The organism is Gemmatimonas sp., from assembly GCF_027531815.1.
GTDB lineage: Bacteria > Gemmatimonadota > Gemmatimonadetes > Gemmatimonadales > Gemmatimonadaceae > Gemmatimonas.
The window spans coordinates 1-56,798 of record NZ_JAPZSK010000011.1; the positions used below are offsets into that span (position 1 = coordinate 1).

Here is a 56,798-nt window from a genome sequence, read left to right on the forward strand (position 1 = left end):
CCTCCGACCCCACCTCCGACCCCACCTCCGACCCCACCCGTTCCCTCCGACCCCAGCCGTTTCCAGCCGTTTTCGCCGCGCCTCCCCTCCTCCGCGCCTCCGCGCCTCCGGAGTTCTGCGGATTGCCCCCCTCCGTTCCCCGCGGTAGGGTTCGCGCCATGTCCAGCACACTCCCTTTCCGTCGCACGGCCGCACTTACGGCAGTGCTCGCCGCAGCCGTGGCCTCCGCCTGCAGCAGCTCCCAGTCCGGTGTCGCCACGTCGGCGCAGGCGCCGCTGCGTCGCGCCATTCCCGCCGACAGTGGCGAGCGGCATCTCACCGGCCTCACGCAGCTCACCGACGGCGGGGAGAACGCCGAGGCGTATTTCAGCGCCGACGGGCAGTACATCACCTTCCAGAGCACGCGCGACGGGCGGACGTGCGATCAGCAGTACGTGATGCGCGCCGACGGCACAGGGCTCACCAAGGTCTCGCGCGGTGGCAAGACCACCTGCGGCTGGTTCCTGCCGGGGAGCAAGCAGCTGTTCTTCGGCGCCACCCACCACGCCGACAGCGCCTGCCCGCCCAAGCCCGACCCCAGCGCGGGGTACGTGTGGGGGATCGATCCGTACGACATCTACGTCACGGACATCGACGGCAAGAACATGAAGCGACTCACGAACTACGGCGTGTACACGGCCGAAGGGGTGCTGAGCCCCGACGGCAAGCGCATCGTGTTCACGAGCCTCAAGGACGGCGATCTCGACATCTACACGATGAACGTGGATGGGAGCGACGTGAAGCGGCTCACGACCACGCCCGGCTACGATGGCGGCCCGTGGTGGAGTCCCGACGGCACGAAGATCGTGTACCGTGCGTGGCACTACGACAACGAGAAGGATCTGCAGGCGTACAAGGATCTGCTGGCCAAGCGCATGATTCGCCCCAACCGCATGGAGCTGTACGTGATGAACGCCGACGGCAGCGACCAGCGGCGCATCACCAACCTGGGCGGCGCCAACTTCGGCCCCTCGTGGACCCCCGACGGGCAGCGCATCATCTTCTCGAGCAACCACAAGAACCCGCGCAGCCGCAACTTCGACCTGTTCACCGTGAAGCTCGACGGCACGGGGCTGGAGCAGATCACCTTCAACCCCGAGTTCGACGGCTTCCCCATGTTTTCGCCCAACGGCACGCAGCTGATCTTCGCGAGCAATCGCGGGGCGACGAAGGCGGGGGAGACGAACCTGTTCGTGGCTGACTGGAAGGATTGAGGGCGCGCGGAGCGCGCGTTGGTTGAAAAGGGAGGGGGCAGGGGGCAGGAGGAAGAAGGAAGAAGGCAAGAAGGGAAATGGAAACGGGGCCGACATCGTCGGCCCCGTACTTTGTTTTTCCTGCCCCCTGCCCCCTGCCCCCTGCCCCCTCCCTTCCCAACAAAAGCGGGGGCGTCGCCCCCGCCCACCTTCACGCAGGCTGCGCCTGGATATCGATCGAGAGCTTCACGTCTTCCGAGACCAGCACGCCGCCCGCCTCGAGCGCGACGTTCCACACCAATCCCCACTCCTTGCGCGGGATCTTGGTCTCGAGCGTGGCCGACACCTTCTGGTTGCCCCACGGATCCTTGGCCGGGCCGCCGATGTCGCCGGTGAGAGTGACGGGCTTCGTGATACCGCGGATGGTGAGCTCCCCGGTGGCCGTGACTGCGTCGCCGGCGCGCTCGAACGTCGTGAGCGAGAAGGTGGCCTTGGGATAGTTCTCGATGTCGAAGAAGTCAGGGCTGCGCAGGTGGCCGTCGCGCTGCTCGTTGCCGGTATCCAGCGAGGCGAGGTCGATGTCGACGGTGACCGACGAGGCCTGCCCGTTCTCTTCGGTGATGGTGCCGCTGAACTGATCGAAGGTGCCGCGCACGGTCGAAATGCCCAGGTGCTTCACGGAGAACTGGATCTGGCTATGTGCAGGATCGATGACCCACTGCATGGAATTGCCTCGGCGGTGATTGAATTGGATGCGGTTATCTCACTTATGAGAAATAAACAGAAAAGAAAGCCCCCGTCAAGGGGGCGCCCGGACCGCGACCGCGATCGGTCAGTCGTCGTATGGCACCGGCAGCATGGCCGCGTGCCGCCCCATGTCGCGCAACAGGTCGGCCACCTGCTGCTGCTCCTCGATGCTGATCCCCTCCATGGCGCGCGCCAACACGGCGGCGTGCGCCGGGAAGATTTCCGCCACCAGCGCCACCCCCTTGGGGGTGAGCGCCGCATAGCGCGCCCGGCGATCGGACTCGCAGCTGCGCCGCTCCACGAGGTCCTTGGCTACCAGCCGGTCCACCAGGAAGGTGATGCCGCCGCTCGACACGAGAATGCGCTTCTGGACCTCGCCCAGCAGCATCGGCCCGCGGTGATAGAGCGCCTCGAGAATGCCGAACTCCGCCAGCGTCAGCCCCTGTCGCGACACGTCAGCGGCAGCATGGGCCGCCACCGCGGTATGGGCGCGGGCCATGATCACCCACAACCGCAGCGCGGCGGCGGTGCGCTCATCGAGCGCCGGCTCGTGCGCTTCCGGGTGCTGGCTGAGCGAGCGCGAGCCGCGGGCGGGACGGGCGGTGGTGGCCATGCGGAAGCCTCAACGAACACGATGCAATGCGCAAGGGCGGGTGCCACGAGGGCGGCCAACAGCCGGTTGGGAACAAAATCCGGATAAGCGGTCACCTCGCCAGCATTGGGCGGTGCAAGTCTCACAGTCCGAGTAAATAGTGGACCGAACGTTCCTAGGGAAAAACCGCCATTATCCGCACACACTGGTTAGTTGTTACCGCAAAAGTACCTAGAGTAGTGTTGCGAAAAAATAGGGGGATATACCTTATCGATCGCGGGCCAGCACTCCCCTATTTGGCCGCGCACTTTCCGTTTGGAGGCGTGATGCGCAAGCCCCGTCCGAACACGTACAACCCGGCCCAGGCGCTGCATCTCATTGCAGCGGATCGTACCGGACTGCCCCTGAGCTGCCCGAGTTGTGAGGGGCAGATTTCCCGCGATCCGGCCCAGGCCCCGCCGCAGCCGCATTCGCACGTGACGCTCAAATGCACCAGCTGCGGGCGGTTGGCCCGCTACATCGCTGGCGTGAACTGAGCGATTCGCAGCTTCAGGGCGCCGCTCCCCCGGCGCTTGCTCAACCCGACGCATCGCGACGAGTCCACCACCCGCGAACGAAAACGCCCCCGCCGAGCAACTCCGGCGGGGGCGTTTCGCGTTCGGCACCCCGTTCTCCGCGCGCCCACCGTCGGTGAGGCGAAGGAACGGATACCGGGAGAACGGGGGAGGGACGAACTCAATAGGTGATCGTGCCCTGCTTGCTCGTATCCACGTCGTCGCTCTGGCCGGCCTTGAACAGGAAGGCATCCATGTTGCGGGTGAGAAACGTGCGCGCCTGCGGGTCCATGACGTTGAGCCCGTAGTGGTTGATGAGCATGGTCTGCTGCTTGAGCCATTGCCCCCAGCACTCCTTGCAGATCTCCCCCACAACGCGCGCGCCGATGGCGCCGGGGAACGGCGGACGTTCGAAGCCTTCGCGGGTGGTCCCGCACCGGGTACAGGTCACATCGGCCATGATTACTCCGCCACGCGGACATGCGCGCCGACGCGCGCGTATTTCACTTCGGCGAGCCCGAAGAGCGACAGCAGCTTGATGTACATCCACCCGATATCGAACTCGAACCAGCGATGCGCGAACTTCGCGCTGTGCGGATCGGCGTGGTGATTGTTGTGCAGCTCTTCGCCGGCAATGATGATGGCGATCGGCGAGATGTTGCGGCTGTCGTCCTTCACGTCATGGTTGCGGTAGCCCAGTGCGTGGCCCACCCCATTGACGATCCCCGCCGCCCAGAAGGGAATCCAGATCATCTGGATCCCCCACACCACCGGGCCAATGAACCAGCCGAAGAGCCAGATATTGATGGCGAGCATGAGGAAGATGCCCAGATTCGAGCGCTTGTCGAGCAGGTGCCGCTCCAGCCAGTCGTTGGGCGTCCCCTTGCCGTACTTCTCCAGCATCCCCGGCTGCCGCACCGCGTTGCGGTAGTAGAAGGCCCCCTTGAGCAGGATGTTGCGGAGCCCCTCCACCACCGGGCTGTGCGGATCCCCCTCACGATCGGCGTACGCATGATGCTTGCGGTGGCACGCCACCCACTCCTTGGTCTTGGTGGCGGTGGTGAGCCACAGCCACACGCGCATGGGCATCTCGACGAGCGAATGGAACGTCACGCTGCGATGCGTCTGCGAGCGATGCAGGAACAGCGTCACGCAGATGTTGGTGAGGTGGCCTGCCACCAGAACGAAGACGACCGGCTTCCACCAGTCGCTCGCCCAGCTTCCGAACTCGGGCATGTACTGCTCCAGAACTATTGAACACACGACGCCGCCGCGTGGCGGCAACGGGGGAACTTAATGACGCGTGGCGTTCGCCGCTGCGGGGCTTCGTCACCACCCCTTCGGCTGTCTTCGCGCTGGCCGCCACCGCATCACGGCCGAAGACACCGAAGAGTACGTTGCCGAACGAGCGGTTCATCGCCGTCGACATCACGATGGACCACATGAACCCGCTGGCGCCGACGGCCGATCCCTGCACGGCCACGATCACGCCGCACCGGCCAGTCGGAATGCAACGGAACCCCGGCCGCCGCTTGTCAGCGCAGGGGCCGGGGCGTTGGCCGTTGCGCAACCACAATCCCGATACGGTCGTTCCCTATCTCACCTCACGTGGCCGGTCCGGACCTGTGGCGCGCAAACCACTCCTGAACACGATCCGCCACCTCGTCGCGGTCGTAGTCGGCGGAGATGATGTGCCCCGAGTTGGAGAGCCAATGCTGCGACTTCTCACGCGCGCCAATTGCCGCAAAGTGGCGCTGTGCTGCGTCTTCAGTGATCCGATTATCGTGCACTGACTGGATATAAAGCGTGGGGAGCGTGAGCGCCTCCAGGGCGCGTTCGGCGGCCAGCGCCACCGTACGCAGCGCCAGCAGCGCGCCAGCCGTGACAATGCCCGGACCGAGCGCCGCACGACGCGCCTCGGGGTCATGGATGGACCGTTCGGCGCCGGGTGAGCGGTGGTACTTGGCCGGACTGAGGCGGGCGAGGCGAAACTTCCACCCGAGCTGTGGCTCGAGCCCAATGAAGGGCGCCAGCAGCACGAGCGCCCGCACATCGGGCTGGCTGGTGGCCAGCGACACGGCCAGCGCACCGCCCATGCTCTGGCCGCACACGAACAGAGCGTCGTGCCCCTCGCGCAGCACCGCATACTCGGCCGCCACCGCCCGCTGCCAGGCGCCGGCCCGTGCATCGCGGGCCAGCTCCGGCAACGCACAGCCGTGGCCGGGAAGTCGCGGCACCTGTACGGTGTAGCCGGCGGCGTGCAGGCGCGCCGCCAGGTAGCGCATCGACTGCGGGGTGTCGTTGAAGCCGTGCAGCAGCAGCACCGCCGCCCCGTTCGTTCCGGCGAGTGCGAACGCCTCGCCACCAATCACCACTCCCTGCGCACTGCGCGGACGACGGGCGGCATCGGCAGCCTCGAAGCGCTGCGCAACCTGTCGCCGCCAGAGCGCCACGCCGAGCGCCGCCGACAGCACTACCGATGCGGCGGCCAGCATGAGGCAGGCGCCCCGTCAGTAGCGCGGAAGCGACGGATCCACATCGAGGCTCCACGCATCGATGCCACCGTCGATGTTGATGAGCGACGAGAAGCCGTGCTGGGCCAGCCAGTTGGCGGCCATTTCGCTGCGCATGCCATGGTGACAGAGCAGCGCGTACGTGCGCGACGTGTCGAGCGTGTGCACCTGCGCCGGCAGCGTGGAAAGCGGAATGCGCGTGCTGCCTGCGATGTGGGCGATGTCCCACTCCCACTGCTCACGCACGTCGATGATGTGTGGCGGGTTGTCGCCCTTCAGCAGCCCAGCGATGTCCTGAACGGATTTGTGTTCGACCACGATCGACCCTTGTGAGTGAGTGTTGTTGAACTGCTCGCCGTTTACCGCTTCGCGGTCAGGGCCGCGCGCGCGGTATCGAGCGCCTTCGCCGCCGCCTCGAAGCGCGCGACGAGGTCAGCAACCTCGGCCTGCGTCTCCGCCTCGGTGCCGTAGCGAATGGCCTCGTTCACGCCGGGGAAGACCATGCTCGAATACCCGTTGTCCACATCCGACGCGTAAATGAGCGTGCGATACCACGGCCGGCTCTTGAGGCCACCGTCGCGGGCGAAGCTGCGCTCGACCGTGAGCAGTGCGGCGTTGGCCGCGGTGCGCTGCGCCTTGCTGACCGTGCCCGCCAGCGCCGTGTCCCGGGCCGCGGCAAAGGCCACGGCGGCGCGTTCGAGGGTGGTGATGGCCGACGCGAGCGAACCCACCGGCGCGCTGCTCCACCCCTTTTGCGCGAGGCCGCGCTCGACCGGCGTCAGATAGCGGCGCATCGTGCGCGCAAACTCCGCGTAATCGTACGGCAGCACCTCGGCGTTGGCGAGGCGCAGCGCGAACGCCGCGCCGATGCGCCCCGAGGCGGCATGATAGAGGAACTCCGGATCGCCGAAGCGCTCCATCCACGCGAAGGTGTCGTACGCCGAATGATAGGTGCCGGCGGGACCGCCGAAGCCCCAGTCGGCGGTGGGGATGCCGAAATGATTGTAGAAGCCGGCGAAGTCGCTGCCGCCCCCCGGGTCTCCCATGTTGGGTTCGAGCGAATCCGCGCGCGTGCCGCTGGTCTGGCGCCACGCCTGATACACGGAGCCGCGCCCCTTGGGGTCGGGCACGCTCTTCACCACATCACGCAGGATGGCGCGCATGCTGGGGCTGCCGCCACCGCCGAACTGCGACCCCTGCGCCGACACATCCTGATTGAGATACGCCACCGCGCCGCGCTTGAGTCGCAGCGAGTCGTCTTCCACGTACTCGGTGCTCCCCATGAGTCCCCACTCCTCCGCGTCCCACGTGGCGAAGACGATGGTGCGCTTGGGGCGCTGCCCTTTCCTGGCGAGGTCGGTGAGCGCGTGCGCCGCCTCGAGCACACTCACCGTACCGCTGACATTGTCGGCGGCCCCCGGCCCCCACGAGTCGCGATGCGCGCCAATGTACACGTACTGATCGGGAAACTCGGAGCCGCGCAGATAGCCGAGGGTGTTGTGGATCTGCTTGGTACCGTTGGTGGCGGCATCGGTGGTGACCGACACGCGCAGCCGTACCGGCCCGGGCCCCACGTGGTAGCGCAGCGCCATGCCGCCCTGCCAGCTGCGCGGAATGTCGGTGCCGCGCACGGCGGCGAGAATCGTTTGCGCGTTGGCGGCGCTGATGGGCACGACGGGAATGCGCGGCAGCGTCGTCTGCTCGGGGGTGAGGCGCGGCGCCCCCGGCGTGCTGGCATAGCCCGGCGTAAGCGGATCGCCGGTGCCGTTGAACACACTCCCCCGCTGCACGCCGCGCAGCGGCCGCATGGGTCCCTCGGGATACACATCGCCGGTCACGAAGCCGTCGTCGAGCGGGTCCGTGTAGATGAGCAGCGCCACGGCGCCGCGCTTCTGCGCCTCACGCGCCTTGATGCCGCGGAAGCTGCGGCCGTAGCGCGCGAGCACCACCTTGCCCTGTACGCTCACGCCCAGTGAATCGAGTGTGGCGTAGTCCTCGATGAGCCCGAAGTTCACGAACACCACCTCCCCTTCACCCACCCCGGCACCGCTCGAGCCGTTCACGGTGAGGTACTGCGGCAGCTGCGTCGCGGCATCGCCCGCCACCGGTGGCTCGGTGAGATCGAGCGTGACCGGATCACTGCCGAGGATGGTGACCGACACGGCCGTGGCGTGCGGCAGCCACACGGCGTAGCTGCGCAGCTCCGTGTCGAGCCCCATCGCCTTCATCTGCGCCATGACGTAGTCGGCGGTGCGCTGCTGCGCCGGCGTGCCCGCCACGTGCGGTTCCTTCGACAGCGCCGCCGAGTGGGCGCGCGCCCGCGAGGCCACCGGGCCGGCAATGGCGGCCTGCTCGAGCTGTCGCTGCGCCGCCGCCGTTGCCGGTGCATAGCCGGGCATGGGTGGCAGCGGCTGTGCCTCGAGTCGGGCGAGTGCCGGCATGGCCAGCACCAGACCGGTCGTGATGAGGCGGGAACTCCTGGTGGCACGCGTCATGGTGGGCCGGAAAGGATGAAGGGGCGGGTGCATATCCCGTATCCTACGGCCTTCAGCGACATCTCGCTGTCCCGCGTCCTCAGCCCGCCTCGTACTCCTCGGCTGCACGCAGCAGCGCCTGCTGCAGCAGCGCCTCGCGATCGGCCCCCTCCGGCAGCGCCGCAGTGAGCGCGGCGAACTGGCGCAGCATTTCGTCTTCCAGCTGCGCGCGCGTGGGGGAGTTTACCCCCAGCACGGCCAACGACAGCACGGCCACGTCACGCAGCTGCCGCACCGTCTCATCGTCGAGCCCGTGGAGACTGGAGGGACGCGGCGGTGGTGCCGGCTTCTCGCGGCGGCGCTTGGGCGTCTCGAAGAGTGCCGTAACCGGCGCAAACGTGACGACGAAAGACCCCGGCGTGTGCTCGGCGTAGCCCGCAATCACGTTGCGTCGGCGCAGGGAGGGGAGCAGCCGCACGATCGCTTCGCGTACCGGCGAGTACCCATCCACACTGTTGTTGCCGCGCCCCGTGATCACGAGCGCTTCGTCGGCGCCGAGCACCTGCTGCTCGCGCAACCACTGTTCCGCGAGAGCGGTGGCCTGCAGCGCCGTCGGCTGCAGCGCCCGCAGGTTGAGGGTGCGCTGCCCGCCGAAACGCAGTTCGTCGAAGGCGCGGTCGAGGCTCGTCATGCGAGGTGAACGCCGTGTGGACGCCGTTGGTGCGCAGGATGTGCGCGACGCGTGGGCAGCGGGGTGGTCAGCGTCGCGCCCTGGGGGTGCCGGGGCGCGTGGTGAGCACCGGGGTCAGCACCACGCCGTCGATGCGCTCGATGGGCACCACCTGCGCCAGTTCGGCCAACGTGGGCGCCACGTCCACCGAACGGATGGGCATGGCGTAGCGCCCCGGCTTCACCCCCGGTCCCAGGAACAGCACGGGAATCTTGGCGTCGAGATCGTAGGGCATGCCGTGCGTGGCGTAGCGCGTGGTGAACACGTAGTAGCCAGGCTTGAAGGTGACGGTGAGGGCCACCTGCATGTCGGTGGGCAACGAGTTGCGCCAGCGGCGCGCGACCTTGTCACCCCGCGCCGCGGCGGGGGCGAGTTCCGCCACCCGATACACGCTGGCCATCCCCGGCAGCGTGAGCAGCCCGCTGCGCACCACGGTAATCACCGAGTCGGCGTTGATCCCCTTGGCAGCAAATCGGCGGCGGTCCACCATGACCATCTTGTCCTGATAGACGAGCGCATCGGTTTCGAGTCCGCGGGCCACCAGCGCGCTGCGCACCGCATCGATGACCGGGCGCACATCCACCCGGCCGCGGTTGGGGTCGGTGCCCGCGAACGACGCTTCGGGGTACGGCGTCACACCGTGATCGGCGCCCAGCGCAAAGACGATGCGCGTGGAGTCGCGCATGGCGTAGAGCGAATCGATGAAGCGACCAAGCAGCCGATCGACGCGCAGCACCTGATCGTGCAGCTCCTTGGAGTCCGGACCCCAGGCGTGGCCGATGGCGTCGGTGGTGGAGAGCGACACCGCCAGCACGTCGGTGGTGGGGCCCTTGCCGAGGTCCATGGCCACCACGCCCGCCAGCGCCATGTCCACCGTGTAGTCGTCCATCCAGGGGAAGGAGCTCAGCGAATCGAGGCCGCGCCGCCGGTCGGTGCCCAGGGTATGCGGGAAGGCGATGTCCTTGCCTTCATGCTCGTAGGCCACGCTGTCGCGCTCCGGGTACGCCGAGGCGGGGAGGAGCGGGTTCCACGTCTGGCCGAGGTACTTGGCGGCACCGTCGCGCGCATTGAACTGCTGCACCCACGTGGGGAGTGTATCGGCGTAGTAGCGGCTCGTGGTGAAGCGCCCGTCGAGTCCGTACCAGTAGACCTGCTGCTTGGCCTTGCCGAGGGGCAGGATGGCGCCGCGATCCTTGCGTGAGACGGAGAGCGCCCGCGAGAACTGGTCGCGCGCCCGAATCCAGTCGAAGAGTGCGCTGCCCCGGAAGCGCCACGGGGATGCGCCGCCGCCGCGCCCGAGCAGCAGCGGCGTTTGCGCGTCGGCCACCCCGAGGTCGTTGATGACGATGCCGGTGTTGGCGGGGACGCGCCCCGACCAGAGCGTTGCGTGCCCTGGCGCGGTTTCGGTGGTGGCGTGATCGTGGAACGCCTGCGTGAAGAACGCGCCCTGCGTGAGGAACCGCTTGAAGCCGCCGGTGAACTGCGGCGCCCACCGCTCGAGGTAGTCGGGGCGCAGCTGGTCGATCGTGATCTGCACGATCAGCGTGGGCTTGGCGGGGCGCGGCGTCGGCTGCGCGGCGACGACCGTGGGCAGCGCGAGCGCGAGGGCGGCGGCGAGGGAGCGAGAGGACATGCGCGAAATCTAGCGCGGGGGCGCCGCTGCCCTGAAGCCGGTACACAACTGGCACATCACCGGTGTCCCGTCCGGCCTCGTGCGCGTCGCCGGATCGGCGCGCCAGGACAGGGACTCCACCACCGATGAATCAGCCACGCAGGCTGGTGCACTTCGCGGTTGCATCACGCGAGTGCACCGCGTGGACGCCGCACCGATCACGGAGGCACGTGATGGCGCCGTGAATATTGTGCGGAAACGCAAAATGCAACAGAGGGTCGGCAAAGATTGCGACATCGTGGATATCGCACACGTCGGTGCGTGCCGGCACGTTCCGGCGCGCCGTTCAGCGCGCGGGCTTCCGTCGCGCCACTTCCGCCGCCGTCGCGCGCGCCGCATGGGTCGCGAGCTCGGACAGTCCGTGCACCACGCCAGCGATGTCGGCATCCGACCGGTTCTGACTCAGCTTGTACTTCCCCTCGAGCGCGTCGATGCGAACCGTGACGCCCACGATCCCGCGCATCTGTGCCTCGAGGTACTCGCGCGGGGCGTCGTGCATGGCCCAGGGATGCGCCTGCGCCGCCTCATGCACATCGGTGAGTTGCGCCAGGTGCGTCTCCAGCCACGCGACATCCTCGTGCAGGGTGACAGTGCCTTGCACGTGCACCGCGATGTAGTTCCAGGTGGGCACGACCCGACCCGTCTCCTGCTTGCTCGCATACCAGGATGGTGTGACGTAGTGGTCCACGCCCGAGAACACCACGAGACCGGGCATGGTGGTGCCCGGTGCCGGCAGCAGCCGCACATGCGGATTGGCCCGCGCCAGATGCCCACGCAACAGCCCCGCCTCACGGTCGAGGTGCAGCGGCACGTGCGTGGCGTACGGGGCATCGGCAGCCTCGACTGCCGTGACCAGCACCGCCAGCGGATGCGCCGCCATGAAGTCGTACAGCGTGGCGCGGTCGGACTCGCGGAAGGGGGCGGGGATGTACATGGGTGATGGACGAGTGGGGGGACTTCAGAAAGGCGGCAGGTGGCAGGTGGCAGGGGGCAGGAGGCGCTGTTCCACGACGCCAGCCAACCACACCACCGCCAGACGCCACATCGGTCACCCGGTGATCGACGCTTCCAGTATCTCCAGTCCCGCCGCCAGCTCCGCCTGCGTGATCACCAGCGGCGGCAGGAAGCGCAACGTGTGCTCGCCGGCGCTCACCAGCAGCAGCCCGCGGTCGAAGGCCCGCGCAATGATGGCCGCGGCCGGCTCATGCACATCCATGCCCCACATGAGCCCCTTGCCGCGAATGGCGCGCACGGCGCCGGTGCGGTCGGCGATGCCCTGCAGCTGCTCCCCGAACCACGCCCCGGTTTCGCGGACATGCTGCAGCAGCGCCGGGTCGGAAAGCCGCTGCACCACGTGGTGCGCCACGTTCGCCAGCAGCGGGCCACCGCCGAAGGTGGTCCCGTGGTCCCCCGGCTGCATCACGCGCGCCACCTTGTCGTTGACGAGAATCGCCCCAATGGGCAAGCCGTTCGCCAACGGCTTCGCGATGGTGAGCATGTCGGGCTCGATACCCAGCTGCTCGTACGCGAAGAACGACCCGGTGCGGCCCAGTCCGCACTGAATCTCATCGAGGATGAGCAGCACGTTGCGCTCACGCGTGAGCTCGCGCAGCCCGCGCAGGAACGCCGGCTCCACCACCCGCACCCCGCCCTCGCCCTGAATGGGCTCCACGATCACCGCCGCCGCCGTCTCGGGGTCGAGCACGGCGCGCAACTCGTCCAGATCGCGCTCGACGATGCTCACGCCCCCCATGAGCGGGCGGAACGGCAAGCGGTACGCCGGCCGGTCGGTGGCCGCGAGCGTGCCCGGCATGCGGCCATGAAAGGAGCCGCGCACCGCGATGATTTCGTGCTTCGACGGATGCTCGGTGCTGCGCGCCCAGCGCCGCGCGAACTTGAACGCCCCTTCGTTGGCCTCGGCCCCGGAGTTGGCGAAGAAGATGCTGCTCGCGAACGAGTGGTCCACGAACCACTGCGCGAGCGCCTCGCCCGGCGCCGTGCGGTAGAGATTGGAGGTATGGATGAGCCCCGCCGCGAGCGCCTCCTGCACGGCCGCGTTCACCCCCGGGTCGTTGTGCCCCAGTGAAGTGACGGCGATGCCGGCCACGAAATCGAGATAGCGCTTCCCGGTCTCGTCGATCATGTAGACGCCCTCGCCTCGCACGAAGAGCGGCGCCTGTCGCTTGTACGTGCCCAGAATGGCGGGCAGCGGAGCGGGGGCGGTCGGCGTGGAGGCCGAAGCCACGGGCGGGAGCATCGTCGAAGTCATGGCAGCTACCTGGAAGTATCCGTGGCGTCCACGCGCGCCACGATCGCGGTCCCCGCTGCGGGAACGGAGAGTGCGGCGAGATCCCCAATCCGCACCCGGGTCACACCACCCGCCAGCGCCATCGCGCAGGCGTCGAGCTTGGCGGCCATGCCGCCACCAGCCACGCCGCTGGTCACCAGCGCACGGGCATCGTCGAGCGTGAGCGTGGCGATGCGCTGCTTGTCGCCATCGAGCACCCCCGGCACATCGGCCATCAGGAAGAGTTCGGTGGCACCCAGGGCCGCCGCGATGGCGGCCGCTGCATCGTCACCGTTCACGTTGTACGCACCAGCCTCGCCGGCGTGCGCACGCGCGGCCACCGGCGAGATGACCGGCAGGTACCCGGCGTGCAGCAGCGCGTGCACCACACCTGGGGTCACGAGCGCCGGCGTGCCGCTGTGGCCGAACTGCGCCGTGTCGATGGGGGTGGCGCGCAGCAGCGCCGCGTCTTCGCCACTGATCCCCACCGCCGGTGCTCCCGCCGCCACGAGCGCGCTCACCATCTGCTTGTTGGCAAGACCGCTCAGCACCATGCGCACCAGCTCCAGCGCGGTGTCGGTGGTGACGCGGCGCCCGCCAATGAACACCGGCTCCTCCCCGCGCAGCCGCTGCAGCGCGCTGATCTGATCGCCACCACCATGCACGACCACCACCTTGCCGCCGGTTGCGCGCCAGAGCGCGACAATCGCCTGCGGGAGGAGCGGGTCGTTCTGGGTGCGGCCGCCGAGCTTGATGCAGATCATGGACGAGTACGGGTGTGGAGGCTGAGTGTGGTGTGTGCGACTTCAAGCAGACGGCAGACGGCAGGAACTACAGTGAGCAGAACGGGAGGAATGCGGAGGACCTTGGCGAAGCCGGCGCTGCGCGCGGCTTCGATTGCAGCACACGGCGGGTTGGGGTGACCGGTCAGGGCCGAGACCACAACCACGACCCCGACAGGCTATCGGGTGCGCCGCGAAGCGGCCGCGCCCGAATATGCTACCGATTTCCTGCCGTTCTGCGTGCTGTCGTTCCTGCCGTCTGCCGTCTGCAGTTTGTCGCTCACCCCTACATCTGAAGCCCAGAGGCCTCGTCCAGCCCCAGCATGAGGTTCGCGTTCTGCACCGCCTGCCCCGCCGCGCCCTTCACCAGATTGTCGATGGCGCTGAACACCAGCAACGTGGGCTGTCGCATGCCGGTGGGCAGCACCGCCCCAATGCGCACCACGTTGCGATGCTGCACGTCGGCGAGGCTCGGCAAGGCGCTGGTGAGCTCCACGAACGGCTCGTTGGCGTAGGCGCGGCGATACGGCTCCAGCGCGTCGGCCAGCGGCCGCGACAGCGGCACGGTGATGGTGCTGAGGATGCCGCGATCCACCGGCAGCAGGTGCGGCGTGAACAGCAGGTCGCAGTCGGCGCCCAGGCGCTGCATGGTGGCGCGCATCTCGAAGAGGTGCCGATGCGCGTTCCCCACGCCGTAGGCACGGAAGTCTTCGGTCACCTCGGCGAAGAGCAGCTCCAGCTTGGGGCTGGCGCCGGCACCGCTCACGCCGCTCGCGGCGGCAATGCTCACCGTGCCGCCGGGGGCGATGAGCCCGGCCTTGGCCAGCGGCGCGAGCGCCACGAGGATGCTCGTGGCGTAGCAGCCGGGGTTTGCCACCACGCGCGCGCCCTCTACATCGGCCCGGAACAGCTCCGGCATGCCATACGGGGCATCGTGCGGCACCCCCGCGGGCAGATCGTGACCGACGCCGCCGTGCCCCGGGCGCAGATCGCTCGACAGGTCCACCACCTTGGTGCCCGCCGCAATCACCCGGGCAATCCACTCCGCACTCGCACCATGCGGCAGCGCCGCGAAGACGAGGTCCACACCCGCCAGATCGGCGGCCTCCGGGGCCACCAGCGGCACCTCGTGCACGCGGCCGTTGGCGCGCACGCGCAGCGTGGTACCGCGCTGGCTGTTGGCCGTGGCGAAGGCCAGTGCCAGCTGCGGATGCCCCAGCACAAGCGCGCACAGCTCACGCCCGGAGTAGCCGGACGCGCCCAGCACACCCACGCGATAGGTCGGAAGAGCAGAAGACTCGGGCACGAAAGCAGGAACGGAAGACGGTTGATTCGATGCGACGATTTATGCAGAGTTAATGCATAATTTCTCACACCGGCACTGTCAATCGGCCGCCGGTGTCTCCGGTTACCGCTGGAGCAGCCCGGAGGCAGCCCCCGCGCCTCCCCTGCTCCGCGCCTCCCGAACGAGCATTTCGAGTGAGCGACAAACACGACCGCCACGCCGTCATCCGCGACATCGTCACCGCCCGGACCGTGGCCAGCCAGGAGGAATTGCGCCGCCAGCTCGCCACGCGCGGGTGGGATGTGACGCAGTCCACCCTGTCGCGCGACCTGCGCGAGCTGCGCCTCGCCCGCATCCCCGACAGTCAGGGGCGTGCGCGTTACGCCTTCCCCGAGAGCGGCAACAGTAGTGGCGCCAAGGCCGAAGCACTCGCCCGGCTCGAACGCATGCTCCCCGAACTGCTCACCGGCGTGGAAGGGGTGCAGGTGCTGGTGGTGGCACGCACCATGAAAAGCGGCGCGCAGCCGGTGGCCGAAGTGCTCGACCAGCTCGAGTGGCCCGACGTGGCCGGCACCATTGCCGGCGACGACACGGTGCTGATCATCTGCCGCAGTGAGGAGGGGCGGGAGCGAGTGCTGCGCAAGCTCGGGGCGTACATCCGGGGCTGACGTCGCGGGTGGGCGAGAGGGCTGGCTTCGCGTGGGGGCAGGAAGTTTGTAGTTCGCAGTTGTAGTGGTCAGTGCTCAGTGTGCCCACGCGTTGGCACTGACGACTGAAGCCTATCACTACGAACTGGGAACTCTCCGCCGTGCGCGAGAGGCCAGCCGTCCTGCCGCCCACGCGATCTCCCCTCCCCCGAACCTCCCTTGAACCCGCTCCCCAAAACTGCTCAGTTGTTCTGATCTCTCATCATCTCAATTCTGATGTCCAACGACTCCGGTACGCATAAGCTCTGGGGCGGTCGCTTCGCCGGCGGCCCGTCGCCTCTGCTCGACGCCATCAATCGCTCCATCGGCACCGACTTCCGCCTCTGGCCGCACGATATCCGTCTCTCCAAGGCGTGGGCGTTGGCCCTGAGCCAAGCGGGCGTCTTCACGGCCCAGGAAGCCGAGCAGCTCCGGGCCGGTCTCGATCGTGTGGCCATGCGCATTGCCGACGGCGCGCCGCCCATCGCGACCGATGAGGACATCCACACCATGATCGACCGCCTGCTGCATGACGAGGCGGGTTCCGTGGCTTCCAAGCTGCACACCGGGCGCTCCCGCAATGACCAGGTGGCCACGGCATCGCGCCTCTGGACCATGGACGCCTGCCGCAAGCTCGACGCGGCGATTCGCGAGCTGCAGCAGGCGTTGCTCTCGCAGGCCGAGTCCATCGCCGACGCCATCCTGCCGGCGTATACCCACCTGCAGCGCGCCCAGCCGGTGAGTGGCGCGCACTGGCTGCTGTCGCACTTCTGGCCTCTCGAGCGCGACCGCGTGCGTCTGGCCAACGCGCTGCGCAACGCCGCGGTGCTACCGCTCGGCTCCGGCGCCATTGCCGGCTCGGCCTTCCCGGTGCCGCGAAACGTGCTGCGCGACGAACTCGAGTTCGCGAGCATCTCCCCCAACAGTATCGATGCCACCGGGGACCGCGACTTCGTGGCGGAGACGCTCTTCGTGTGCACCCTCACGGCCGTGCACTGCTCGCGTATTGCCGAAGATCTCATCGTGTACGGGTCGAGCGAGTTCGGCTTCGTGAAGTTCGGCGATGGCTTCAGCACCGGCAGCAGCATGATGCCGCAGAAGCGCAATCCGGACGTCTTCGAGCTGGCGCGTGGCAGTGGCGCCCGCGTGCTGGGCGACCTTGTGTCGCTGCTGGGCACGATCAAGGGGCTGCCCAGCGGCTACAGCAAGGACCTCCAGGACGACAAGCGCGCACTGTTCAACGCCGTGGACCTGCTGCACCTGGTGCTGCCGGCCATGGCCGGGGCCATCAGCGAGCTGCGCTTCGATCGCGGCCGCATGCGCGCCGCCGTGAGCAGCGCCATGATGGCCACCGACCTGGCCGACTATCTGGTCAAGAAGGGGGCGACCTTCCGTGAAGCGCACGGCGCGGTGGGGTCGCTCGTGCGCCAGGCGGAAGAAGCGGGCATCGAGATGACCGAACTGCCGGTCGACGCGTTCAGCAAGGCCCACGCGCTCTTCGGTGATGATGCACGCGATGCCCTCGGCGCCGAAGCGTCGCTGGCCGCGCGCAACATCGCCGGCGGCACCGGGCCCGAGGCCGTGCGGGCGCAAATCGCCCAGGCGCACGCGGCGCTCGCGGCCCCGGCTTTGTGACGGGCGCCGGCGGCACCGCCCTGCGCTTTCGCGGACACCACTACGACGGCATCATCTTCGACTGCGATGGCGTGCTCGTGGACAGCGAGCGCATTACCAGCCGCGTGTGGGCCGGGCTACTCACGGGTATCGGCCTCCCCACCACCACCGAGCAGTCGCTCGCCACCTACCTGGGCAACAGCATGGGCCGCTGCCTGGAGATCGTGACCGAGCAGCTGGGGCACCGCCCGCCCGACACGTTGCTCGCGCGCTTCTACGACGAGGTGAAGGTGGCCCTGGCCCGCGAGGTCACCCCGGTCGAGGGCATCGTGGCGCTGCTCGATGCGCTCGATGCCGCGGGCATTGGGTACGGCGTGGCCAGCAATGGCGAACACGAGAAGATGCGCACCACGCTGGGCGCCACGGGGCTGCTGGCGCGCTTCGACGGCCGTCGCTTCAGCGCCGTGGATGTGGCACGTCCCAAGCCGGCGCCCGATCTCTTCCTGCACGCGGCCGAGGCGCTGGGATTCGAGCCGGTGCGGACGATCGTGGTGGAAGACAGCCCGCTGGGTGTGCAGGGCGCACACGCCGCCGGCATGACCGTCATTGGCTACGCCGAGTTGGTGGCCCCTGATCGCCTTCTCGCCGCGGGGGCAGTACATACGGTAGACCAGCTGCGCGAGCTGTTGCCGCTGATCGCGTCGTAATGCCCCTGCAGCGGCGCGTGTTCCACGTCACCGCCCGCCAGCCGTCAGCGAAAGGCGTAGCCGATCGTCAGACGCAGTGTGGGCATGTAGTCGTTGAACTGGTCGAAGCCGGTCGGCGAGTCCTCGAGCAGGAAGTAGCGCCGCGCGCCGCCGCCCACAGTCACCGCCGTGTTGCGCTGCTTGCCGAGCAGCCACTGGTACTGCATCTCCACCGAGAAGGTGGGTGAGGTGGCGCTGCGGCGCCGATAGGTGCACGGACTGAAGCCAACGCAGTCCACGAAGTTCACCGTGGATTGACGCCCCACGCCCACGCCGGCGGCAATGCCGAGCCCCTGCAGGGCCCGCTCCGACGGATAGAGGCGCAGCTTCACGTCGGCGTTGGCGAATCGATCATCGTCATTGTCGCCCGGCGCGAGATACGACGCCGCCACGGCCACGGACAGGTTCTCGCGCAGTCGCGATTCGAACTCGCCCTGGAAGGACCCGGCGAGCGGCAGGAACGGGTTGACCGAGATGATGCGCGTGGGCCCCTGCGCCGGCAGCACATCGGCACGGAGCAGCAGCGCCGCCACGGCGCAGGTCACGGCTCGCGTGGCGGCCCGCCTCACCGGAACGCCCAGCCAATGGTGAGCCGCCCCGTGGGAAGCACGCGGCTGATGTCGCGTTCCCGCACGTCGGCCTCACTGAAGAAGTAGCGCTTGACGCCACCTCCCACCGTGACCGCCGTGGCGCGGGTGCGGCCAAGCAGCCACTGGTACTGTGCCTCCACGGAGAACGTGGGGGCGGTGACCTGCGCGCCGGCGAAGACTGGTGGCACGCAGTTGATCGGCGCACAGGCGCCAAAGGAGTCGGCCTGCTGGGTGCGCCCCAGCCCCACGCCGGCGGCGAGCCCCAACCCCTCGAGCGCGCGATCCTGCGGATAGAGCCGCAGCTTGATGTCGGCGTTCAGCACATTGCGGTTCCATGGCACATACGACGCGCCGATGGCCACGCTCGTGTTATCGCGCAGCTTGCGCTCGTACTCACCCTGGAAGAACCCGGCGAGCGGCATGAACGGGTTGATGGCGATGATCTGGCGCGGCGCACCACCGGGGAGATTGGCGGACTGCTCGCGCAGCGTGCCCTGCGCGACGAGAGAGGCCGGGGCGAGCAGCAAAGGCACCAGCAGGGCGGACAGGGTGCCCACCGTGGCGCGCACCGGGCGGAAGGCAGAACGCATGATTGATGAGGACTGGAGAATCACGTGGCGTGCAGGATGGCCTTGGCGGCCATCTCGCCGCCCCGTGCGGCGCCTTCGAGTGAGCTGGAGTGCAGGGTTTCGCTGGCGCGCCAGAGCCCCTGGATACCACACGCAATGCGGGGGCGTTGTTCCCGCCACCCGGGGGACTGCTCGTACTGCGCGTAGGGCACGCGCCACAGTGCCACCCGATCGAGCGCCAGGGCGTCGGGGGAGACGCCCCCCATGCGCGCCAGTTCGCGGCGCGCTGCCGCGTCGAGTGTCGCGTCGTCGAGATCGGCGGCCGCCCCTACCGCGGTAGCGGCGATGAGCGTGCGCCCCTGCGAGGCGTACTCGGGCGCGACGTCGGTGAGCGTCACCGCGTGCGAGAGCACGGCCTGCGGGTTGGCGTTGAGCCACAGCGCCTTGCCGGGAATGGGCGAAGTGCGGGCCGTGAAGTACAGCGTGGTGCAGCCGCGGGCGCCCGTAGGCTCGGGGAGCGACAGCCCCACCGTCTGCGCCAGCGTGGCGGCGGCCGGGGCGTCGGTGGCGAGCACCACCTGCGCGGCTTCGATCGTGGTGGCATCCTCCAGCTGGACGCCGCTCACTCGTCCGGCCGTTACCGTCAGCGCGCGCACCGCCGTGCGGGTACGCACGCTGCCGGGCGTGAGCCGCGCTGCCATCTGCTGCGTAAGCGCCCCGATGCCACCAGCCGGAATCACCGTGTCGCCGTCGGCCAGCATCTTGAAGGTGAAGAGCAGGATGCTGGCGCTGGTGGCGAGCGTGCGATCGAGCAGGATGCCACCGTAGAACGGCGCAAAGAAACCGTCGATCACCGGCGTCCCGAACCCGCGCGCCGCGAGGAAATCACGTGTGCTGATGCCGGCGAAGCGCGGGCCGAAGCAGTCGTCGATGCTGAGCTGCTGGGCGAAGCGGCGCAGCGCGAGCAGGCGCAGCTTGTCCCCCACGCCAATGGCGCGCGCGAAGATGGTGTCGAGCAGCAGCCCCGGGTCGGCCAGCGCATCACCAATGAGCGAGACGTGCCCGGCGCGCGCAATACGCGCCGCCGGGAGGAACTTCCGCAGCGCCAGCCGTTCGAAGTCCAGATACCGGCGCAGCGTGGGGTACGCCGTGAACAGCACCTGAAACCCGTGATCGATAATGAGCCCGTCGTGCCGGCTCGTGCGCACGCGTCCGCCCACCTCGGGGGCGGCATCGAGGACGAGCACCGCGCGCCCGGCGGCCTGCAGGTCGATGGCCGCGACCAGTCCGGCCACGCCGGCGCCGACGATGACGATGGGATTCCCGTTGGGAGCACGCATGCCTGCAAAGTGCACGACTGACTTCGCCGGACGCCACGGTCTCGTGGCGCCCGACAGGCGTTGGGCCAGCCGAACCGCCGACACAGCCCATCCACTACGGCGTCCGACGCGTTCCGGAACGGCCTTCCCTACATCAGAACCGCACCCCGAACGTGATCGGCACGTACCGCGAACTGCCCCCGTCGCCAAACACGTTCACGAAGCGCGCTTCGGCAAAGGTGGAGAAGTCCGACAGCTGGAAGGTAAGGCCGCCACCCACCTGGAGACCAAGATTGCTGTCGACGGGGCCAACGGCCCCGCCGGAGCGCGTTATCGACGTCCTGACTCTGAAGAGACCCAGGCCGCCCAGCACATAGGGCCGGAGCATCGACGAGGACGCCTTGGGGAAGTCGTATACCACGTTCCCCACGAAGCCGAGGGTCTGCTCAGCACCCGCGGAGCGCACGATATTCCGATAGTCCCACCGGTCGTAGCTCACATCGGCCCGGAGGCGCACCGACGGCAGCGCCGCCGGCTTGAAGAACAGGTGCCCGGTGAGGTTGTACCCGGAGTTCGCGACGTCGCCCAGATCCCCCATGGGCAGCGACAGGCCGCCACTCACGCCAACGCTCACCGAGCGCTCGGTCGATTGGGCAGGCAGGGTTGCCGGGCCCATGACGGCCGCGATCAATGCACAGGTCCGCAGTGCATGCTTCATGAAGATTCTCCAGTTCAGGTGGGGCGCACGTCGTGTCCCGCCAACGATGCGAATGCCGTACCACCGTGAACGGAGCGCGGCGCTATTCGGGCGACGGCTCCACGGCGGTGACGAAATACTCCGTTTCGCCAAAGCACGAGGTGGGTACCCCGACATGCTGCTGGTAGGTCACCGTGACACGCTTACCGCTGAGCGCCGTGATGGCCGCAGCCACGGAATCGCTGCGCACGGTGAAGGAGAAGCTGTCCGACCGGAAACCCTTGGCGATGTCCGTGTAGAGGGTCCCCTCCCAGGTTTTGCACAGCCACCCCTTCCTGGAAATCTTCTGCACGTAGCCCGCACGCGACCCTTCGGAGTAGCTCCACGAGAGTGCTGCCGCCGTCCAGATGCCGAGCCCCAGCGCCGGGAGCCCCAGCAGCACCAGTACCGTGACCGCCAGCCAGTGGCGGCGCACGAACGACGTGCGGGGTGCGGGCGGGGTGGCCTTGCCGCCCTGGGCATCCGGGGCGGCGGCCGCCGCCCCGGCACTCCCGGCGGGCGAGTCGTGTTCCTCTTGGGTTGGATCAACCATGGCCGGAACTTGGGCGACCCTACCGGCACGCGCTAGCTTTCGCCGTCGTCCATCCCGTCACTTTCACTTGCAGGGTGCGTATCGTGTCGTCCTCCGCCGCAGGGTTCGGTAGCCGTCGTCCCACCGTCACGGTCACGGTGCGCGGCGTGCCCGTGGGGTCTTCTGCCCCCGTGGTGGTGCAGTCGATGACCAACACCGATACGGCTGACGCCGCCGGTACGGCCGACCAGGTGGCCGCGCTGTTCGAGGCCGGCTCGCAGAAGGTGCGCATTACCGTCAACAACGACGAGGCGGCGCAGGCGGTCCCGGAGATTCGCCAGCGGCTGGACGACCGGGGACTCGACGTGCCGCTCATCGGCGACTTCCACTACAACGGGCACCTACTGCTCACCAAGTACCCGAAGGCCGCCGCCGCCCTCGACAAGTACCGCATCAACCCCGGCAATGTCGGCACGAAGCACCGCGATACGAACTTCACCACCATCGTGCAGGCGGCCATCGATCACGACAAGCCGGTGCGCATTGGCGTGAACTGGGGTTCGCTCGACCAGAACCTGCTCACCGACATGATGGACGCCAACGCCGCGTTGGCCGCGCCGCGCGATGCGAAGGACGTGTACATGGACGCGATGCTCGAAAGCGCGCTCCGCTCGGCGGCCCTCGCCGAAGAAGTGGGGCTCGCCCACGACAAGATCATCGTGAGCGCCAAGATCTCGGTGGTCCCCGATCTCGTGGAGTGCTACCGCCGGCTGGCCAAGCGGTGCGACTACCCGCTGCACCTCGGGCTCACCGAAGCGGGGATGGGCAACAAGGGGGTCATCGCGTCGGCAGCGGCGCTCTCGATCCTGCTCAGCGAAGGGATCGGCGACACGATTCGCGTGTCGCTCACCCCCAAGCCCGGTGGCGACCGCCGTGAAGAAGTGTTCGTGGCGCAGCAGATCCTGCAGTCGCTGGGGCTGCGTTCGTTCGCACCGCAGGTGACGGCGTGCCCGGGGTGTGGCCGCACCACCAGCACTTTCTTCCAGCGCATGGCGGAAGACATTCAGGGCTATCTGCGCGAGCAGATGCCGGTGTGGCGCGAGTCGAAGCCCGGCGTGGTGGAGATGAAGGTGGCCGTGATGGGGTGCGTGGTGAACGGCCCGGGTGAGAGCAAGCACGCCAACATCGGCATTTCCCTCCCGGGGACGTTCGAGGAGCCCAAGGCGCCCGTGTACGTGGACGGCAGGCTGTTCACGACGCTGAAGGGGGATATGATCGTGCCGGAGTTCCTCGGCATCCTCAACGACTACGTGGCGCGCACGTATTGAGGCGCGACGTCCCCCCCGCCTGCACGACGGGCGCCCGGCTCATGGAGCCGGACGCCCGGGCGCTCAGCGGGACGACGCTCAGCGGGACGACGCTCAGCGCGCGACCGGCCCACTCGCGCAGGTGACCGTGGGATGGATCGGGGTGAAGATGTTGTAGGTGAGGTTGCCGACCAGCCCGTTGAGGAAGCTGTGCTTCGTCTCGAACTTGGCAATGCCCTGTGGGCAGGTCTGCTGGGACTTGATGGTGTCGGGGGGCACGAGCCCCAGCACCCACGACTTCTGCCACGGCAGGTCGATCTTCTGCGCCGCTTCCGGCGCCCCCGAAACGACAGTGTAGTGGTAGCAGCCCGCCAGCAGGCTGACGGCGGCCACCGTGGCGAGGGTGCAAACGGAACGAGACATCCGGCTCATCATGGCAAGGTCTCCCGCGATCAGCGCGAAGGGGCCGTTTCCGGCGCGAAGGTGACGACGATCGGGCGGCCGGACGCGGCCGACTCCCGGGCGATTTGCGACAGCGCCGTGTTGAACGCCTCCGTGTCGAGCGTTGCGGCCAATACGCGCGTGGCGGCGCCGGCGTCGGCGCGTCCACCGTTGGCGCAGGTGATCGACACTTCATGGGGCGTGAAGAGCCCCAGGGTGAGCATGCCGACCACCCCGTTGGCAAACGTCTGTCGGGTGCTGGCGACGGCGATGCCGCTTGGGCACTGCTGACGCACGTCGATTGGGGAGCCCGCGACCAAGCCGAAGAGGTAGGATGGGTGGAACGACTTGGTCACGGTCGTCGTCGAGCGCGGGAGCCCGGTATCGACGACCTGATGGAAACACCCGGTGAGGAGTGTTACTGCGCCGGCGGCGGCGGCAACGCGGAGGATTCGCATGCGGGGGCATTCCGTGGCAAGGGTGGTGAGCGAGTCATCCCGACTGAAACGGCGGTGCCCGGTACGCGTATCCGGCCACCGCCTCCAACCTTGCGCGGAATCCACCGATGTAGCAACCCCTGCCCGACGCCCCTCCGTCAGCGAAGCGGCAGGATATCGATCCCCCCCGCCTGCTGCCCCACCTCCACCCGTGCCACCGTCTTGAGCGCCACGAGGTCGATGATCTCCACCGTCCCCGGCTCCGACCCCACCCCTTCTACCGTGACGAAGGCGTAGCGGTCGTCGGGGGTGATCACCACGCCGTGCACCACGCGCCGCTGCGTGGGCAGCGTGGCGAGCGTGGCGCCGGTCTTCGTGTCGATGATGCCCACGCTCTGCCCGCGCTTGTTGGTGGCCACGAGCTTCGTGCCGTCGCGGGTGGCGGCGAGATTGTACACGCCGTTCCCCGCAGGAATGCGGCGGCGCATCGTCCACGACGCCACGTCGATCTCCACGAGATCGCTCGTACCGTTGCACGCCACCCACACGGTGCGATCGTCGGCACTGGGCTGGGCCCAGGTCGGGGAGCAGGTGGTGCTCCCCGCCGCCGGCTGCGCGAGCCCGTGGCCGCTCATGTCGTGACCGGCGTGTGCCGCGTCGGCCGCCCCACGTACCGGCGGCGCGCCGTCCATGCCGCGCTCCATCCCCTTGGTGAGCAGGAAGTGCCGCGACACCTGCAGTCCGTCGAGATCGATCTCCACGAGCTGCTCGTCCATCATGCACACACTGTAGTGCCGCGTACCACGGCTGTTCACGCGCGAGCCATGCGGCATGGCGCAGGTGGTGATGCGGGCAATCTCCTGCAGGCTGTCCGTGCGCACCACGCTCACGTCGCTCGCCACCATGTCGCCGTGCAGGTTGAAGTTCACCACCACGACCCGGCGGCCGTCGGGGGTCACCTGCGCCGTGGCGGGGAAGTTGCCCAGCATGACCTGGCCGGCGTACGCGTTGGTGCGCGCGTCGAACTTCCAGAGCACGCCATACGGCGTGCCGTGCGCCGTGCTCACGTAGTAGTGCGCCCCGTCAGGGGCCACGGCCAGTCCGTGCGGGCCGTCGGGATCGGCGAGCATCACCCCCACGTCATGCTGCCGTACGACCTTCGCCCCCTGCGGGCCGAATTCGATGACGGCCACGCGGTCCACGCTCTCGCTCGCCACCAGCGCCGTGTACGTGCGCGACGGTGCGGGTGGGGCGAGCGGCGCCGCACCCTGCGCGGCGGCGCCGGACGCCGCCGTCAGGGAGGCGAGAAACGCGGCAACGAGGTGAGCGACGCGCGGCTTCATGGCACGATGACGGTCTTCTTGGGTTCAGGCTTGGGGTCCATGCGCACGATCCAGAGTCCGTTGTACATGTCATTCACGTACGCGAGACCGTTGCGCACCACCACGCCCCAGGTCATGGCGGCGTTCTTCACGTAGCCATCCATGTCGGCGGTGTGCACGTGCACCATTTCGCGCTGCTGCGCGCGCAGGTCGCCGCGCAATTCACCGCTGATGTCGAAGGTGCGGAAGCCCGCGTTGTACGCGCCCATGTACAGCGTATCACCGGCCACCCACACGTTGTGCACGCCACCGAACTCGGGCTCGTAGAAGGCCACGCTCTTCGGCTTGGCGATGTTGCTCACGTCGATCACCTGCAGGCGGCCATACGCGCGTCCGGCGCTCGCATCCTTGGCACCCTTCACCGGCGCGGCGGGGAACACTTCGTCGGCAATGAACACGTAGTTCTTGTGACGCCAGGCGGTGTGCGTGCCGCGAATGAAGCCCGGGCCACCCGACGCCTCCACCTGCCGGTACATGTCGTTGAGATCGTACTTGTACTGGCTCACCAGCTGCGGGTTACTGGGGCTGCCCCCCTTGATGCCGTTGCCGATGTCGAGGATGACGAGCCCGTCGTTCCAATAGCTCAGGTACGCCAGGCCATCCTGCACGTCGATGTCATGCAGCGAGCGGCCGGCGTCGGGACGCGGCGTCTTCCACACGGCGGCCGTCTTCGGCTGGCACGGGTCGTTCCAGTCGATGATGTGAATGGCCCCGGTGCCGTCGTTGGTGAGATAGATGTGCGTGCCGTACTTCTCCTGCCGGTACACGAAGGTGCTGTGCACGCCACCGGTGAGCCCCTCGGTGTAGTCGGCGCACTTCTTCGGATGCAGCGGATCGTCGAGCGCGGCAATGACGATCCCGTTCTTGCGGTCACTCGCGCCCTCGCGGGTGAACACGAGATGCGTGCCGGCCGGGTTCGTCATGATGTCGTTGACGCGCCGCGTGTTCTCCACGATGGAGTCGGTCACCACCGGCTTGCTCTTGTCGGTGATGTCGATGGTGAACATGCGGTCGCCCCCCGAGCCGGTGCCGAGGTACGCGATTTCGCGCGTGGGGTGCAGCCACACCTCTTCCGTGGTGAACCCGGTGCGCGGCAACCTCCCCACCACCGTGGCCGGTCGGCGCACGTCGCGCGGCGTGAGCCGTACCACCGCCTGGGCACTCTGCGTGCCGAGCGTGGCTGTCACGACGTACGTGCCCCCTTCATAGCCGGTGAACGCTCCGTCGGCGTCAATCACCCCCTGCCCGGGTTTGAAGCTCCAGCTGGGGGTCAGTCCGGCCAGTGAACGGCCGGCGGCATCGCGCGCGGTCACCGCAAAGCGGATCACGTCGCCGGTGCGCGCCTCCTTCGCACTGGGGGTGATGGCGAGTGAGCCGATGCGCCCCGCCACCACCTGCACCGCGTGCGTGGCCGTGGCACGATCGACGCGCGCCGTGAGCACGGCGCGTCCCACGCCCTTCGCCTCCACGAGGCCGTCGGCGTTGACGGCGACCACCGCGGGGTTGCTGCTGCTCCACTGCACCCGGTCGTCGCGCCGGTCGCCAGCGGCGCTGCGCACCGTGGGCACCAGCACGAGACGCTGTCCACCCACCAGACGCGTCGGGGCGTCGTCGAGCGTGATCGTGGCGGCCGGTCCGGGCACCATGCGCACTTCGATGCGCTGCGTGATGGTGGGCTGCCCCACGATCTGCGCCACGACGGTCACCGGCATGGTACCGGTGGAGCCGGAACGCACCAACCCGTCGGCATCGATCGCGCCTTCGAAGCGGCCGCCCGCTGCAATGAAGCGAATCGTGGACCCCGGCACGGGCTGGCCATTGGCATCCAGCACCCGGGCGCGCAAGCGCAGCGTGTCCTCGGCAATGACCACTGGGTTGGCCGGGGTGATTTCAAGCTTGGCCGCCGACGGCGGCTGCACGGCGGCGATCGAGGCGGAGACGAGGGCGATCAGCATGGACGACAGGGCCGGAGTTGGTGATGGGGAAAAGGCGACAGCCGAGGCAGCTATACCTGCTCGAGCGCCGACGCCGCGGCTTCGAGTTCATCGACGATCGGCGCGTTGAACCCGACCTCGCGCAGCCGGTTGGCCACGCGGCGGTACCATCGCACCGTGCCTTCGCGACCCACGGAGAAGCGTCCCCAGACCGTTTCGGGGAAGGCGGTGCGCCGCAGATCGGAGAGAATACTGTTGGCGTTGTGTACCTTGTCGGCCGCGCACACCCACAGGGCGTCCTCGTTCGCCAGTGACAGGCGGGCGAGGTAATCCTCCTTCTTGTCTTCCGACGACAGCTCGATGCCGTCGTCGTCCACCTTGCGGTGGGTCACCATGAGCACGGTGGCGAGGACACTGTGGCCGAACTTGTGGCCGATGCGCTCCTCGAGCATCTCGCGCGTCATGCTGTCGCGCACGCAGTCCTCCACCACGTCGTGCAGGATCCCCGCCACCACCGTGTCCTCGCTGCAGCCGTACCGGGTGAGAATCACCGCCACATTGGCCGGGTGCGTGAGGTAGGGCAGGCGAGTGCCCTTGCGCACCTGCTGGTCATGATGCTTCGCCGCGAAGGCGAAAGCATGGTTGATCCGATCGGAGTATCCAGTCATACCAGGCATGAACGGCGGGGCGACGGGCGATGGCCGATCTGACGGGGAGCGTCAGGCAGGGACGGGAACATACGTCGTACGGGTGAACCAAGCCACCAACCGTTCGAGGCCGGCCACGTCGTCATCGCCGAAGGCGTCGAGAACCGGCGAGTCGATGTCGAGCACGGCCAGGAGGGCACCCGTGGCGTCGTACACCGGCACCACGATTTCGCTCTGCGAGCGGGCGTCGCAGGCAATGTGCCCCGGAAACGCATGCACATCAGGCACCACCACGGTGCGCCGTTCCGCCGCCGCCGTGCCGCAGACGCCGCGACCGAACGCGATGTCCTGACAGCCGAGGGATCCCTGATACGGCCCTACCCGCAGCAACCGGTCCCGCTCCACGACCCGGTAGAACCCGGTCCACAGATGGCCGAAGGCGTGGTGCAGCATGGCGCTCAGTGTCGCCATGCCGGCAATGGCATCGGTGCTGTCGTGCAGGAGCAGCTCCTGCATCTCCAGCAGGCGGGCGTACGCGTCGGCGCGAGGAGTGGCGCGCAGGTCGGGGATGACAGGTTCCATGGGGACGTGGAAAACGAGACGAGACGTCGGTGACGGGAACAGCGGCAACAGGCCGCACCAGCGCCGGCGTCAGCGCCGGCGTCAGCGCAATGGGCCAATGAGCACGATGAGGCGGTAGTCGAGCACGGCGAGCGCGAGTCCCTGCAGCACCACGCCGATGCCGGCCCCCACGGCGCCGAGCCGTCGCTCCCACCGCCAGCCGACGATGACCAGCGTGAGCCCCACAGCGGCGTAGCCGATATCGAGGCCGGTGTTGAGCCACAGGATGTTGAGCAGCTTCTGCGTGCCGGCGAAGTCGCGCATGGCCAGACCACGCCACGCCCAGAGGGCAATGAGGGCGTTGACAGCCCCCCAGGCCAGCGTCTGAATGGCGAAGTGCCGGACCAGCGGTGCCGTCATGCGTCGCACGGCCAGCAGCGCCAGCAGTGCGGTGCCACCGAGCATGCTGAGCGCGGCCCACACGCCCAGGCGGAGGAGATGTCCCTGCTCGAGCGTCAACAGCGTATCTGCCCACATGCAGCGGAGACTAGCCGGAGGCGCGCGAACCGGCCAGCGGGACATCGGTTGCCCAGAGCACGACGGCGCGAATACGGCACCCCTGCTCCTCGGCCGCCCTGACGGTGCGGGCCACCCAGGCCAGCGGCGTTTCCCCGAGCCGCGCGCACAGCACCAGGTCGCAGGGAGTGGGGACAGCCGGCGCACGGGACAGGTCGCTCACGTACACCGTGAAGTCGAAGTGGCGGAGCAGCGGGTCGAGCAGCGAGGGGGGGTCGGCAGTGTCGGGGCGCCCGCGTCCCCCTGCGCGCACACTGGCGCTGGCGTCGTAGCGCGCCCGACGCGGCAGCACCAGCGTCACGCTCGCGTCACGCCCCAGCGGCAGGGCCCGCGACGCGTCCCAGGCTGTTTCCCAGGTCGGGTCCGCACCGGACGCCCCTGCGGGACCGCCGCCATGGGTCGACCGCTCGCCCTCGCTGCGCACCAGGGCGCTGGTGGGGAGCAGCGGCACCAGCGCGCCGGCGCGTTGCGCGGCGTCCACCAGCACCGTGGCACGCGACTCACGCGCCGCCACCGACGCCAGGTTGAGCCCGACGGCCCCTGCCACCACCGGACGGTCGGCAAGCACCTGCACCTCGCGCGCCATATCGCCCAGGTTCGAGAGGATGAGATGGAGCAGCGGCCACGTCTCAGCGGCCGGCGTGAGCACCGGCACGTGCGATTCCGGCGGCCGCGTGCGGCGCGCGAAGCGAGGGAGCAATCGAGCGCCCATGCGCCACGCGCTCCCCAACTCCCCGGGTACGGCATCGTCGCCCAGGTGCACGATCACCCGCGAGCGGGTGAGCAACTCCAACTCCTGCGCGTCCCCCACGGTGGGGTGTCGCATCTCTCGCCACACGGCCACGGCAAAGCCCACACTGATTCCCAACACCAGCGAGGCGAGCAGCATCGCGACCGGCGGCACCGCCAGCTGCATACGCGCCCGCAGCGCCGCCTTCTGCGCATCGAGGGCGGTATTGAATCGCTGCGCCGCCGCCAGCAGCGAGTCGAGCGCCGTCACGGAGTCCGTGGCGGTGTGCACGGTCACGTCGAGCAGCGAATCGGGGCGCCCCGTGTCCAGGGCGGCGGTAGAGGCCTGCTCGGGCAGCTGGGCGTACGCGCGCAGCGAGCGGTCGGCGAGTGCCACCAGCTGGTCACCCACCTCGGTGAGCCGCATGGTGAGCGCGGCGTACCGGGCGTCGGGGCCGCGCAACGCGGCCGAGGCTTCGCGCTCACGGTACAGCATCTCGAGCGAATCGCGCAGCCGGCCGGCAGCGGCGCGGCGCACGGAATCGCGCTGCATGACGGGGGATGCGCTGAGGGCCCGGTAGCTCTCCATGAGCGGCGCCTGCCGTGCGCGCGCCAGTTGCGCCGCGAAGGCGCGCAGCGCCGTGTCGCGCACGAGGGCGGGCAGCATGGCTGCGCTGATAAGCGAGTCGGCGGTGCCGGGGCTCCCGGGCAACGAGTCGGCCACGGCACGGCGGGCGGCGGTGCGCTGCGCCTCGGCCCGGGCCCGCGCGGCGTCGAGACGCATCCGCTGCGCGCGCAGCCGCACCGTGTCACGCGCCGGCGGCAGCGCGGCCATGGCGGTGGACAGCGCGCGGTCGGCCTGGCGTGGCAGCAGCACGAAGGTCAGCAGCGCCGCGATCATCACGAGAGCGCCGGTGCCGGCAATGACGAGGCCATGGCGCGCCGCGTTCCGTGTGCGTGCGGCAAGCCAACGGGCGCGGGAGGAAGTCATGGTTCGGTAAACGAACACGGGGGCCGGCGCATCGCGCCAGCCCCCGTGGTCCCGCCCATCACATCGAGTGAGCCGAAGCTTACTTGATGGTGATCTTGCCCTTCATGTTCATCGCGAGGTGCGGCGTGCAGTGGTAGTCGTACGTACCAGCCGGAACGCCGGCGAACGAGACCGTGTACTCTTCGTTCGCGTTCAGGAGCATCTTGCCCGAGAGCTCACCAGCCTGCTCCGGCATGTTCGCCGTGAGGGCCGTCTTCGCTTCCGGCGACAGCGTGGCGGGATCGAACGCCACGTTGTGCGGGCCGCCCGAGACCATGACGAACTTGATGCCGTCGCCCGCGGCGATCGTGATTTCGGCCGGCTCGAAGCGGTAGCCCTGACCGTCACCCACCATGTTCACCGTGTGCGTCGTGCCCGTGATCGGGGCCATCGCGCCAGCCGCCGGAGCCGCCGGAGCCGCTGCCGCCGCCGTGTCGGCCGCCGGAGCCGCCGCCGAATCCGTCGCCGCCTTGTCACCACCGCCGCACGCGCCGAGCAGGATCGCCGCGCCCGTCACCACCGCAAAGCCGAGAAACCGCATGTGTGTAGGCCTCCAGAGCCTATAATTCGGAAATTTCCTTTTTTCAGGCCGCCAGACGGCCTGCGCCTGCAGGGCCCTGCAGACCTTGTGAACTTATTCACAAAGGCGACCAGCGCCAAGGGGCAGGTCAGTGGCAACCAGACTTGACGCCATCCCCCAAGACCGCTACCGTGCCGAGTCTATGCAATCGCTCCGTACCACCCACCATCATGCGCACCACAGCCACGGCCCGACGGGTCGGGGCGCTTCGTGCGTAATGGGGTAAGCACTCCGCTCCCCAGCGTACAGCGACCTGCGGCCCGTCCCCTCCGGACGGGCCTTTTTTGTTGCCCACCGGGACATCCCGTTCCGTTTTCCCATCAATAGAAGGCCCGATGCTACGTATCGCCCTCCCCAACAAGGGGCGCCTCTCCGAAGACACCCGCGAGCTCTTCAATGACGCCGGACTCGAAGTCCGCTCGTCCGGCGAACGCGCCCTCACCGCCTCCCTCGGCGGGGAGTTCGAAGCCATCTTCGTGCGCGCCCAGGACATTCCGGAGTTCGTGGCCGACGGCGCGGCCGATGTGGGCGTGACCGGCTGGGACCTCGTGAACGAATCGGGACGCCCGCTCACCTCCCACCTCGACCTCGGCTTCGGCCGGTGCCGCCTCGTCGTGGCCGCGCGGGAGGACTCGGGCATTCGCTCGGTGGCCGACATCGGCAAGGATGGGGAGCGCATGCGTGTGGCGACCGTCTTTCCCAACATCACCCGCCGCTTCTTTGCACAGGCCGGCCGACCGGTGGATGTGGTCCCGGTGTCGGGAGCCGCCGAGATCGCGCCGCACCTGGGCATCGCCGATGTGGTCGTGGATCTCACCTCCACCGGCAGTACCCTGCGCGTGAATGGCCTGCGCGAGATCGAAACCGTCCTGCGCTCGAGCGCGCACCTCATCACCGCCGAAGGCGGGCCGCGCAACGGTGACCCCGATCGCCGGCAGGAGCTCGATGATCTGGTCGTGGCCCTTGCCAGCGTGATTCGCGCGCGCAGCCAGCGCTACCTCATGGCGAACGTCCCACGCAAGGCACTCGCCCAGGTGCGCGACGTGCTGCCGGGGCTCAACGGCCCCACGGTCATCGAAATTGCCGAGTCGAGTCAGTACGTGGCGGTGCACGCCGTCGTGAGCGCCGCGACCATCTATCGCACCATTTCGCAGCTGCGTGCGCTCGGTGGCGAGGGCATTCTCGTCACCCGCATCGAGAGGCTCGTGCCGTGACCGCGTCGGTGGAAGCCTCCGTGCAGTTACGGGCGTTCGGGGCGCTGGCGTCACTCGATGCACCCACGCGTCGTGCCATCGTGGACCGCTCGTCCACGACCGACGGCAGCGTGCGCGAACGCACCGCCGCCCTCATCGCCCAGGTACGCGAGCGTGGTGACGACGCGCTGTTCCAGTTCGCCCGCGACTTCGACCGCGTGACGCTCACCTCCCTCGAGGTACCGCGCCGCGCGTGGGACGCCGCGCTCGAATCACTCGACCCCGCGTTGCGTGTGTCCCTCGAGCGTGCCGCACGGAACATCGCCGCCGTGCACGCGGCGTTTCGCCCCGTGGAGACCGTCTGCTCCCCCGAACCCGGCATCACGGTGGGGCGCCGGCCGGACCCGCTGCAGCGCGTGGGGATCTACGCGCCCGGCGGACGCGCCGCCTACCCCAGTTCGCTGCTCATGGGCGCCGTTCCCGCGCGCGTGGCCGGCGTACAAGAGGTGATCGTCTGCTCGCCGCCGGGCCCCGATGGCATGCCATCACCGGTCGTACTCGCCGCGGCCGCGCTGGCCAATGTGGACCGGGTGTTCGCGCTCGGCGGCGCCGGCGCCGTCGCCGCCATGGCGCTCGGCACCACGAGCGTGCCGCGCGTGGATCGCATCATGGGTCCGGGCAACGCGTACGTGGCCGAGGCCAAGCTGCAACTCGTGAACAGCGTGGCCATCGACTCGCCAGCCGGGCCGAGTGAGCTGCTCGTGCTGGCCGATGCGTCGGCCAACGCCGAGGCCATGGCGCGCGAGATGCTGGCGCAGGCGGAACACGATCCCGACGCGGCCGTGATTGCGGTGCTGGCGGGCGATGACGTGGACAACCTGGCGTCGCGCGTGCGCGACGCGCTGGCAGCGCAGATCGCGGTGGCGCCCCGCGCCGAGGTGGTGATGCAGTCGCTACGTGAGCGGGGCGCAATCGTCACGGTGTCATCGCTCGACGAGGCCATCGTGTTCACCAACGAATGGGCCGCGGAGCACCTGCTGCTGGTGGTGCGCGACGCGGTGCGCGACCGCACGCTCGCGGCGCTGCGCAGCGCCGGCACCATCTTTGTGGGCGCGTCGAGCAGCGTGGCCTACGGCGACTACATGACAGGGGCCAACCACGTACTGCCCACCGCCGGTGCGGGGCGCAGCTACTCGGGGCTCAGCACCCTCGACTTCGTGCGCTGGACCACGTGGCAGCAGGTCACGCCGGCCGCCGCGGCATCACTGAGCGAAGACGTGGGGCGCTTTGCCGACGCCGAGGGACTGCCGGCACACGCCGCCGCCGCCCGCGCCTGGGCCCCCCCAACCTTCCCGGCCTTCCCGGGGTCAGAGCTGGGGTCAGAGTTGGGGTCAGAGCTGGGGTCAGAGCTGGGGTCAGAGCTGGGGTCAGAGCTGGGGTCAGAGCTGGGGTCAGAGCTGGGGTCAGAGCTGGGGTCAGAGCCATGACCGACCGCCTCGCCTTCGCCCGCGCGTTGTACGACGCCGTGCCGCTCTACGACCCCAAGCGCACGCCGGTGGATCTCGATCTCACCGACAATACGAACCTGTGGGGGCTTCCGCCCACGGCCGAGCGTACGCTGCGCGAGCTCGCGGTATCGCGGGTAACGCGCTATCCGTCGCTCTACGCGGCGGAGCTCAAGGAGGAACTCGCGAGGTTCGTGGGGGCCACACCGGAATGCATCGTGACCGGCTGCGGCTCCGACGACATTCTCGACAGCGCCATGCGGGCCTTCGGCGAACCCGGGAGCGTGGTGGCCAGCAGCGAGCCGAGCTTCGCCATGATTCCCATCTTCGCGCAGATGAACGGGCTGCAGTATGTGGGCGTGACGGAACGCGCCGATCATCAGCCCGACCTCGACGCCTTGCTCGCGGCCAAGCCGCGCATTCTGTATCTGTGCTCGCCCAACAACCCCACTGGCGCGCTGCTGCAGCGCGAGACCCTCGAGCGTGCCGTGCGGGAGGCGCCGGGCGTGGTGTTCGTCGATGAGGCGTACGCGGAGTTCAGTGGCGTGTCGGCAGTCGAGCTGGCCAGGCGCGTGGACAACCTGCTGGTGATTCGGACCATGTCGAAGGCGTTCGGCCTGGCCGGCCTGCGGCTGGGATACGGCATCGGCGCCGCGCCGCTGGTGCGTGATGTGGAGAAGAGCCGCGGCCCCTACAAGCTCAACAGCGTGGCGGAGCAGATGGCGCTGGCCGCCCTGCGCCACGATATGCACTGGGTGCAGGAACACGTCGCGTTGGCGGTGCAGAATCGCGAACGTCTCGCCACGGCGCTGCGCGATCGCGGGTATGCGCCACTCGAATCTCACGCGAATTACGTCTGCGTACCGGTGGCGCGCGCAGTGGACGTGGGCCAGGCCCTGCGGGCGCGTGGGGTGGCGGCCCGTCCGTTCCCGGCGCTGCCGCATGTAGGCGATACGCTGCGCGTCAGTGTGGGACCGTGGGATCTGGTACAACGTTTTCTGGAGGCGTTCGATGACGCCACCGCCGACATCTACGGGCATGCATCATGACTGATGTACTGCGCGTCACCGTCTTCGATTACGGAGCCGGCAACCTGCACTCACTGATCAAGGCCATCGAAGCCGGTGGTGCAACCGTGCGTGTCGAGACCGACCCGGCAGCGGCCGTGCGCGATACCGATGCGTTGGTGCTGCCCGGTGTGGGGGCGTTCGCGCCGGCGGCCGAGCGCCTGGCACCAGGCCGCGCGGCCATGCGTGAGGCATTGCTCGGCGGATTGCCGGCACTTGGCATCTGTCTCGGCATGCAGCTGCTGTTCGACGCCAGCGACGAGGGCCCGGGCGAGGGATTGTGCCTCGTTCCCGGTCGCGTGGCAAAACTCACCGCCGAACGGGTGCCGCAGATCGGCTGGAATCGGCTCCACGAGGTCCGCGATCCGTTGCTGCAGGCGTCCGGGCTCGACGTAGCCTACTATGCCAATTCCTATGTTGGTCGCCCCACGGCCGAGGGCGAGGCGTTCGTGACGGCGTGGAGCGAGCATGAAGGGGATCGGTTTCCCGCAGCGGTGCGCCGCGCCAACGTGATCGGCACGCAGTTCCATCCCGAGAAGTCGAGTGCACGGGGCGTGGCCTTCGTGCGCGCGTTCCTCGACTTCGCGTCTTCCGTGAGGACTCCCGTATGATCGCTGTACCCGCCGTGGACCTGCGAGGCGGCAAGTGCGTGCAACTCGTGGGTGGCGACTACGACGCGGAGAAGGTGCGACTCGACGATCCCGTGGCCGTGGCGCGTGATTGGGTGCGCGAGGGGTTCAACCGGTTGCACGTGGTGGATCTCGACGCGGCGACCGGGCGCGGACGCAACGACGAGGTAATTCGCGAGATCCTGCGCACCGCGGGCGTGCCGGTGCAGGTGGGGGGCGGCGTGCGCGACGAAGCCTGCATCGAGCGCCTCCTGGACGATGGGGCCCAGTGGGTGGTGGTGGGGACGCGGGCCGTGGAGGACGAAGACTGGCGCACCGAGATGGCAGGTCGCTTCCCCGGGCGGCTCATCGTGGCGGCCGATGTGCGCGAACGGTACGTGGTCACCAAGGGATGGGCGGAGACGTCGCGCGTCAACGTCCTGGACTTCGTGGAGGAGCTGTCGGGGCTCCCGCTGGCCGGCGTGCTCGTCACCGCGGTGCACCTGGAAGGCAAGATGCAGGGCACGGACCTCCCGCTCATGGAAGACGTGACGGAGGCGTGCGCGTGGCCGGTGTTCGCCTCGGGCGGCGTGACCAGCCTGGAAGACATGCGGGCGCTCGAGCACCGCGGCCTGGCCGGCGCGGTGCTGGGCATGGCACTGTACACAGGCGCGATCGACTCGCGCCGTCTCGCTGAGGAGTTTGGCGCATGACCGTCGTGGTACGGGAATCGAAGGAAACGCAGATCCGCATTGCCCTCAACGAGCCGTCGGTGACGCTGCCGACGATCGAAACGACCGAGCCGTTCCTCGACCACATGCTGGTGGCGCTGTCGAAGTATGCGGGGGTGTCGTTCGACATCCGCGCCAAGGGCGACCTGCGGCATCATCTCATCGAGGATGTGGCGATTGCTCTCGGCGCCGCGTTCGCCGCGCACACCCCGGCCAACTGTGCGCGCTACGGCGAGCGCACCGTGCCCATGGACGACGCCCTGGTGCAGGTGGTGATCGACATGGGTGGTCGCCCGTACTACCGCGGCCCGCTCCCCAGCGGCATCTACGACCACTTCATGCGCTCCTTCGCCGACAACGCGAAGGCCACGCTGCACGTGCGCGTACTGCGCGGCACCGACAAGCACCACATCGTGGAAGCGGCGTTCAAGGCGCTGGGCTTCGCGCTGCGCGAGGCGCTCGTGGAGACCGGCGCGGTGTTCAGCACCAAGGGCTCCGTGAAGCTCGAGATCACCGGACAGGCTTGAGATGCTCACCCGTCGTGTGATCGTCTGCCTGGACGTGAAGGGCGGACGTGTGGTGAAGGGGGTGAACTTCGTGGGGCTGCGTGACGTGGGCGATCCGGTGGCGCTGTCGGGGCGGTACGAGCTCGAAGGCGCCGACGAGATCACCTTCCTCGACATCTCGGCCAGTGCCGAGGAGCGCGCGACCCTGCTGGATGTGGCGCGTCGTACCGCGGAGCGTCTGTTCATTCCACTCACCATTGGTGGTGGGGTGCGTACCGCGGACGATGTGGCGCGCGCCCTGCGCGCCGGCGCCGACAAGGTGTCGCTCAATTCGGCAGCGGTTTCGAACCCCGAGGTGCTGACGGCTGCCGCCGAGCGGTTCGGCGCGCAGTGCGTGGTGGCGAGCATTGACGCGAAGAAGAACGCCGACGGGGTCTACAAGGTGTGGGTGAAGGGCGGACGCGAGGAAACGCCGCTCGAGGCCGTGGCATGGGCGCAGGAATGTGTCGCGCGTGGCGCAGGAGAGATCCTCCTCACGAGCATCGACCGTGATGGGGCCCGCACGGGGTACGATCTCGAAATTACCCGCGCCGTGGCCGACGCGGTGCATGTGCCCGTCATTGCCTCGGGCGGTGCCGGCACGGCGGCGCACCTGGTGGATGCCGTGCAGCTGGCAGGCGCCGACGCCGTGCTCGTGGCGGGCATCCTGCACGACGGCCTCACCACCGTGCACGCGCTCAAGGCGGTCATGCGCGACGCCGGACTGGTGGTGCGTGACGCCATGGTGACGCCATGAGCGAGCGCTCGCAGTCCCTGCTGCAGGCGGCCACCGAAGTGGCCGAGTATGCCGCGCGCGTGGCCATGCGCTGGTATGGCGCCGGGGTGGCGGTGGAGACCAAGGCGGACGGCTCGCCGGTCACCATTGCCGATCGTGAGGCCGAGCGCGAGGCACGCGCATGGATCGAGGCCCGCTTTCCGCACGATGGCCTGTTGGGCGAGGAATTCGACGACGTCCGCCCGCACGCCACGCGGCGGTGGATCTTCGATCCGATCGACGGCACCAAGGCCTTCGTGCGCGGCGTGCCCCTGTGGGGGACACTGGTGGCCTGCTGCGAAGGGGAGACCGTGCTGGCGGGTGCGGCCTGCTATCCGGCCGTTGGCGAAACGGTATCGGCTGCCCCTGGTGAAGGGTGCTGGTGGAACGGGGCACGGGCGAGCGTCTCCACCACCGGCACGTTGCGTACCGCCACGGCCCTGATCACCGACAGCCGCTTTCTCGAGCGGCCGCACCGCCGCGATCCCTGGAACGCGCTGGCGGCGGAGGTGGCCGTATGCCGTACGTGGGGCGATTGCTACGGCTACCTGCTCGTGGCCACCGGCCGCGCGGAGATCATGGTGGACGACATCATGAACCCGTGGGACTCGGCGGCGCTGCACCCCATCATCACCGAGGCGGGTGGCCGCTTCAGCGACTGGCGTGGGCAAGACACCGCGTTCGGTGGTGATGTCATTGCGACCAACGCGGCGCTGGCCAACGCGACGCGCCGTTTCCTGCTCGAAACCCCAAATCACTGATGACCACGCGCACGCTCCTCGATCTCGATGCCCTCGACTTCACCAAGGGCCAGGGGCTCGTCACGGTCGTGACGCAAGACGCCGGCACCGGTGTGGTGCTCATGGTGGCCCACGCCGACCGCGAGGCGCTCGAAGAGACGCTGCGTACCGGCGAGATGCACTACCGCTCGCGCAGTCGCGGGTTGTGGCACAAGGGCGGCACCAGCGGCAACGTGCAGCAGGTCGTGTCGCTCACGGCCGACTGCGACCGTGATGCGGTTCTGGCGCGTGTCGTACCGGCCGGGCCTGCCTGTCACGATGGAACCACCTCCTGCTTCCGCGAAACCGCACTCGCCAGCGATGCGCTGTCGACCCTCGACGTCATCATTGCCCAGCGCGCGGCCGCGCCGGCGGCGGACGGCGAGCAGCCCAGCTATACACAGAAACTGCTGGCCGACCGCAACCTGCGGCTCAAGAAGCTCGGGGAAGAAGCGGTGGAGCTGGCCACCGCGTGTGTCGATCTCGACCGCGCGCGCGCCGTCGAGGAGACGGCCGATCTCGTGTATCACGCTCTGGTGGCGCTGCGCGCCGTGGGCGGGACACTCGATGATGTGCGTGCCGTGCTCGCGTCGAGAGCGCGCTGACGAGCACCGGGTGGCAGTGACGCCTCTGGGCACGATCGATGCACACCGCCGTGGTGCACGATGACCCGGAGGATCTGATGCGCACCAACCTGCCTCAGCAGGGCGAGGGACGGCCGGCGTTGCCAGGCGAGGCAGTGACCCACGGCGCCAGCCAGCGAGGGCCCGGGTAATGGGACTCGAATCGCTGTACGACCTGTTGCTCGACGAACTCCGCGACCTGTACCACGCCGAACTGCAGATCGCCAAGACCTTGCCGCGGCTGGGCAAGGCGGCGCGAACGCCGGCGTTGCGCGACGCGCTGCGTCATCATCTCGAGGAAACCGAGCAGCAGATCGTGCGTCTCGAGGAGGTCTTCAACCTCCTCGGTGTGCGCGGCACGGGGCGGAAGTCGCGCGCGATGCTGGGCTTGCTCGATGAGGCCATCGACCTCATCGCTGCCGAGGGATCCGATGTGGTGCGTGATGCGGCGCTCATCGCCGCGCTGCAGCGGGTGGCACACTACGAAATGGCCACCTACGGGACGGTCATCGCGCATGCCCGGATGCTGGGGCACTCGCCCATCGCGCGATTGCTCGAACAGTCGCGCGACGAGGAGCAGCGCACCAACGCCGTGCTCACGCGAATCGCGGAGCAGCACGTGAACCGCATGGCGGTGGACGTTGGCCGCTATGCCGAACGCAGCGAGCGTCTCGTCGCGCCCGACCCCCGGCCACGGCCGTTGGGGCATGAGGCGCGCCAAGGGGAGCAGGAGGTGCACCGGCCTCCGTCACGCGAGGTAGCGGAACCCACGATCGACCGCACCCACGGTTCAGCCTAGAGTTCCCACCCCTTGCGGTAGGCGCGCGTGAGGAACGGATTGGCCTCGGGCGCATTGGTGAACTTCATGTTGGCGGCATCGTACAACACCTTGCGTCCCTGACCAGCGCGCAGCGCGGCAATGCCCAGCAGCATCGTTTCGGTCAGCGGGGCCGCCTGCGAGAAGGGCGAGCTGGTCTGTGCCTGTCCCTTGGCGGCCTGAATCCAGTTCTGCTCGTGCGACACCGTGATGCGCGGCATGGTCTTGGCCACCGCTTCGGCACGCTTGGCGGTGCCCTCGGGGTAGATGCGTGGACGGTTGCCGTAGGTTTCGTGGATGAGCAGGCCCTTGTCGCCCACGATCATCGCGCCGCCGCCGTCGCTGCCGGGGTTGGAGATGGGCGCATCATCGGGGAGCATGGCCGGACGCGGCGGCAGCAGTCCGCCATCGTACCAGTAGAGATCCACCGGTCCGCGCTTGCCCACCGCGGGATACTCGAACTGTGCCGTCATGGCCAGCGGGTAGGTGGCGGGGTTCTGCGCCCCGCCGCCCCACGGACTCGAGCTGGCGGTGATGCTGGTGGGATACGTGAGCTCGAGCGCCGTGTACGCCTGGTCGATGAGGTGGGCCCCCATGTCGCCGATGGCGCCGACGCCGAAGTCGAGCCAGCCACGCCACGCGAACGGATGATAGGCCGGATGATACGGAATTTCCGGTGCCGGTCCGAGGAAGAGATCCCAGTTGAATCCCTCCGGGGGCGAGTGATCATTGCTGGCCATGGCCGCGCGCACGGCGTTGTCCACCGTCCCCATGTTCCACTGCGGGCGCGGGTTGGTGTTGAGCACGGCGGCGCCCGCCACACGCGGACGCGGAATGCCCTGCGCCCAGTAGCGTACCGGGCGATCGGTCCACACGTGCACCTCGTGCACCTTGCCCAGCACACCGGAGCGCACGATCTCGGTCACGCGATGCGAGCCGTCCATGGAGTGCCCCTGGTTGCCCATCTGCGTGGCCAGCTTGGGGTTCTCCGCCGCCTTGCGCGCCAACAGTCGGCACTCGTGCACCGAATACGCGAGCGGCTTCTGCACGTACACGTGCTTCCCCAGCGACATCGCCGCCAGGGCAATGGTGGCATGCAGATGATCGGGCGTGGCAATGAGCACCGCGTCGATGTCCTTCTGCTTCTCCAGCATCTGCCGGAAGTCGGTGTACTTGGCGGCCTTGGTGTACGCCTCCCCCAGCTGCACGTTCTGCGCGGTAGGCTGGCCTTCGCGGGGCTTGAGGCGCCCCTGCAGCGAGCGCTCCACGAACGGGAAGTCCACGTCGCACACGGCCACGATGTTCTCGGTGAGCATCTGCGACATGTTGCTCATGCCCATGCCACCGATGCCGACGCAGGCGATGTTGAGGGTATCGCTCGGTGCGCGGTACCCCTGGCCGCCCAGTACGTGGCGCGGCACGATCATGGCACCCATGGCCAGGGTGGCAGTCGTGCCGACGAAATCGCGACGGGAGAACGTCTCGGACATTGTCAGATGGGGTGGGAAACAGGTGGCAGGAAGCAGGTGGCGGGGCGCGGACTTCGCCGGAGGCGTCAGTACCGCAGGCTCGGGATCATGATATAGCCTTCGCGCCAGCATCCGTCGAGGCGATGGGGCGGCAGTCCGGCGAGCGTGACGCGCTCGATGTCGCCCTGCGCCCACGCGAGCGGGGCAAGGCCGCCGACGACCGCCTGCAGCTGGTCGTGCGTGGGGGTACGATCCAGACGAATCGGCACGCGCGCCATGAGCCGGGCGGTGGCATCGCGCAGCGCGTCGGGCGTGGTCCGCCCCTTCCCCGGCACCGGCACGAGGCCCAGACTGCGCCACGCCGCCGTGGGAAAGGTTTCCGTGACGAAGCGCGCCGCCCGATCGCCGATTGCGCCCTGTTTCTCGGGCGCAGCGTGCCCGCTGCCCGGCAGCGCGTACCCGTACCGTGAGGTGAATCGCTCGAAGAGCGAAATGGAGAACTCGGTGAACGCGAGATAGCCGCGCGGCTTCACGCCGTCGGGCGGCAACCCTGTCTTCCCCGGCGCGCGCACCGCCTTCTCGCTCACTCGGCAATGCGGGGCATCGGTGCCGGGGGCCTTCCAGCCGAGTGGCCCGTCGATGGCGATGCCGGCCACGTGGTGCCGTGCGGCGAGCGCATGCAGCCAGTCGGCCAGCGTGTGCGCGTGCGGCGGGTCGGCGAGCGATGCGTCAACGATGGTCGCGTCGATGCCGGCGTCGCTGGCGTCGAGCAGCACGACGCCGATGTCACGATGGCGCTTGTAGGCCAGATCGACGGAGAGAACGCGCGTCACCTTCGGTCGGGGGCGGGGGGAAACGCGTGATCACGGTGAGCACCGAGGTGGTGGAGGGCACGGAGCACCGCGTTCATTCGGACAGCTCCATGAATGGGGCGAGAGTGAGCCACGTCACATGGAGTTCGTCCGGTGAACGGAGCGCCTCACGTAAAGGCAGTCCCGCATTCGTTGTGGCAAGTCTCCTCTTTTCTCCACCACCTCGGTGATCTCCGTGATCACGCAGTGCCCTCCGCACCACGCACCACGCACCACGCACCACGAGCCAGCGGTCCATGCGCCGTGCCGCTCGCCCCAGGGCCTCTTGCTCAGAAGCGCAGCAGCCGCGCCGGCGTGACCTTGGCCGGGTCGCCCACGTAGGCCCAGCGCACCTTACGCATGTAGGTGCGCGCCGCACGCTGGATGTCCTCGGGCTTCACGGCGCGCAGCTCCTGCACGAAGCGATTCGCGCGCCGGAAGTCGCCCTGATACAGCTCGGCGCGCGCGAGCATGTTGGCCTGGTCGGCGTTCGTTTCGTTGTCGAGGAAGTAGGTGACGATGAACTGCTGCACCAGCTGCTCGAGCCCTTCCTGCGTGATGATGCCATCCTGCAGCGCCTTCACCTGCTGCAGCATGATGGTGAGTACTTCGTCTGGCTGCGTGGTAGTGACGTACAGCCCGCCGAGGGAGAAGGCCCGCTCCACGAACGGCGCGTTCACCGAATACGACAGGTTGCGACGCTGCCGCACTTCGCCGAAGAGACGCCCCGACAGCACCGCACAGGCAAGACGCAGGGCGGCGTAATCGTTGCTCGTGGCCTTGGGGCCGTGGAAGTAGCCCTGCAGATAGTTGGTGGGCAGCTGTCGCTTCTCCACCACGTAGCCGCCGGGGAGATCGGCCGGCGGGTCGGGGAGACTCCACGCGTACGTGCCACGTGGGAGGCGCCCGATGGTTTCGCGTACGAGCCGCTCCACCTTGCTGCGCGACACGTTGCCCACCACCACCAGCATCATGCGCGACGTGACCATCTGCGTGACCTGATACTCACGAAGCTGCGCCGCGGTGATGTTCTTGAGCGAGGATTCGGTGCCCGTGGGCTCGAGCGCATACGGATGGCCGGAGAACGCCATGCTGTCGGCCAGGAAGTCGAGCAGGGCGTCGGGGCTGTCCTTGCGCTGGCTCACGGCCGTCACGAACTGCTCGCGCACGAACTCCACGTCGGCCGCTTCGAGGCGCGGGGCCATGATGCGGTCGGCCATGATGGCCCACGTGCTGTCGAAACCCGTGGTGGTGGCACGCAGTCCCACACTCGTGAAGTCGGCGCCGGCGCCTACGCCGATCGCACTGCCCAGCGCCGCCATCTTGGAGCGCAGCAGATCACGCGGATACTTCTTCGTACCACGCTCGCTCGTTTCGAGCAGCATCAGTTCAATCCCCTGCGTGGCCGGCGTAAGCTGTCGCGCACCGCCGAGCAGGTAGAGGTTCGCCGCCACGACATTGTTGGCCATGACGCGCCGCAGGATCACCGGAATGCCGCTCACCTCGAACTTCATGGTGAGCGAATCGTCGCCCATGATGGCTGGCGACGAGGGCGGCTCCACCGGCTTGGCAGCGGCAGGCCGCGCCACCGGCCGTTTCGCCGGCGCGCGTGTCGCCTGCGCCTCCAGCGCGGTACTCGCCGCCAGCAGGAGGGGAATGCATCCACTCACGACTCTCGACACACGACCCTCAACCCCGAACGGGCGCCAGCGCCGAGCCGTTTGCGTAGTTGCAGTGCTCACGGCTTCACCCCCGACTTCGCAAACGGCTTCAGCAACTCCGCTTCGGTCAGTCCGATCGCGCGCCGGGCCTCACCCGACAGCAGCACGTTCGTCACGCGCGGCTTGCCCACGATATACGTGCCGGTGTACCGCATGAGATCGGTGATGCGCTGCTGGGCCATGCGATCGGTGTAGCTCATGAAGTAGTCAAGACTGGCCACGCTCCACCAGAAGCCGATCGTGTGGGCGATTTCGCTGGCCTTCTCGATGCCGAAGGCGCTCGACACGGCCCGCTGCGCCTTCACCGCTTCCAGCTCACGCGACAAGACGTACGTGGGGTCGCTGAAGCGCGCGATCTCGCGCTCCAGGGCGGCCATGGCCGCGCGGAACTTGTCGGGGGTGGTCTGCCCGCTGATCGAGATGGGCCCCACCTGGTTGAGCGTGTAGTAGTTCACTCCCACCCCCAGCCAGAGTCCGGAGTCCACGAGATTCTTCTGGAAGGTGCTGCCTGGGGTGTTGAGCACATCGCTGAACACGTCGGCGGCGAAGGTGGCGCCGGGGTCCTTCCCCACACTTGGCCCCTGCCACTGCAGCAGGACGGCCACGGCGTTGATCGGCTCCTCGCTGATCTGGGCCTTGTTGCCGTCGAGCGGCGGAATGGGGGGAATGGGATCGGCGACGAACGGATCGGCACCACGCGGCCACGCGCCGAACACCTGCTCGGCCAGCGCGAAGATGCGCTCGGGGTCCACATCACCGGTGACGATGAGGGCGCAGTTGTTCGGCACGTAGTACTTGCGCTGGATGGTGCGCATCTGCGCCGGCGTGACATTCGCGATGACCGTGCGGTCACCGATGGTGTTCTTGCGGCTTCCCTGCCCCGGATAGAGCAGCTCGTTGGCCTGCTGCTGGAATCGGAAGCCAGGCTGCGCTTCGTTGCGGTCGTACTCGCCGAGGACCACTTCCTTCTCCCGCGCCAGCTCATCCTCGCGGAACAGCGGATTGATGAGGGCACTCGCGAGGAAGCGGAGCCCGCCCGCCACCGAGTCGGCCGGCAGCGTGAGGTAGTAGTTCACCCGTTCTTCCTGCGTGGTGCCGTTGAACACCGCCCCCAGCTCGCCGGCGCGGTCGTTGAACGCCTGCGCGTCGGGCAGGTCCTTGTTGGCCTTGAAGAACATGTGCTCGTACATGTGCGCGAGCCCCGCATACTCCGGCGGCTGCGTGAAGGCGCCGTTGCGCACATTGATTTCGAGCGTGGCAATGGGCACCCCGTGATTCTCCACGACGATGACTTCCATGCCATTGGTCAGCACCTTGCGGCGCAGCACCTTCTCCAGCTCGGCCCGGGACTGGGCGTGCATGGTGGCCGGCGTAGCCGGCAGGGCAGCCCCCGTGGCAAGCGCCAGGGCGGCGCGCAACAACAGCGGACGGAGGCGACGAAGAGACCGAACGCGCATGGACAGGAGGGAGGAGAGCACGAACCACGGGGCGGCCCCGCAGCGGGGTGGCGAGCACTACCCCACGGGAGATTAACGAGGTCCGCCGGCGGACGGTTGCTGGCGACAGGAGCCGGTGCCGCCTCGTGCACGTGTGGACACCGATGACTAACTTGGCGTCCGGCCGTCCTGCCGCCCCCCATCCGACCGATGACCGTCCCTGCCGCCCTGTCGACCCTCGACGCGTCGCGCCTCTGGCCGAACGCGCCGCTTGCGCCGTACACCACCTTCCAGATCGGCGGCCCCGCCGATTGGCTCTACGACGCCACGTCGGCCGATGATCTCGCCGCCGCCATCACCGCGGCGCGCGAGGCCGACCTGCCCTGGTTCGTTCTGGGGCTGGGCGCCAACGTGCTCATTGGCGACCGGGGCTTCCGTGGGTTCGTCATTCGCAATCGCGCCGTGGCGCACCGCATCGGCCCGGACGGGGTGCTGTGGAGCGAAAGCGGAGCCGTGGTACAGGACCTCGTGCTCGAAACGGTTCGTGACGGCTGGTCGGGGCTCGAGCACTACATCGGCATTCCCAGCACCGTAGGGGGCGCGCTCTGGCAGAACCTGCACTTTCTGTCGCCCGCGCCGGAGCGTGAACGCACGATGTTCATCAGCGACGTGTTCCTGGACTGCGAGATCCTGTCGCAGGAAGGGGAGCGTCGGGTGGTGGACGCGAGCTACATCCAGTTCGGCTATGACGACACGGTGTTCCACCACCGCCGCGACGTGGTGCTGAGCGCCCGCCTGCAACTCACCGCCGGCGATCCGTTCCGTCTGCACCAGATCCTGCAGGAGAACCTGAGCTGGCGCGGGTCCCGCCATCCCTGGCTGGGCATCCATCCCAGTGCCGGCTCGATCTTCCAGAAGATCGACGGCGTGGGTGCCGGTCGGCTCATCGACCAGTGCGGTCTCAAGGGATTCCGCGTGGGCGACGCCCAGATTTCGCACATTCACGCGAACATCATGGTGAATCTCGGCCACGCCACCGCGGCCGAGGTGCGAGCGCTCATTGCCCACGCACAGCGCGCGGTACAGGACAAGTTCGGGTACGAACTCAAGCCGGAAATCGGTTTCATCGGCGAGTTCTGACGTTCGTGCGCTGGCCGACGGCGCGGGTGAACGACGCGCGAGGGGACGACGCGCGAGGGGACGACGCGCGAGGGGACGACGCGCGAGGGGACGACGCGCGATCGACGACGCGTTGGCGGGGACGCGTTGGCAGGGACGCAGAGGAGCGCAGGCACCCACGCAGGCACCCACGCAGGCACCCACGCGGGCGGGGGCGCATCGCAACCACGCCCCCGCGACGGCCGAAGGCTCGTCGCGCCCGTAGTTGCCCCGCGTCCCCACCCGCGTCCGTGCCAGCGTACGCGCCTGCGTTTCTCCCGCGTCCTCGCAGATGCGTTCCTGCCAACGCGTTGGTGCCAACACGTCCCCGCCAACGCGTCGTCGATCGCGCGTCGTCCCCCCCGCGTCGTTCCACGGCGCCGGGGGCGGCAACCCAACCTTTCCCCCTCGTGTCGAAACGGTTGTCTGCCCTCGCCCGTAGCATGGACAGACCATACCCTCGACATTCCCGACGTGCCCCATCGTTTCGCGTTCGTCACGTTGCTGCTTACCCTGTTCGCCCTGACGGCGCCGGTGGCGCGCGCCCAGCAGGTCGATGTCATTCGCGGCCGCATCACCGGCGAAACCAACGAACCGCTCGAGAACGTGTCCATTCTGGTCACCTCGCTCTCGGGCAACGTCAATCGCACCGCTCGCACCGATCGGACCGGCCGCTTCACCATCACCTTTCCCAATGGCGATGGCGACTACATGGTCACGGTCGCCGCGGTCGGGTACGCCCAGAAGCGTTTCGAGGTGAGGCGCGCGGCCGATGAAGACGTGCTGCTGGCCGATGCGAAACTCAGCAAGGTCGGCACGGTGCTCGATGCCATGAAAGTCACCGCCGACCGCCAGCGCGTGTCGCGCGGCGAGCTGTCCCAGGACGTGGGTGGCACGGAGCGGACCATCAGCAACCTCAACGCGCTGCCGCCCGACCAGATGACGGATCTCGCGGCGCTCGCGGCCACGCTCCCCGGCGTGCAGCTGGTACCCGGACAGGAGGGCGGGGCCAACGGTTTCTCGGTGCTGGGCCTCGGCGCCGACCAGAACAACACGACCCTCAACGGCATGATGTTCGGCGGTGCCGGACTACCGCGCGACGCCGGCGTGTTCAGCTCGCTCGCCACCTCGCCCTACGATGTGTCGCGCGGTGGCTTCAGCGGCGGACAGTTCCAGCTGCGCACCCGCAGCGGCACCAACTTCAGCAACCGCGGCCTCAGCTTCGTGGGTGACAACCCGGCGCTGCAATGGACCGACGCCGCGGCGCGCGCCACGGGGCAGCAGTTCACCAACGCCTCGCTGGGGGGCACCGTGTCGGGTCCGCTCGTCTTCGACAAGGCGTTCTACTCCCTGTCGTATCAGCTGGGGCGGCGCAGCAACGACCTGCAGACGCTGCTCAACACCTCCAGCGAAGGACTCAAGGCCAGCGGCGTGGCCGCCGACTCGGTGTCGCGGCTGCTGGGCATTCTCGGCAGAAACCAGGTGCCCATCACCAGCGGCGGCGTTCCCGGCAGTCGCCTCACCGACCAGGGTTCGGTCCTCGCCGCCATCGATGTGGCGCCCCCATCGAGCGCCAGCGGCGCGGCGTACAATCTCACGGTCAACGCCAACTGGAACCGCCAGAACCCCGCCTTCACCCCGCTGACCACCGCACTCCCCAATACTGGCGCGGAACGCGTCAACTGGACCGGCGGGGTGCAGGCCCGGCACAGCGGGTACTTCACCCTGCGGTCAGTGGGGGTGCTCACCGAAACGAGTGCCGGCCTCAACGCCTCCAACGCCACCGGCGATCCGTATCTCGATCTCCCCGCCGGTCGCGTGCGGGTGAACTCCGCGTTCGCCGATGGCACGAGCGGCGTGCAGCTGCTCAGCTTTGGCGGCAATCAGTTCCTCAACACCACGCAGCGCACCACCTCGGCCATGGCCATGAACACGCTGTCGTGGTTCAGTGGCAACAACAAGCACCGGCTCAAGCTGGGCACGGAAGTGCGTCACGAAGGTTCCGCGCAGGACCAGACGATCAACCGGCTCGGTACGTTCACCTACAACTCGCTCGCCGATCTGCAGGCGGGGCTGCCGCTGTCGTATACGCGCACGCTGTCGCCGCGGGAACGTGACGCGAGCGTGCTCATTGGCGCGCTGTCGCTGGGCGATTCGTATCGTCATTCGCCCACGCTGCAGGTACAGTACGGTGTGCGTGTCGACGCCAATCGTTTTCTCGACACACCGGCGCGCAACCTGGTGCTCGAGGAGCGGCTGGGGGTGCGCAACGATCGCGTTCCCAATGGCGTGTTCGTGAGCCCGCGCATCGGCTTCTCCTGGCAATACGGCACCGGGCCGCAGATCGGGGCCTTCGAGGGCGCCTTCCGCGGGCCACGCGCCGTGGTGCGCGGGGGCATTGGCGTCTTTCAGAATTCGCCGCAGCCCACCCTCATCGGGAGCGCGATCGACAACACGGGGCTGCCGAGTGCCATTCAGCAGCTGGCGTGTGTGGGCGGGGCCGTGCCCACGCCCGACTGGACGGCGTACACCAGCGTCGGCCGTATCCCGAACCGCTGCGCCGATGGCAGCACGGGATCGGTGTTCGCGGTGGGCGCGCCCAACGTGACACTGTTCGGCGGTGGCTTTGCCCCCTCGCGCAGCGTGCGCTCGAATCTGTCGTGGAGCGGGCCGGTGTTGTGGAACCGACTCAACGCCAGCCTCGACGCCACCTGGTCGCTCAATACGCAGCAGCAGAGCTTCATCGACCGCAACTTCGCCGGCACCACGCGCTTCGCGCTCGACAACGAAGGCGGGCGCCCCGTGTTCGTGCAGGCGTCCAGCATTGTCCCGCTCACCGGGGGCATCGCCGCCGGCGACGGTCGGGTGGTGCCGCAGTATCAGCGTGTCACCGAACAGGTGAGCGACCTGCGGTCGCGTACGGGGCAGCTGAGCCTGCGTCTTTCGCCCATGACCTTCAGCACCAACTTCGGCTGGAGTGCCAGCTACACCTACGGCAACGTGCGAGAGCAGTTCCGCGGCTTCACCAGCACCGCTGGCGACCCGTTCGCGGTGGACTGGTCGCGGGCCGGGTTCGACTCGCGGCATCAGATTACCTATACGTTCAACTGGAACGCCTTCGACCTCGTGCGCATCGGCTGGTTCGGGCAGTTCCGGTCGGGGACGCCCCTCACACCCACCATTGGTGGCGACGTGAACGGCGACGGCTTCGCCAACGACCGCGCCTTCGTCTTCGACCCGGCCACGGCGGGCGATCCGCTGGTGGCGAGCGGCATGCGCGCGCTGCTGGAGAACGGATCGCGTGTGGCACGGCAGTGTCTCGCCCGGCAGCTCGGCACGCTGGCGGCACGCAACAGCTGCCAGGGGCCGTGGGTGAGCAGCGCGAATCTCAGCATCGGCTTCAATCCGCTCAAGCTGCGGCTACCGCAGCGCATGAATCTGACGCTCAACGTGGCCAACCCCATCGGCGCCGCCGACCTGCTGCTGCACGGGCAGAAGAATCTGCGCGGCTGGGGGCAGCAGCCGTTCCTCGATCAGTCGCTGCTGTACGTGCGCGGCTTCGATCCGGTCACACGGCGCTACCGGTACGAGGTGAACGAGCGCTTTGCCGCCACCAATCCGCAATTCCAGCAATTCCGCGCCCCCGTTACCGTGACCGCGCAGCTGCGCTACGACATTGGTCCCACCCGCGAGCGGCAGGTGCTCACGCAGGCGCTCGATCGCGGCCGGCGCACCGAGGGGGTCAAGGTCAACGCGGCCACGATCAAGGCGCAGTTCGGCAACGGTGGCGTGCCCAACCCGCTGGCCACGATCCTGCGCGACCAGGATACCCTCAAGTTGAGTGCCGACCAGGCCGATGCCATCGCCACGATGAACCGCCGGTATCTGGTGCGGCTCGACTCCATCTGGTCGCCCATTGCGACGCAGTTCGCAGCGCTCCCCGACGGCTACGACAAGGAGCGCATCTATTATCAGTATGTGCGCGCGCGCGAGGCCAGTATCGATATCCTGCGCGGCTATGCGCCGCAGGTGAAGCGGTTGCTCACGCCAGCGCAGCGGCGCCAGCTGCCGCAATTCATCGCGCTGGCGCTCGACGATCGCTATCTCAAGACCATTCGCTCCGGCACCGCCGGTGGCGGCGGCGCCGGCCTCATGGGCGGCGGCATGATGATGGCCGGCGGCATGGGCGGCGGCGCGCAGACGATCATCATGCGGCAATAACCCAACGGCAAAGAAGCAGGGGGCGGGTGGCAGGCGGCAGGCAGCAGGCTCCCGGCTCCCGGCTCCCTGCCCCCTGCTCCCTACCCCCTGCCTCCTGCTTCCTGAACCAACCCACCGATGAAACGCCTCTTCGCCACGGCCACACTCGCGCTGACCAACGCGCTCACCACCGCTCACGCCCAGCCCGGCAGCTCGACCTCCCGCCCCCCCATCCGCCCGCTCGGCCCCGTCGCCGCCGCCACGAAGGACTCGCTCGGGACCATCACCAACGTACGCGCACTCCCGGGCGGGCGCCTGCTGGTGAACGACATCAGCGCACGGCGTGTGCTGCTCCTCGACTCCACGCTCGCCATCGTGAAGGTCGTGGCCGACACCACCCCCGGCAATCCCAATGCGTACGGCGGTGGCATGGCCAGCCTCATTGCCTTTCGCGGCGACTCCACGTTGTTCGTGGATGCCCAGTCGCTGAGCATGCTGGTCATCGACGCCGACGGCATCGTGCAGCGTGTCATGTCGGTGCCCCGCGCGCAGGACGCCATGATGCTGGCGGCGGGGGGCCTGGGCGCCGGCGCCTTCTACAGCACGGGCCATCTGGTGTATCGCGGCATGCCCAACATCCGCATGAACATCGTGAACGGCACACCGCAGATGTCCGGTATCCCCGACACCATGGCCGTGACGCGCGTGAATCTGCAAACGCGCGTGGTGGATACGGTGGGCTTCGTCAAGACGCCCCGCTCGCTGCCCACCATCACCCGTACCGACGACGGCAAGATGAACGTGTCGATCGAGGTGAATCCGCTGCCGGTGGTGGATGAATGGGCGGTACTCCCCAACGGCGACGTGGCCTTCGTGCGCGGGCGCGACTATCACGTGGATTGGGTCGAGGCCAACGGTACGCGGCGTTCGTCGCCCAAGATGGCGTTCGATTGGAAGCGCCTCACCGATGAAGACAAGGCGAAGCTCGTGGATTCGGTAAAGACGCTCCTGGACCAGCAGGCGGCCGCGAATCCCGGGCAGGGTGCGGCCATGGCCACGGCGTTCGGCAGCATGATGGGCGGGGGGGCAGGCGGCGGGGCACCGCGCGTGCAGGTGATGATTCGCGCCGATGGCGGGCCAGCGGGTGCCGGTGGTCCCGTGCGCGCGCCGCAGGTCACCCCGCCCAAGATCAACGTCGTCTCACCGAGTGAATTGCCCGACTACCAGCCGCCCTTCTTCGCCACCAGTACCCGAGCCGATGCCGACGGCAATCTGTGGGTCCTCACCATTCCCACCAAGCCGCAGCCGGCCGGCAGCGTGTACGACGTGATCAACGGCAAGGGGGAAGTCACCGAACGCGTGCTCGTCCCCGAGGGGCGCCAGGTACTGGGCTTCGGCCCCGGTGGCGTAGTTTATCTGGGCAAGCGGGACGGCACCTCCACCGTCATCGAGCGCGCCCGCGTGAAGTGAGCCGCCCTGGGGGGCCTTCATACATGGGGGCGGGCGTCGTGCGGTTGCCCGCATCCCCGCACGGTCGTCATCCATTACATCCGTTGATCCGTCGTTTTCCATTGCCTTCATGACCTTCTGGTCCTTGCCCCCCGCGACTGCGCAGCGCGATGTCGCGCACCGGTTCCTCCCGGGCGCCACGCCGTGCATGATGTACCACAGCGGGGGCTGGTGATGGGCGTGTCGTCACTGTACCGAGCCGCGCTGCGGGCGGTATCGCGGATGGCAGGCAGCGGGGTCGGGGCAGCCGTGGCGAACACCGTGGGCCTCCAGCCCCGATCAATCTGGTGTCTGCACCGGTTCGTCCGCCCCGGTGATGCGTGGACGGGCGATTCGGTCGATACCGTTGGCCACATCATCCGGGTGTTGTCAGCACGGGGCGTACGCTTCGTGGCGCTCGACGATCTCCTGTCGGGCGCGCCGTTGGGCGGGCCGGCCGTGGCCGTGACGGTGGACGACGGCTATGCAGACTTCGCGACCCACGGGTGGCCAATGTTCAAGGCACTCCGCTGCCCCGTGACCCTGTTCCTGACCACCGGACCGGTCGTCGAACAACAGTGGTTTTGGTGGGATTACCTGGACCATGCCCTGAGTCGATTGCCCCGCCCGCACGTAGATATCGATCTCGTGGGAATGCGCGTGGAGCTCACGGACCCCGAGCGCCGACGGCGCACCGGCCGATTGTTGCGTGGCGCCCTCAAGCTGGTACCCGACGACGAGCGTCGGGCGCTGCTGGCAGACCTCGCCCAGCAGGCAGGCGTCGATGCCACCGAGGCGCCCTCGGCGCCGTATCGCGCGTTGGAGCCCGCCCAGGTCGAGCAGTTGGCCGCGGAAGGGGTCCAATTCGGCGCGCACACCGTCACGCACCCCATACTCAGTCGCTGCAGTGCCGCCGTCGCCCGGTGGGAAATCACGGAATCCGTACGGACCGTGCAGGCACTGGTGGGGCGTCCGGTCACCACGTTTGCGTACCCCAATGGCGCGCCGCACGATTTCAGCGCGCGCGAGGTGGCGCTGCTGGGTGCCCTTGGTGTGCCCGTGGCCGTCACGACGTCCCGGGGCCGCGTCGCGGTCCACGCCGATCCGTTGCGCCTGCCGCGCCTCGTCTTCCGTGCCGATCTCAGTGTCATGAGCCGACGCGTCATGGGGTACCCCCTGTCGCTGTGATCGACACGGGTGGTAGGCACCGCGCGCGCCTGAAGTAGGCACTGCGGCGCGGCGCGGTGCGCCTACGGGGTGAAGCGCACCACGCGCCGCGCCGTCCGGCAGAGTTTCTCGCCCGATCGGCAGTAGCTGGTCACCAGCGTTCCCTCGAGCGGCAGGTCATCGGGGACCAGTGGCAACATCACCTCTCCCACGAAGTACGCGCTGTCGTTGGTCACGGCCGCCCCTCGAAACGCGAGGCGCCGGCCGTTGCTCGTAGTCAGCACCGGCGGCTGCAACGCATTGATCTGATCGCCCGAATCGGGAAACATCACCACGCGCCCCCCCTGGGCCGTGCGGTCGAGACGCACCGGCGGACCGCTGTCGATTTCCACGGGCCCCACCTTGGGCAGCGTGGGAATGGCGGAGAGGCGTGGCGCCGCGCGCGCGACCGCGCTGTCGGCCGCGGGTGGTGCCGCGTCGCGCCCTCCGGAGCAGCCGGCGACCGACAGGACGAGAGTCAGGAGCATCGTGTTCCGGTGCATCATCGCCCGATCCATTTCGAATACTTGATGAGAAAGACGTGGCGCCCCGGGTCGGCGAAGGCACGACCCACCTGATTGGCGACACCGAAGTTGGCCACGTCGAGATCGACCTCGCGCTGCTGCGACCAGACGAAGAAGAGCGACGAGCCTGGCTGGTACTCCCACCGCAGCACCGCATTGCCACGCAGCGCCCGCACGGTGAAATCCTGCGTGGGCACGAAGAAGGCCGGGGATGGCCCCGTGCCGTCGGGGTCCACCCGTTGCCCGCCGCTCACCGTCGTGACCTGCCCCGCATCCACGCCGTACTCGGCAAACTGGAAGGCGCGCGGCGTGGTGAACTCCTTGAACCGGGAGAACTGTCCGGCCGAGGCGAACGGCTGCAGGAACAGCTGCAGCGACAGCCAGGGCGAAAAGGTCCAGTCGAGCCGCGTGTTGAGCCGCGCCTCACGCTGCTGCACGTTGGCGAAGACATACCGCGCGCCGAAGGTCGCGACCGCACGCGGATCGAGCGCACGTTGCACGTACTGATCGACGGCGCGCGCGGTCGAGTATTCGGGGCCGAGGCGCAGCCGCAGCTGCGGCAGCGGCCGCCAGTCGAGTTCCGTTTCCACACTCACCTGGCGACGCCCCGCCACATCGGTGCTGCGCCCGAGCTCCAGCGACAGGATAATGGGCTTGCGCGAGTCGGTGGTGAGTTCGAGCCCCTGATCGAGCGAGCGCGGGCGCACCGCCAGTGGTCCGCCGCGCAGCAGGCGGTCGTTGAGGGTTTGCGGTGACACCGAATTGCGCACCGATAGCTCCCAGAAGTTGAGCAGCGTGACTTCGCCGAAGAGCGCGTATCGCTGTTCCACCTGATCGCCGCCGAAGTTGTCGGCAAAGGTGCTGAAGGTGCCGATCGACCAGGCACGCGACCAACGGTTGATGAACGGATTGCGATACTGCAGCGCCGTACTCACCGTGCGGAAGTCGGAGCGCACCTGGAACCCGAGGTCGTTCACTTCGAACCCCGGGCTCGTTTCCTCGTAGGTGACGCTGCCCAGCACGCGGTCACCGGCGGTCTTGGCGAGGGAGAGCGCCGCGTAGTGCCCACCCAGCGCCGTGCGCGAGGGGTCGAAGGTGAGATGCGTGGCATCGGGCCGCTGAAAGCTGCGGTAGTTGGCGCGCTGCAGGCGCTGCAGCACCGCCTCGTTGCCGCGCACCTGACTGTAGGACAGGACGCCGCTGATGGTATACGTGCGATTGCGCCACGCGTGCTCCCAGTCCACACCGGCGACCGTGGCGCTCGAGGCCACACGCGCGGCGAGCAGCGAATCGTCCAGTACCCGCCGCGTATCGGAGAGGAAGGCTCCCACACCGGTATTGCCGCCGTTGAGCAACCGGCGGAGGCGCGACACATGATAGTTGGAAAGCGGCTCCACCCCTTCTCGCGTCACACGGCCGTTGCTGCGCAGAACCTCGGCGTGCTCATGCGGGGTGGTGGCGTTGAGCACCCCGATCTGCCACCCCGAGGGCGTGGTACCCGACAGCTTGAAGGCACCGGCGATGGGGGTTTGCGCATTGATCCCCACGGCCACGATGTCGTCGCCAGCCGGGCGTCGCTGCGGCGCGCGGCCAATGCGCCGGCTGTAGAAGAAGCTGGGCGGATCGTTGGAGTTGCTCGTGCGCGTTTCCCCGAAGGCAAAGCCGTCGGCGTTCTCGAGGAAAAAGGGACGCCGCTCCTGAAAGAAGACCTCGAACGCGGTAAGGTTGACCACCGCCGGATCGGCCTCCACCTGGCCGAAGTCGGGGTTGAGGGTGGCGGTGAGAGTGAGCGACTGCGGCAGCTTCACGCGCAGGTCGCCCCCCACCGCGCCGGCCAGCTCCTGCGCCGGCGCGAAGCGGTTGCGCCCCCCTGGTGGCTGCGTTTCCACCTGCGCGCGCACGTAGGGAATGAACTCCGTGCGCGACGGCGGCCGCAGCGAGTCGAGCCCGGTGAGCGTCCCGAAACGGGAGACGAATCCGGGGGCATTGGCCGGCGCCGGCGACCAGAGCGCCTCCTCGCCAAGGCGCGCGATCTCACGAGAGAAGTTCACCCCCCACGGGCGCACCGCCCCCACGGCCCCGTTCACGTCATAGCGCAGCTGCGACAGCGGAATGCGGAACTCGGCCGTCCACCCGGCGCTGTCGACGCGCGCGGCCACGTTCCACACGGCATCCCACGAGTCGTCGGCCTCGGTGTCGTTGAACAGGTAGACGTCGCGCAGGACGCCGCGCGGGTTGACCCCGAAGACGAAGGCGGTGCGCCGGTCGCCGTAGCTGTCGAGGCCCAGAAAGAACCAGTCGGAGTAGATGTCGTCGGCATCACGGCGTCCGAGCTGCTGCGCAATGCTGTCGGGCGCCGTGTCGAAGTTGCGCACGCCCACGTACAGGGCGTCGGCATCGTACGCCACCCACACGTCACTGCGCTGCGAGGCCTTCTCGCCATTTGCTGGCACGCGCTGCACGAAGCCGGTGGCCGGCGCCGCGTTGCGCCACACGGGTTCGTCGAGCTTCCCGTCGAGGGTGATGGGCGCGGGCAGCCACTGCGCGCGCATGGTGGGCTGGGCCGACACGGCCGAGGCGGTCGCGGCGCACCACAGGGCCACCGCGAACGAAAAGCGGGACATGAACATCCGGGAAGGATAATCATGCCCCGCCGGTGATACGTGACGGCAACGGGAGGAGGACGTCGGGGGTACCGGGGAGGGAGGCTGGCGATCGCCTCGCTCAGTTCCCGCGCGTGCGCGGCGGCGCCGGCAGCGTACCCTTGTTGGCGATCGCCTTGTTGATGGCGTCCACCGTGACCTGCGCGCGGAACGCC

54 protein-coding genes and 1 pseudogene (1 of these 55 running past the window's edge) are annotated in these 56,798 nt (G+C 68.4%); 20 read left to right on the plus strand and 35 right to left on the minus strand.

Translation table 11 applies throughout. The features are described from left to right. Positions 1–158 precede the first annotated feature (158 nt). Positions 159–1,253, plus strand: a complete 1,095-nt coding sequence (locus tag O9271_RS14065) for a hypothetical protein (protein ID WP_298270901.1) — start codon at positions 159–161, stop codon at positions 1,251–1,253. Between the two features lie 190 nt (positions 1,254–1,443). Here O9271_RS14065 and O9271_RS14070 read toward each other — a convergent pair whose 3' ends face one another. Both O9271_RS14070 and O9271_RS14075 read right to left on the minus strand, forming a co-directional pair. Next, positions 1,444–1,956 carry a YceI family protein gene (locus O9271_RS14070; protein ID WP_298270904.1) on the minus strand — a complete coding sequence of 171 codons (513 nt, stop codon included), beginning with the start codon at positions 1,954–1,956 and terminating at the stop codon, positions 1,444–1,446. Positions 1,957–2,064: 108 nt separating this feature from the next. Further along, a complete protein-coding gene (locus tag O9271_RS14075) occupies positions 2,065–2,592 on the minus strand; it encodes a MarR family transcriptional regulator (protein ID WP_298270906.1) in 528 nt (175 codons plus the stop codon). A 305-nt stretch (positions 2,593–2,897) separates the two neighbouring features. On the opposite strand from O9271_RS14075, the gene O9271_RS14080 reads away from it, so the two are divergent. Continuing rightward, positions 2,898–3,107: a hypothetical protein gene (locus O9271_RS14080; protein ID WP_298270909.1), complete on the plus strand. Its 210-nt coding sequence runs from the start codon at positions 2,898–2,900 to the stop codon at positions 3,105–3,107. Between the two features lie 199 nt (positions 3,108–3,306). On the opposite strand, the gene O9271_RS14085 is transcribed toward O9271_RS14080, so the two are convergent. From O9271_RS14085 to argC, 12 genes and pseudogenes are all read right to left on the minus strand, one after another. Then, positions 3,307–3,585: an oxidative damage protection protein gene (locus tag O9271_RS14085; protein WP_298270912.1), complete on the minus strand. Its 279-nt coding sequence runs from the start codon at positions 3,583–3,585 to the stop codon at positions 3,307–3,309. Positions 3,586–3,587: 2 nt separating this feature from the next. Beyond that, positions 3,588–4,361: a fatty acid desaturase gene (locus O9271_RS14090; protein WP_298270915.1), complete on the minus strand. Its 774-nt coding sequence runs from the start codon at positions 4,359–4,361 to the stop codon at positions 3,588–3,590. A 118-nt stretch (positions 4,362–4,479) separates the two neighbouring features. Next, positions 4,480–4,614: pseudogene (locus O9271_RS18475) on the minus strand (NAD(P)(+) transhydrogenase (Re/Si-specific) subunit beta); the annotation flags it as partial. 115 nt (positions 4,615–4,729) lie between these two features. Further along, the gene (locus tag O9271_RS14095) at positions 4,730–5,620 is read right to left on the minus strand and encodes an alpha/beta fold hydrolase (protein WP_298270916.1); all 891 of its coding nucleotides are present in this window, start codon (positions 5,618–5,620) and stop codon (positions 4,730–4,732) included. A 15-nt stretch (positions 5,621–5,635) separates the two neighbouring features. Then, positions 5,636–5,956 (minus strand): rhodanese-like domain-containing protein, encoded by a 321-nt coding sequence (locus O9271_RS14100; RefSeq protein WP_298270918.1) that lies wholly within the window; start codon positions 5,954–5,956, stop codon positions 5,636–5,638. 41 nt (positions 5,957–5,997) lie between these two features. Beyond that, positions 5,998–8,133 (minus strand): M20/M25/M40 family metallo-hydrolase, encoded by a 2,136-nt coding sequence (locus tag O9271_RS14105; RefSeq protein WP_298270920.1) that lies wholly within the window; start codon positions 8,131–8,133, stop codon positions 5,998–6,000. 79 nt (positions 8,134–8,212) lie between these two features. Further along, positions 8,213–8,803 carry a hypothetical protein gene (locus O9271_RS14110; protein ID WP_298270922.1) on the minus strand — a complete coding sequence of 197 codons (591 nt, stop codon included), beginning with the start codon at positions 8,801–8,803 and terminating at the stop codon, positions 8,213–8,215. 67 nt (positions 8,804–8,870) lie between these two features. Continuing rightward, positions 8,871–10,475, minus strand: coding sequence for an alkaline phosphatase family protein (locus O9271_RS14115; protein WP_298270925.1), 1,605 nt, complete (start codon positions 10,473–10,475; stop codon positions 8,871–8,873). 325 nt (positions 10,476–10,800) lie between these two features. Next, positions 10,801–11,448: an FMN-binding negative transcriptional regulator gene (locus O9271_RS14120; protein WP_298270927.1), complete on the minus strand. Its 648-nt coding sequence runs from the start codon at positions 11,446–11,448 to the stop codon at positions 10,801–10,803. Positions 11,449–11,562: 114 nt separating this feature from the next. After that, positions 11,563–12,783, minus strand: coding sequence for an acetylornithine/succinylornithine family transaminase (locus tag O9271_RS14125; RefSeq protein WP_298270930.1), 1,221 nt, complete (start codon positions 12,781–12,783; stop codon positions 11,563–11,565). 5 nt (positions 12,784–12,788) lie between these two features. Then, on the minus strand, positions 12,789–13,565 hold the full coding sequence (argB, locus tag O9271_RS14130) for an acetylglutamate kinase (protein ID WP_298270933.1): 777 nt from the start codon (positions 13,563–13,565) through the stop codon (positions 12,789–12,791). 304 nt (positions 13,566–13,869) lie between these two features. Further along, positions 13,870–14,889, minus strand: a complete 1,020-nt coding sequence (gene argC, locus O9271_RS14135) for an N-acetyl-gamma-glutamyl-phosphate reductase (protein ID WP_298270935.1) — start codon at positions 14,887–14,889, stop codon at positions 13,870–13,872. A gap of 173 nt (positions 14,890–15,062) precedes the next feature. On the opposite strand from argC, the gene argR reads away from it, so the two are divergent. From argR to O9271_RS14150, 3 genes are all read left to right on the plus strand, one after another. Then, the gene (argR, locus tag O9271_RS14140) at positions 15,063–15,536 is read left to right on the plus strand and encodes an arginine repressor (protein WP_298270938.1); all 474 of its coding nucleotides are present in this window, start codon (positions 15,063–15,065) and stop codon (positions 15,534–15,536) included. A gap of 255 nt (positions 15,537–15,791) precedes the next feature. After that, the gene (gene argH / locus O9271_RS14145; RefSeq protein ID WP_298270940.1) at positions 15,792–17,189 is read left to right on the plus strand and encodes an argininosuccinate lyase; all 1,398 of its coding nucleotides are present in this window, start codon (positions 15,792–15,794) and stop codon (positions 17,187–17,189) included. Next, positions 17,186–17,875 carry an HAD family phosphatase gene (locus O9271_RS14150; RefSeq protein ID WP_298270942.1) on the plus strand — a complete coding sequence of 230 codons (690 nt, stop codon included), beginning with the start codon at positions 17,186–17,188 and terminating at the stop codon, positions 17,873–17,875. Before argH ends, O9271_RS14150 begins: the two co-directional genes overlap by 4 nt. 44 nt (positions 17,876–17,919) lie before the next feature. Here the strand turns inward: O9271_RS14150 and O9271_RS14155 are convergent, their stop codons facing one another. The 5 genes from O9271_RS14155 to O9271_RS14175 all read right to left on the minus strand — a co-directional run bounded on the left by O9271_RS14155 (position 17,920) and on the right by O9271_RS14175 (position 21,681). Beyond that, positions 17,920–18,459 (minus strand): hypothetical protein, encoded by a 540-nt coding sequence (locus tag O9271_RS14155; protein WP_298270943.1) that lies wholly within the window; start codon positions 18,457–18,459, stop codon positions 17,920–17,922. A gap of 20 nt (positions 18,460–18,479) precedes the next feature. Further along, entirely contained in the window at positions 18,480–19,094 is a 615-nt protein-coding gene (locus O9271_RS14160; protein WP_298270945.1) for a hypothetical protein, read from the minus strand. Positions 19,095–19,114: 20 nt separating this feature from the next. Next, on the minus strand, positions 19,115–20,413 hold the full coding sequence (locus O9271_RS14165; RefSeq protein WP_298270947.1) for an NAD(P)/FAD-dependent oxidoreductase: 1,299 nt from the start codon (positions 20,411–20,413) through the stop codon (positions 19,115–19,117). 133 nt (positions 20,414–20,546) lie between these two features. Next, positions 20,547–21,110 (minus strand): outer membrane beta-barrel protein, encoded by a 564-nt coding sequence (locus O9271_RS14170; protein ID WP_298270949.1) that lies wholly within the window; start codon positions 21,108–21,110, stop codon positions 20,547–20,549. A gap of 82 nt (positions 21,111–21,192) precedes the next feature. Beyond that, positions 21,193–21,681 (minus strand): hypothetical protein, encoded by a 489-nt coding sequence (locus O9271_RS14175; protein WP_298270952.1) that lies wholly within the window; start codon positions 21,679–21,681, stop codon positions 21,193–21,195. Positions 21,682–21,764: 83 nt separating this feature from the next. On the opposite strand from O9271_RS14175, the gene ispG reads away from it, so the two are divergent. Further along, complete coding sequence (ispG, locus tag O9271_RS14180) at positions 21,765–22,988, plus strand: flavodoxin-dependent (E)-4-hydroxy-3-methylbut-2-enyl-diphosphate synthase (RefSeq protein ID WP_298270956.1); 1,224 nt, start codon at positions 21,765–21,767, stop codon at positions 22,986–22,988. 93 nt (positions 22,989–23,081) lie between these two features. Here the strand turns inward: ispG and O9271_RS14185 are convergent, their stop codons facing one another. The 9 genes from O9271_RS14185 to O9271_RS14225 form a co-directional block, all read right to left on the minus strand. Continuing rightward, entirely contained in the window at positions 23,082–23,390 is a 309-nt protein-coding gene (locus O9271_RS14185) for a hypothetical protein (RefSeq protein WP_298270958.1), read from the minus strand. 29 nt (positions 23,391–23,419) lie between these two features. Beyond that, entirely contained in the window at positions 23,420–23,866 is a 447-nt protein-coding gene (locus O9271_RS14190; RefSeq protein ID WP_298270960.1) for a hypothetical protein, read from the minus strand. A 137-nt stretch (positions 23,867–24,003) separates the two neighbouring features. Next, complete coding sequence (locus O9271_RS14195) at positions 24,004–25,188, minus strand: YncE family protein (RefSeq protein ID WP_298270962.1); 1,185 nt, start codon at positions 25,186–25,188, stop codon at positions 24,004–24,006. Continuing rightward, positions 25,185–27,182, minus strand: coding sequence for an Ig-like domain-containing protein (locus O9271_RS14200; protein ID WP_298270965.1), 1,998 nt, complete (start codon positions 27,180–27,182; stop codon positions 25,185–25,187). The genes O9271_RS14195 and O9271_RS14200 overlap by 4 nt, the downstream gene beginning before the upstream one ends. A 50-nt stretch (positions 27,183–27,232) precedes the next feature. Further along, entirely contained in the window at positions 27,233–27,829 is a 597-nt protein-coding gene (locus tag O9271_RS14205; RefSeq protein ID WP_298270967.1) for an HD domain-containing protein, read from the minus strand. Positions 27,830–27,880: 51 nt separating this feature from the next. Beyond that, the gene (locus O9271_RS14210; protein WP_298270970.1) at positions 27,881–28,390 is read right to left on the minus strand and encodes a GAF domain-containing protein; all 510 of its coding nucleotides are present in this window, start codon (positions 28,388–28,390) and stop codon (positions 27,881–27,883) included. A gap of 81 nt (positions 28,391–28,471) precedes the next feature. Beyond that, on the minus strand, positions 28,472–28,906 hold the full coding sequence (locus O9271_RS14215; RefSeq protein ID WP_298270972.1) for a hypothetical protein: 435 nt from the start codon (positions 28,904–28,906) through the stop codon (positions 28,472–28,474). 10 nt (positions 28,907–28,916) lie between these two features. Next, a complete protein-coding gene (locus O9271_RS14220; RefSeq protein ID WP_298270973.1) occupies positions 28,917–30,665 on the minus strand; it encodes a hypothetical protein in 1,749 nt (582 codons plus the stop codon). 79 nt (positions 30,666–30,744) lie between these two features. Next, positions 30,745–31,245, minus strand: a complete 501-nt coding sequence (locus O9271_RS14225) for a plastocyanin/azurin family copper-binding protein (RefSeq protein ID WP_291261196.1) — start codon at positions 31,243–31,245, stop codon at positions 30,745–30,747. 374 nt (positions 31,246–31,619) lie between these two features. Between O9271_RS14225 and hisG the strand changes: the two genes are divergently transcribed. The 10 genes from hisG to O9271_RS14275 all read left to right on the plus strand — a co-directional run bounded on the left by hisG (position 31,620) and on the right by O9271_RS14275 (position 39,909). Next, positions 31,620–32,498: an ATP phosphoribosyltransferase gene (gene hisG / locus O9271_RS14230; RefSeq protein WP_298270976.1), complete on the plus strand. Its 879-nt coding sequence runs from the start codon at positions 31,620–31,622 to the stop codon at positions 32,496–32,498. Continuing rightward, positions 32,495–33,964, plus strand: a complete 1,470-nt coding sequence (gene hisD / locus O9271_RS14235; RefSeq protein WP_298270979.1) for a histidinol dehydrogenase — start codon at positions 32,495–32,497, stop codon at positions 33,962–33,964. The genes hisG and hisD overlap by 4 nt, the downstream gene beginning before the upstream one ends. Then, a complete protein-coding gene (locus tag O9271_RS14240) occupies positions 33,961–35,031 on the plus strand; it encodes a histidinol-phosphate transaminase (RefSeq protein ID WP_298270982.1) in 1,071 nt (356 codons plus the stop codon). The genes hisD and O9271_RS14240 overlap by 4 nt, the downstream gene beginning before the upstream one ends. Next, positions 35,028–35,660 carry an imidazole glycerol phosphate synthase subunit HisH gene (gene hisH, locus O9271_RS14245; protein WP_298270985.1) on the plus strand — a complete coding sequence of 211 codons (633 nt, stop codon included), beginning with the start codon at positions 35,028–35,030 and terminating at the stop codon, positions 35,658–35,660. The genes O9271_RS14240 and hisH overlap by 4 nt, the downstream gene beginning before the upstream one ends. Further along, positions 35,657–36,370 carry a 1-(5-phosphoribosyl)-5-[(5-phosphoribosylamino)methylideneamino]imidazole-4-carboxamide isomerase gene (hisA, locus tag O9271_RS14250; RefSeq protein WP_298270988.1) on the plus strand — a complete coding sequence of 238 codons (714 nt, stop codon included), beginning with the start codon at positions 35,657–35,659 and terminating at the stop codon, positions 36,368–36,370. The genes hisH and hisA overlap by 4 nt, the downstream gene beginning before the upstream one ends. Then, positions 36,367–36,915 (plus strand): imidazoleglycerol-phosphate dehydratase, encoded by a 549-nt coding sequence (locus O9271_RS14255; RefSeq protein ID WP_298270989.1) that lies wholly within the window; start codon positions 36,367–36,369, stop codon positions 36,913–36,915. Before hisA ends, O9271_RS14255 begins: the two co-directional genes overlap by 4 nt. Before the next feature lies 1 nt (position 36,916). Continuing rightward, positions 36,917–37,690 (plus strand): imidazole glycerol phosphate synthase subunit HisF, encoded by a 774-nt coding sequence (gene hisF, locus O9271_RS14260; protein WP_298270991.1) that lies wholly within the window; start codon positions 36,917–36,919, stop codon positions 37,688–37,690. Continuing rightward, positions 37,687–38,469 (plus strand): inositol monophosphatase family protein, encoded by a 783-nt coding sequence (locus tag O9271_RS14265; protein WP_298270993.1) that lies wholly within the window; start codon positions 37,687–37,689, stop codon positions 38,467–38,469. Before hisF ends, O9271_RS14265 begins: the two co-directional genes overlap by 4 nt. Then, positions 38,469–39,092, plus strand: coding sequence for a bifunctional phosphoribosyl-AMP cyclohydrolase/phosphoribosyl-ATP diphosphatase HisIE (gene hisIE, locus O9271_RS14270; protein ID WP_298270995.1), 624 nt, complete (start codon positions 38,469–38,471; stop codon positions 39,090–39,092). Before O9271_RS14265 ends, hisIE begins: the two co-directional genes overlap by 1 nt. Before the next feature lie 169 nt (positions 39,093–39,261). Further along, positions 39,262–39,909 carry a DUF892 family protein gene (locus O9271_RS14275; RefSeq protein ID WP_298270997.1) on the plus strand — a complete coding sequence of 216 codons (648 nt, stop codon included), beginning with the start codon at positions 39,262–39,264 and terminating at the stop codon, positions 39,907–39,909. Here O9271_RS14275 and O9271_RS14280 read toward each other — a convergent pair. The 4 genes from O9271_RS14280 to O9271_RS14295 form a co-directional block, all read right to left on the minus strand. Continuing rightward, positions 39,906–41,417 (minus strand): Gfo/Idh/MocA family oxidoreductase, encoded by a 1,512-nt coding sequence (locus O9271_RS14280; RefSeq protein ID WP_298270999.1) that lies wholly within the window; start codon positions 41,415–41,417, stop codon positions 39,906–39,908. The genes O9271_RS14275 and O9271_RS14280 overlap by 4 nt on opposite strands. A 65-nt stretch (positions 41,418–41,482) precedes the next feature. Further along, positions 41,483–42,229: a DUF429 domain-containing protein gene (locus tag O9271_RS14285; RefSeq protein ID WP_298271001.1), complete on the minus strand. Its 747-nt coding sequence runs from the start codon at positions 42,227–42,229 to the stop codon at positions 41,483–41,485. Between the two features lie 308 nt (positions 42,230–42,537). Further along, positions 42,538–43,917 carry a pitrilysin family protein gene (locus O9271_RS14290; RefSeq protein ID WP_298271004.1) on the minus strand — a complete coding sequence of 460 codons (1,380 nt, stop codon included), beginning with the start codon at positions 43,915–43,917 and terminating at the stop codon, positions 42,538–42,540. 68 nt (positions 43,918–43,985) lie between these two features. After that, positions 43,986–45,425: a pitrilysin family protein gene (locus O9271_RS14295; RefSeq protein ID WP_298271006.1), complete on the minus strand. Its 1,440-nt coding sequence runs from the start codon at positions 45,423–45,425 to the stop codon at positions 43,986–43,988. A 189-nt stretch (positions 45,426–45,614) separates the two neighbouring features. On the opposite strand from O9271_RS14295, the gene murB reads away from it, so the two are divergent. The 4 genes from murB to O9271_RS14315 all read left to right on the plus strand — a co-directional run bounded on the left by murB (position 45,615) and on the right by O9271_RS14315 (position 53,438). Further along, positions 45,615–46,544: a UDP-N-acetylmuramate dehydrogenase gene (murB, locus tag O9271_RS14300; RefSeq protein ID WP_298271008.1), complete on the plus strand. Its 930-nt coding sequence runs from the start codon at positions 45,615–45,617 to the stop codon at positions 46,542–46,544. Between the two features lie 492 nt (positions 46,545–47,036). Continuing rightward, on the plus strand, positions 47,037–50,783 hold the full coding sequence (locus O9271_RS14305; protein ID WP_298271010.1) for a TonB-dependent receptor: 3,747 nt from the start codon (positions 47,037–47,039) through the stop codon (positions 50,781–50,783). Positions 50,784–50,900: 117 nt separating this feature from the next. Further along, positions 50,901–52,232 (plus strand): hypothetical protein, encoded by a 1,332-nt coding sequence (locus O9271_RS14310; protein ID WP_298271012.1) that lies wholly within the window; start codon positions 50,901–50,903, stop codon positions 52,230–52,232. A gap of 219 nt (positions 52,233–52,451) precedes the next feature. Next, positions 52,452–53,438, plus strand: coding sequence for a polysaccharide deacetylase family protein (locus tag O9271_RS14315; protein WP_298271015.1), 987 nt, complete (start codon positions 52,452–52,454; stop codon positions 53,436–53,438). Positions 53,439–53,500: 62 nt separating this feature from the next. On the opposite strand, the gene O9271_RS14320 is transcribed toward O9271_RS14315, so the two are convergent. From O9271_RS14320 to O9271_RS14330, 3 genes are all read right to left on the minus strand, one after another. Next, positions 53,501–53,944: a hypothetical protein gene (locus O9271_RS14320; RefSeq protein WP_298271016.1), complete on the minus strand. Its 444-nt coding sequence runs from the start codon at positions 53,942–53,944 to the stop codon at positions 53,501–53,503. Between the two features lie 14 nt (positions 53,945–53,958). Continuing rightward, the gene (locus O9271_RS14325) at positions 53,959–56,604 is read right to left on the minus strand and encodes a DUF5916 domain-containing protein (RefSeq protein WP_298271018.1); all 2,646 of its coding nucleotides are present in this window, start codon (positions 56,602–56,604) and stop codon (positions 53,959–53,961) included. Positions 56,605–56,704: 100 nt separating this feature from the next. After that, positions 56,705–56,798 carry the final stretch of a creatininase family protein gene (locus O9271_RS14330; RefSeq protein WP_298271020.1) on the minus strand. Its footprint extends 866 nt past the window's final position, so only the last 94 of its 960 coding nucleotides appear in the window; the start codon falls outside the window, past its right edge; it ends in the stop codon at positions 56,705–56,707.

Coding starts and splice junctions, on each gene's coding strand:
- O9271_RS14110 (WP_298270922.1), bottom strand. CDS start 8,803: ATGACGAGCCTCGACCGCGCCTTCGACGAACTGCGTTTCGGCGGGCAG.
- hisF (WP_298270991.1), top strand. CDS start 36,917: ATGCTCACCCGTCGTGTGATCGTCTGCCTGGACGTGAAGGGCGGACGT.
- O9271_RS14115 (WP_298270925.1), bottom strand. CDS start 10,475: ATGTCCTCTCGCTCCCTCGCCGCCGCCCTCGCGCTCGCGCTGCCCACG.
- O9271_RS14175 (WP_298270952.1), bottom strand. CDS start 21,681: ATGGTTGATCCAACCCAAGAGGAACACGACTCGCCCGCCGGGAGTGCC.
- O9271_RS14320 (WP_298271016.1), bottom strand. CDS start 53,944: ATGCTCCTGACTCTCGTCCTGTCGGTCGCCGGCTGCTCCGGAGGGCGC.
- murB (WP_298271008.1), top strand. CDS start 45,615: ATGACCGTCCCTGCCGCCCTGTCGACCCTCGACGCGTCGCGCCTCTGG.
- O9271_RS14215 (WP_298270972.1), bottom strand. CDS start 28,906: ATGTGGGCAGATACGCTGTTGACGCTCGAGCAGGGACATCTCCTCCGC.
- O9271_RS14095 (WP_298270916.1), bottom strand. CDS start 5,620: ATGCTGGCCGCCGCATCGGTAGTGCTGTCGGCGGCGCTCGGCGTGGCG.
- O9271_RS14090 (WP_298270915.1), bottom strand. CDS start 4,361: ATGCCCGAGTTCGGAAGCTGGGCGAGCGACTGGTGGAAGCCGGTCGTC.
- O9271_RS14195 (WP_298270962.1), bottom strand. CDS start 25,188: ATGAAGCCGCGCGTCGCTCACCTCGTTGCCGCGTTTCTCGCCTCCCTG.
- O9271_RS14265 (WP_298270993.1), top strand. CDS start 37,687: ATGAGCGAGCGCTCGCAGTCCCTGCTGCAGGCGGCCACCGAAGTGGCC.
- O9271_RS14200 (WP_298270965.1), bottom strand. CDS start 27,182: ATGCTGATCGCCCTCGTCTCCGCCTCGATCGCCGCCGTGCAGCCGCCG.
- O9271_RS14105 (WP_298270920.1), bottom strand. CDS start 8,133: ATGACGCGTGCCACCAGGAGTTCCCGCCTCATCACGACCGGTCTGGTG.
- O9271_RS14275 (WP_298270997.1), top strand. CDS start 39,262: ATGGGACTCGAATCGCTGTACGACCTGTTGCTCGACGAACTCCGCGAC.
- O9271_RS14210 (WP_298270970.1), bottom strand. CDS start 28,390: ATGGAACCTGTCATCCCCGACCTGCGCGCCACTCCTCGCGCCGACGCG.
- O9271_RS14325 (WP_298271018.1), bottom strand. CDS start 56,604: ATGTCCCGCTTTTCGTTCGCGGTGGCCCTGTGGTGCGCCGCGACCGCC.
- O9271_RS14185 (WP_298270958.1), bottom strand. CDS start 23,390: ATGTCTCGTTCCGTTTGCACCCTCGCCACGGTGGCCGCCGTCAGCCTG.
- O9271_RS14240 (WP_298270982.1), top strand. CDS start 33,961: ATGACCGACCGCCTCGCCTTCGCCCGCGCGTTGTACGACGCCGTGCCG.
- O9271_RS14295 (WP_298271006.1), bottom strand. CDS start 45,425: ATGCGCGTTCGGTCTCTTCGTCGCCTCCGTCCGCTGTTGTTGCGCGCC.
- O9271_RS14120 (WP_298270927.1), bottom strand. CDS start 11,448: ATGTACATCCCCGCCCCCTTCCGCGAGTCCGACCGCGCCACGCTGTAC.
- O9271_RS14205 (WP_298270967.1), bottom strand. CDS start 27,829: ATGACTGGATACTCCGATCGGATCAACCATGCTTTCGCCTTCGCGGCG.
- O9271_RS14065 (WP_298270901.1), top strand. CDS start 159: ATGTCCAGCACACTCCCTTTCCGTCGCACGGCCGCACTTACGGCAGTG.
- O9271_RS14075 (WP_298270906.1), bottom strand. CDS start 2,592: ATGGCCACCACCGCCCGTCCCGCCCGCGGCTCGCGCTCGCTCAGCCAG.
- O9271_RS14190 (WP_298270960.1), bottom strand. CDS start 23,866: ATGCGAATCCTCCGCGTTGCCGCCGCCGCCGGCGCAGTAACACTCCTC.
- O9271_RS14220 (WP_298270973.1), bottom strand. CDS start 30,665: ATGACTTCCTCCCGCGCCCGTTGGCTTGCCGCACGCACACGGAACGCG.
- O9271_RS14280 (WP_298270999.1), bottom strand. CDS start 41,417: ATGTCCGAGACGTTCTCCCGTCGCGATTTCGTCGGCACGACTGCCACC.
- O9271_RS14080 (WP_298270909.1), top strand. CDS start 2,898: ATGCGCAAGCCCCGTCCGAACACGTACAACCCGGCCCAGGCGCTGCAT.
- O9271_RS14225 (WP_291261196.1), bottom strand. CDS start 31,245: ATGCGGTTTCTCGGCTTTGCGGTGGTGACGGGCGCGGCGATCCTGCTC.
- hisA (WP_298270988.1), top strand. CDS start 35,657: ATGATCGCTGTACCCGCCGTGGACCTGCGAGGCGGCAAGTGCGTGCAA.
- O9271_RS14160 (WP_298270945.1), bottom strand. CDS start 19,094: ATGCGTTCTGCCTTCCGCCCGGTGCGCGCCACGGTGGGCACCCTGTCC.
- O9271_RS14165 (WP_298270947.1), bottom strand. CDS start 20,413: ATGCGTGCTCCCAACGGGAATCCCATCGTCATCGTCGGCGCCGGCGTG.
- hisH (WP_298270985.1), top strand. CDS start 35,028: ATGACTGATGTACTGCGCGTCACCGTCTTCGATTACGGAGCCGGCAAC.
- O9271_RS14125 (WP_298270930.1), bottom strand. CDS start 12,783: ATGACTTCGACGATGCTCCCGCCCGTGGCTTCGGCCTCCACGCCGACC.
- hisIE (WP_298270995.1), top strand. CDS start 38,469: ATGACCACGCGCACGCTCCTCGATCTCGATGCCCTCGACTTCACCAAG.
- argB (WP_298270933.1), bottom strand. CDS start 13,565: ATGATCTGCATCAAGCTCGGCGGCCGCACCCAGAACGACCCGCTCCTC.
- hisG (WP_298270976.1), top strand. CDS start 31,620: ATGCTACGTATCGCCCTCCCCAACAAGGGGCGCCTCTCCGAAGACACC.
- O9271_RS14085 (WP_298270912.1), bottom strand. CDS start 3,585: ATGGCCGATGTGACCTGTACCCGGTGCGGGACCACCCGCGAAGGCTTC.
- O9271_RS14170 (WP_298270949.1), bottom strand. CDS start 21,110: ATGAAGCATGCACTGCGGACCTGTGCATTGATCGCGGCCGTCATGGGC.
- O9271_RS14070 (WP_298270904.1), bottom strand. CDS start 1,956: ATGCAGTGGGTCATCGATCCTGCACATAGCCAGATCCAGTTCTCCGTG.
- O9271_RS14255 (WP_298270989.1), top strand. CDS start 36,367: ATGACCGTCGTGGTACGGGAATCGAAGGAAACGCAGATCCGCATTGCC.
- argH (WP_298270940.1), top strand. CDS start 15,792: ATGTCCAACGACTCCGGTACGCATAAGCTCTGGGGCGGTCGCTTCGCC.
- O9271_RS14310 (WP_298271012.1), top strand. CDS start 50,901: ATGAAACGCCTCTTCGCCACGGCCACACTCGCGCTGACCAACGCGCTC.